Genomic DNA, 55,227 nt, shown 5'->3' with positions numbered 1-55,227 from the left:
ATATGCACGAGCTGCCAGTCGACCACCGTCGAATCGTCGCGCCGCACCCGGAAATGCGCCTTGACGCCCGTCAGCACCTGTTCGACCGCCACCTCGATGTCGTGGTCGCCATAGCGCGCCTGATAGTCGCCCATGTCGACGCCCTTCGGCTCCATGCTCGTCTCCGTGGTTTCGCTGATCGCGGGTAGCCGCACACGCGCGTCCAGCTGGTGTCGCGCTGGCCAATCACCTGCTCGCGACTCACCCGCGACGCGCCGCCTCGCTCTACACACCGGCCGTGCGGCCGGCCGCCGATCAGCGGATCAGTTGCAATCGCCGGAAAGATACTGCCGGCCGTTGCAGTTGATTTCGACCCCACCACTGCCCGCTTCGGCAACCAGGTCGCATGCCAGCAACTCCGCCGCAACGGACTGCGCGACTTCGGGCGCCGTCTGTCCGACGCCGACGTCGTTCAGACGCCGCAACGCTTCGACCGCTTCAGGACTCAAGGACTTCGACATGGCCGTCTCCGTCGGAATGCTCAATTCATCGTAGCAAGTTTCATCGGCGGATGCAGGTGTGCGCGCCTGACGAGCCGCTCCCCGGAGCGTCGAGCCTGGCAATTGGTGTCTGAAACCGGCGTGACCGTTAGGAGCACGCCTCAACGCGCCAGCAGCGGCCCCGGAACGCGGCCTGCTACTAGCTAATCGTGCACACAGCCGCGTGTCTGCAGACGGCACGCGACATCGAAGGAGAACGACATGAAGCGAGGCAATTGGGCCACGTTGACGGCCACCACCGCCGCGCTGGCGGCGCTCTTCGCGAGCGGCGCCAGCGCCGTCGCGCAGACGGCGCCCAGCGCGCCGCCGGACAGCCATGCGCCGATGGCCAAACCGCCCGAGGCGGCATCGGGCGCCGGCAGTTCGAGCAACCCGGACAACATGCCGATCAAGCGGCCGGCGAAGCCGACCAACGACCACATGTCGCACGAGCCGCCCGCCAGCGGCGCAAACGCGAAATAGCCGCTGCGCACGCCACTCGCATGGGCGGAGCGTCATCAAAGCCGCGCGATCGACACCTCGGTCGACTTCACGAGCGCGACCACCTCCGAGCCGACTTTCAGTTCGAGTTCGTCGACCGAGCGCGTCGTGATCACCGACGTGACGATGCCGAACGGCGTCTCTACGTCGACCTCGGACACCACCGAGCCGCGGATGATTTCCTTGACCTTGCCTTTGAACTGATTGCGCACGTTGATGGCGGAAATGCTCATTTCAGATAATTCCACAGAAGCAGTTGATAACGGAATCGGATCGATTTGCCAGGAAAACTCAGACGGCCCAGCGCACTTCGGTCGGCCGCGTGAGACGACCGGGTTCGGGCAAGCCATACGGGTCATAGGGCTGATACGCGCGATGCGCCAGCGTGTCGTCGTTCGGCGCGTTTCTCAGCACGCGCTGCAGCACGTGGTCTTCGAGTGCGGCGAAGCCCGCCGACGCCCGCGCGCGCGGACGTGCGAGCGCGACCGGCTGATCGAGCGCGATGCGGCCTTCCTCGATCAGCAGAATCCGGTCGCCGAGCGCGACGGCTTCGTGCACGTCGTGCGTGACGAGCAGCGCAGTGAAGCGATGCTCGCGCCACAGCCTTTCGATCAGCCTGTGCATTTCGATGCGCGTCAACGCATCGAGCGCGCCGAGCGGCTCGTCGAGCAGCAGCAATTGCGGACGATGCACGAGCGCCCGCGCGAGCGCGACGCGCTGCCGCTGACCGCCCGATAGTTGCGCGGGCCAGTCGTTCGCGCGTTCGAGCAGGCCGACTTCGGCGAGCACCGCGCGCGCATCGTCGCGCGCGCCGCGGCCGAGGCCGAGCATCACGTTTTGCAGCACGCTTTTCCACGGCAGCAGACGCGCATCCTGAAACATGATGCGGGTGTCGAGCGGACCGCCGTTCCCGGCGCGCTTTTCGAGCACACCCGAGCTGGCTTCTTCGAGACCCGCGACGAGCCGCAGCAAGGTCGACTTGCCGCAACCGCTGCGGCCGACGATCGCGACGAAGCTGCCCCGCTCGATCGACAGATCGAAGCCCGACAACACCTCGCGCTCGCCATAGCGCTTGCCGACGCCGCGCAATTGCACCGCGTAGTCGCTTGCGGGGCGCGCGTCGCTGCGGGCCAGAGCGGTGGCGGGTTGCAAGCTCGGTTGCGAGCCGCAATGCGCCACCGCCGCCCCGTCCCGCTCAACCTCCGCAGCCTCGTTCGCGTCGTGATCCGCGAGCCGCGGCTGCGCGAGTTCGGTCTCGAGATCGCTGCCCGCGACGCCGCCGAACGTCGTCGATAGCGTCGTTGCGCTCATGCTTTTGCTCCTCGCTGATAGGCCGGATGCCAGCGCAGCGACACGCGCTCGAGGCTCTTCGCGAGCATGTCCGCGAGTTTGCCGAGCGCCGCGTACAGCAGAATGCCGACCACCACCACATCGGTTTGCAGGAATTCGCGCGCGTTCATCGTCATGTAGCCGATGCCCGATTGCGCGGAAATGGTCTCGGCGACGATCAGCGTGACCCACATCAGACCGAACGCGAAACGCACGCCGACCAGAATCGACGGCAGCGCACCCGGCAGAATCACGTGGCGGTACAGCGCGAAACCTTTGACGCCATAGCTGCGCGCCATCTCGATCAGGTTCGCGTCGACCGAACGGATGCCGTGAAACGTGTTCACATAGACCGGGAAGAACACGCCGAGCGCGACGAGGAACACCTTCGCTTGTTCCTCGATGCCGAACCACAGGATCACGAGCGGAATCATCGCGAGCGCGGGAATGTTGCGGATCATCTGTACGGTCGAATCGAGCACGATTTCCGCGGGTTTGAAGAGACCCGTCGCCAGTCCGAGCACGAGACCGATGCCCCCGCCGATCGCGAAGCCCGACACCGCGCGCCAGGTGCTGACCTTCACGTCGGCCCACATTTCGCCGGACTGGATCAGCGACCATGCGGCCTTCACGACCGCGAGCGGCTCGGGCAGCACGCGCGTCGACAGCGCACCGCTGCGCGCGGCGATTTCCCACGCGAGCAGGATCGCGATCGGCGCGAGCCACGGCAGCAGGTGCGCGCCGAAACGGCGCAACGCGGCAGCGCGCGCCGTGGACGCGGGCTGCGGGGTTGCCGCCGTTCCCGCGCTCAAAGTGGTGTCACTCATGTTGGCTTTTCTCCTTGCCTGTCGATCGTCGTGCGCGTGTCGCGCAAGCCGCGCGACCCATGCTATGCGCGCGCTCAACTCGCGCTCGCCGCCTTCGGCAGATGGCTGGTGCCGACGATTTCGCCGAACGGCCCCGACAACGGCCCGTTGGCAACCTTGCTGAAGCGTTGCGGCAGCAGCGGAAACACGAGTTCGGCGAAGCGGTAGGATTCCTCGAGATGCGGATAGCCCGACAGGATGAACGTCTCGATGCCGAGCGCCGCGTACTCCTTCATACGCGCGGCCACCTGCTCCGGACTGCCGACCAGCGCGGTGCCCGCGCCGCCGCGCACGAGCCCCACGCCCGCCCACAGGTTCGGATAGATCTCGAGCTGCTCGCGCCCGCCGCGCTTGCCGCCGTGCAGCGCGGCCATACGGCGCTGCCCTTCCGAATCCATCTTCGCGAACGACGCCTGCGCACGCGCGACCGTGTCGTCGTCGAGCTTGCTGATCAGCTGGTCGGCCGCGGCCCACGCTTCCTCCTCGGTCTCGCGCACGATCACGTGCAGACGGATGCCGAAGCGAATCTGCCGGCCGCGCGCCGCGGCGCGTGCGCGAATGTCGGCGATCTTCTTCGCGACCGCTTCGGGCGGCTCGCCCCACGTCAGATAGGTGTCGATGTGCTCGGCCGCGATAGCGTGCGCGGCCGCCGACGAGCCGCCGAACCACAGCGGCGGATGCGGGTTTTGCACCGGCGGATATAGCGCCTTGCCGCCCTTCGACCGCAAATGCTTGCCGTCGAAATCGATCGCTTCGTTGCTGTGCGACGCGGCGAGCAGCTTGCGCCAGATATGCAGGAATTCGTCGGTGATTTCGTAGCGCGTGTCGTGATCGACGAACACGCCGTCGCCGGCCAGTTCGGCCGCGTCGCCGCCCGTCACCACGTTGATCAACAGACGCCCGTTCGACAGCCGGTCGAACGTCGCCGCCATACGCGCGGCGAGTCCCGGCGACGACAGCCCCGGGCGAATCGCGACGAGGAACTTCAGCCGCTGCGTCACGGGAATCAGGCTCGACGCGACGACCCAGGCGTCCTCGCACGAGCGGCCGGTCGGCAGCAGCACGCCCTCGTAGCCGAGCGTGTCGGCGGCGACGGCGATCTGCCGGAAGTAGTCGTAGTCGGCTGCGCGTGCGCCTTGGGACGTACCGAGATAGCGGCTGTCGCCGTGAGTCGGAATGAACCAGAACACATTCATGTTGTTACTCCTGCCTGTTCCTGACGTAATGAAAACGGTGAGCGCGAGCGCCGGCCGCGCGCATCGAGCCGGCAACCGGCAAGGCGCTGCGACGCGTTGAAGGATTGAGAAACGGACGATGGACTCAGGCCATCGGCAACTGCGTCAAATCGATGAAGGCTATGCGCCTGGCGGACGACACCGCGAACACGACCGCGCGCGGGCCCTGCGACAACGGAGATTCGGCGTGAGGCTCGACATTGCGACGGCTTTCCTCGACCAACGTGCGCGTGATGCGCTCGATTTATCGGATGACGGCGACACCCGAGCCGTCTGCATGAGGAAACAGTCTATGGAGCGGTCCGCGGCTTTTGAACGATTTTATTGAGCTTAGGATTTCCGCTTTCGTGATTAGCCCGGTGCTACCGCATAGGGTTGTTGCGCTTTATACACGCGGCCCCGGCCGCCCAACCCCGGTCGATATAATGGCGCTCGTTTCCAATCACCCGGTACAGGTCTTGCGATTCGCGTCGCCTGTACGTTGCCGGTGCAATGCATGCAAAAAATTATTCTGCCGTTCGTCGCCGGTTTTCTGGCTTCTTTGTTCTTTCGCGAATCGACGCTGGCGCTGATGCACGCTGCCGGCATGATCGACCCTAGCGGTTTTTCGACCGCGCCGTTTTTGCCGCTCGGCCTGCCTGAGTTCATCGCGAACGCAATCTGGAGCGCGTGCTGGGCCGTGCTGATGGCCTGGCTGCTGCGCGTCGCGCCGCATCGGCGCGCGCCGTGGGTACCCGCGTTCGTGTTCGGCGGCATCGTGCTGACGGCGGCGAGCGTGTTCGTCGTCGATCCGCTGCGCGGCATCTGGCCGAGCGGCAACATGCTGCCGCGCCTCGCGGTGGGCTTCACGGCGAACGCGATGTGGGGCTGGGGTGCGCTCGTGTTCATGCGCGCGTTCATGGCGAGCGAGGCAGAGGAATAAGCGCGGCGAACATGAATTCGCGCAACGCGTAGATTCGCGCGGGCGGGTTCGCGAGGCCGCGCGTTCAGCCGCGCAGAGCGCGCAGCGGGTGCTCGTTCGCCGGCCACGGGCTGTCGAACATCTGCTCCACATCGGCCCGGTTGACGTCCTCGATGCGCGCGAAACGCCAGCGCGGCGCGTTGTCCTTATCGATGATGCGTGCGCGAATGCCTTCCACCGTATCGCCGCGCAGAAAGCTCGAGCGCGTCAGATCGAGATCAGTGCGCAGCACGTCGGCCATCGACCCTTCCGCGCGCGTGACCACTTCGAGCGAGACCGCCATCGACAGCGGCGAGCGCTCGCGCAGCACCGCGATCGTCTGCTCGGCCCACTCCGCCGCGTCGCCACCGCGCTCGCGTTCCTGTTCGAGCGACTTGAGTATCCGCGCGACGTCGGGCAGCGCGAAATGCCGGTCGATCAACGTCCGCGCCTTCGCGAGCGCGCTCTCCTCGGGCCGCGGCGCGACCTGATACGCGAGCGTCTCGCGCTCGACGCACGCAACCACATCAGCACCGCGCTCGAACGGTTCGCGGCTCAACGTATCGACGAGCGCGGGCAACGCCGCGTCGTCGATGTAGGCATCGGCGAGGCCCGCGTACAGCGCGTCGGCCGCGCCGATCGTCTCGCCGGTCACCGCCAGATAGCGGCCGATCGCGCCGGGCGTGCGCGCGAGAAACCAGCTCGCGCCGACATCCGGAAAGAGGCCGATACGGGTTTCGGGCATCGCCATCTTCGTCGATTGCGTGACGACGCGCAGGCCGCCGGTGCGATGTGCGCCCTGCGAAATGCCCATGCCGCCGCCCATCACGATGCCGTTCATCAACGCGATATACGGCTTCGGATACACGAAGATCGCGTGATTGAGCCGGTATTCCTCGCTGAAGAACGTATCGCGCGTCTCCCGGTCGCCGGTTTGCGCCGCTTCGTACATGAAGCGGATGTCGCCGCCCGCGCAGAACGCGCGCTCGTGCCGGCTGCGCACGACGACGGCCAGCACCTCGGGGTCTTCGCGCCACTGGTCGAGCGCCGCGTGGATCGCGCGGATCATGCCGGTCGACAGCGCGTTCAGCGCTTTCGGCCGCTCCAGTTCGATGAGACCGATGCGGTTGGCTACGTGGGTCGCGATTTCGTCGCTAGTGGCGGGCGAGGCGGACGTGGACATGGAGAACTGGGCGCGGCGGCGCGGCATGAGGTGGAACTGAACGTTATCACGGGCCTGCCGCTTTGCGTTTGGTGGGGAGCTCGGGGGCCGGGTGCGTGGAGCCGGCCGACTTGGCGTGGCGCCGCGCGACGGTTTTCTTGCCGCGGACTGCGGCGCTGTTCGATGCGCCCGCCGCCACGGCCTGCGGCACACCGAGCCATGCGTCCAGCGTCACGCCGACGAGCGTCTCGAGCGGCGCGCTCGGAAACACCGGGCACGTGAGATTCAGCGCGACGATGCCATGCAGACTCGCCCACAACGCCTCGGCCCAGATGGCCGGCTCCATCGATGCGACCGACGCCGACAGACGCCCCGCTGCTCGCAACTCGTCGAGCGCGTCGATCATGATGTGCAGCGCGGCCTCGTCGGGATCGTCGTCGGGGTCGTCGTCGGCCACGCCGCCGGCGGCGTTGCCCAGCGAGGCGGTCGAACCACCGGTCCCGGCGTTCGCGCTTGTGTCGCCCGTGTTGCCGTCGTGTTTGCCAGTGCCAACCCCGCCCCTGAGCGCCGCGCCGGTATAGCTCGGGTCCTCCATGAAAATCAGCCGGTACGTTTCAGGATGCTCGACGCCAAACGCGACGTACGCGCGCCCGAGCGCCTTCAGCCGTTCGGCGGGATCCGCGATCTGCACGAGTGGCACGAAGGTCGCGAGCAACCGCGCGTAGCCTTCGGCGCACAAGGCCCGCGCGATGTCGTCGCGACTCGCGAAATGCAGATACAAGGTGGCGGGCGAATATTCGATCGCGTCAGCGATCTTGCGCATCGACAGCGCGGCAAAGCCCTCGCCCACGACGATGCGCCGCGCGGCATCGAGGATGCGTTCGCGCAGTGCCTGCTTCTGGCGGTTTTTTCGTTCGGCGATTCCCATGACTCGCAATTTTCAGATTGACAAACTGAAAAGTCAATTTAAACTGAACATCGTTTACTGAACAATGTTCAGTAAATTTTCGTCTGTCAAATTCGAGCAGCCACGAGCGCGCGACGATGTCGTGCCGCCATCTGAGGGGTCGTCATGCAAGCCACGGGAAAGGTCGGTTTATTCGGTGCAGCGGGCGCTGCGGGTCAAAGCATCGCGACGGCGCTTGGCGCGGCGGGCCGCGATTACCGGGTGGTCGGCCGCTCGCGCGAGGTATTGCAACGGACTTTCGGTGACGACCCGCACGCGGAGATCGCCACCTGGAACCCCGACGACCCCGCCTCGATCCGCGCCGCGGCCGCCGGTCTTCAGACCGTGATCTACCTCGTCGGCGTGCCCTACGACCAGTTCGCGCAGCACCCGCCGTTGATGGAGAAAACGCTGGCTGGCGTGACGGCCGCCGGTGTCGAGCGCTTCATTCTGATCGGCACCGTGTATCCGTATGGCCGCGCGCGCGGCAACCCGGTCCGAGAAGATCATCCGCGCGAGCCGCACACGTTCAAGGGCCGCATGCGGCTTGAACAGGAAAAGCTCGTGCTGGCTGCGCATGGCCGGAAAGGTCTCGAAACGCTGGTATTGCGACTGCCCGATTTCTACGGACCGGGGGTCGAGCGCAGCCTGTTGCACGGTGTCTTCGTTGGCGCCGCTACCGGCAAGCGCGCGCAGGTGCTCGGTCCCGTCGACGTACCGCACGAATTCATCTATCTGCCGGATGTCGGTCCCGTGGTCGAACGACTCACGCGCACGCCCGAAGCCTACGGCCGCTGGTGGCATCTCGCGGGCACCGGCACGATCACGCAGCGCGAGGTGGCTCGCGAGGCCTACGCGCTCGCGGGCTCCGGGCCGAAGCTGATGGTGGCCGGCAAGGGCATGCTGCGCGTGCTCGGGCTATTCAATCCGCTGATGCGCGAGTTGGTCGAGATGAACTATCTGATGACCGAGCCGGTCGTGCTCGATGATTCGGCGCTCGCGACGTTGATCGGGCCGCTCAGGAAGACGTCGTATCAGGAAGGGATCAGGCGGTGCTTCGAAGCGGCGCGTGAGGTAGTGCCGGCACGCGACATGAATTAGCGGCAAGGCGTTGGCGATGCGTAGGTGAAGTGAAAACCGCCGAGAGGGACCTGCACCCGGCCTCTGGCGCCGACGGTCCGTAGGCAGGTCCGCCTAGCCTGCCATCTGCCCCGGCGGAAAGTGGCCACTCTTGAGCAGCACGGGTGTGCCGTTACTGATCTGCAGATGCTCACGCGCAACGGCCTCGATGCGCGGCCGGCCCGCATCGAACGCGCGCAGCCAGCCGTCGAGGTCCTCGCTGTAAGCGCCGAAATGATCCTCGAGCGCTTCCACCGAGATCGCGCACGGCACCGGCTCACCGTCCACCAACGCAGAAAACACGACGGTCAGGTTGGAGTCGCGGTAAGCAGGCGCATCTTCGGGAAAACGGATTTTCATGGTCGCCTCGTCAGAAGTTGGCCGCGGGAACGTAGCTTGCGCGGAAGGCCCTGCGCGCCGCCGATCCTCGCAAGTCCCGCTATGGTACTCGCGCCGCCGGATCACGGTCCAGCGCGCGCGGGGGCCTGATTCAGGGCATCGCGTGCTGCCTTGGCGAGCCCATCGGCGGGCCCTTTGCACGGAAATCGCCGACGCGCTCACGGCCCATCCAGCAACCGGTCGACATACTCGCGGGCCGCCCGTTCGACGAACGCGAGCGCCTCTTCTTCACTGTCGAAGCGTTGCCGGTCGCCGAGCTCGAGCAGCGTTTCCATGCGGTGCGGATCGTCCGGGCCGAGCTCGGCGAGGCTGACTGTGCCGACGTAAGTACCGTCCGCTTTGGTGTGCGCGTCGCCCGACGGGCCCGACGTGCTGCCCCCTGGCACGAGGCGCGCGGCGGCGCTGATGTAATAGCCGCGATAAGGGCCACTGACCCGTTCAGCCATCTTCGTCCTCCTGTTGCGGTTGCAGAGCTGGCGCCAGTCGCAACGGCGCCGCCCTGATGCTTCAGCATGCGGCGCGCCGCTGCACGGGGTGTGTGCGGGCGGCCCGTCCCATAACGATAAGGCGCGTTGCAGCGCGATAAGTTCTGCTCGCGAGACGCGCCCCCCGCGCCGCGCCAAAAGAGCCGGCGCCAAAGAGCCGCGCCGCACTTCAGCCGCGCGCGCTGGTCGAACGGTCCATACCGGCATGCTCCATGCTGTCGCACGGTACCTGTTACGACGCCATTTCGAGGCCAGCGAGCGCAATATGGGAAAATATTTTCTGCAGGATCATGAACTGCCCGAGCCGGATGCGGCGAACCGCTGGTTCGAGTACGCCGAAAGTCACGGCATCGACATCCCGAAAGCGATCGGCATCTGGGAAGACGCAGCCACTGAAGAAGGCGCGGAAGCCCGGCGGCTCCTCAACGCGGCGGGCATCACCGTCGAAACGACCTGAGCCGTGGCGCGCGCCCTCGCGCTCCACAGCGGCCGACCCCACCCGGCAGACCCCCTCTATCTGATTGAAAGGACACAACACGATGCAATTCACGACGCAACCGCGACGCGCCGGCCGATTCCACCGCCTCCGATCCAGCGCCGCGCTTGCCCTCGTGCGTCGCGCGTCGCTGTCGGCCGCCTTGCCCGCCGCGCTGCTGCTCGCCGCGGGACTGGGCGGCTGCGCGTCGTCGAACACGACCACGCTGATCAATCTGCCGAACGGCCAGACCGGCTTCGCGGTCAACTGCAGCGGCGCCGACGCCGGTTCGAGTTGGGCCTCGTGCTACGTGCAAGCGGGTAAGGCCTGCGGCGCGACCGGCTACGACATCGTGTCGAAGGATAACGACGAAGGCGGAACCGCCGGCGGCAGCGTCACGAACGTGGCGTCGGCGAACGTGAAGGGCCGCTCGATGATCGTGCGCTGCAAGTAAGTCGATTTACGTGCCTGGCGGCAATCGCGGCGGCTGGCGCGGGCGCTCAATGCGCCTGCATCTTCGAGAAGAGATTCAACACCGCGACGCCAGCGACGATCAATCCCAGCCCGATGATCGCCGGCACGTCGGGTACCTGCCGGTACAGCACTAGCGCGACCAGCGTGATCAGCACGATGCCCGCGCCGGACCAGATCGCGTAGACGATGCCGACTGGAATGCTTCGGAGCGTCAACGACAGGCAATAGAACGCGATGCCGTAGCCGAGCACGACGACCATCGACGGCAGCAGCCGTGAAAAGCCGTCCGAGGCCCGCATCGCGGAAGTCGCGATCACTTCGGCGACGATCGCGATCGCGAGCAGCGCATACGGGGGTACGCGCATCGCGTCAGTTTTTCGCGAGCGCGAGCTTGCCGTAGTCGTGACCGAGATGCGCGCACAGCGCTTCGACCACGAGTTCATGATCGGCGCGCTGCGGCAGACCGGACACCGTGATCGAACCGATCACGCCCGCCCCTTCCACCACCAGCGGAAACGCGCCGCCGTGCGATGCGTACTCGGTGGCCGGCAGTCCGTGCTTGTCGGCGAGCGTCGCGCCCGCAAGCTGCATTTTCAGACCGATCGCGTACGAGCTACGGCGAAATTGCGCGACGGTGTTGCCCTTGCGGCGCGCCCAGTCGACGTTGTCGGGCGTCGCGCCGTCGAGCAGGCAGAAGAACAGCGGCTGGCCGAACGTGCGCAGGTCGATCGCAGCGGCAATGCCGCGCGCTTTCGCGACTTCGTGCAGATACGCACCGACTTGCCACGCGCGGTCGGCATCGAAGCGGGGAAACACGAGGGTCTTTTCCTGAATGGCGATGACCTGCAGGTCGTGAGCGATATCCATGGGGTTCAGAACGGGTCGGAGCATCAGAGTCAAAGGGGCCGCGGTCGTGAAGATCCGGCGAGCCGCGTGGAGAATCTGAATTCTAGCGCAGCGTCCGCGCACGGATTTCCAGAGCCTTTCCGATAGGCGACGTCGCGCGGGCAGAGCGAAGCGCAATGAAGCCAATTCTTACATGGCTATTGCGCTGGCCGTCTGGCTGGTCTATAATCTTTTCTTCGACGGACGCGGGGTGGAGCAGTCTGGCAGCTCGTCGGGCTCATAACCCGAAGGTCGTAGGTTCAAATCCTACCCCCGCAACCAACCGAAATCATTGAAGGGTTACAACGCATTGGCGTGTAACCCTTTTTTGTTTTTGTGGCCTTGCTCTGGCGATCCCCTTGACCGCCCCACCCTCAGGCGAAAAAAATGCGCGTCAACTGAATGACGCGCCAAGCTACGAGGCAATGTACAAGAGAGAAAAGATGACCACGGTGGACGCGGTGGCCTCCATCGCAACCATCAGGACCGATGCTATCAGCGCATCCAAAAATCGACTGTCAATCAATGTCAGACGCGACGGCGCTCGCCGCCTTGGACGTCGTCTCGCGCAGCCCCTGTCGGCGCCTCAGTAATCCCCCGCCCCGGTGATAAACTCCTATCACCCTTTCTCGTCCCCTTTCCAATGAAATTCTGTTCTGTCTGCGGCCACGGCGTCAGTCTGAGCATTCCGCCGGGCGACAATCGCGAGCGCTTCGTATGCGGCAGTTGCGGCACCGTGCATTATCAGAATCCGCGTAACGTGGTCGGCACCGTTCCCGTGTGGGACGACAAGGTGCTGCTGTGCCGTCGCGCGATCGAGCCGCGCTACGGTTACTGGACACTGCCCGCCGGCTTCATGGAAATGGGAGAAACGACGGCCGAAGCCGCCTCGCGCGAAACGCTCGAGGAAGCCGGCGCCCGCGTCGAGGTGCAGAACCTGTTTTCGCTGCTGAATGTGCCGCACGTGCATCAGGTGCATCTGTTCTACATGGCGCGGCTGCTCGATGTCGACGTCGTCGCCGGCGAGGAAAGCCTCGAAGTGAAGCTGTTCGAGGAGCACGAGATTCCGTGGGACGAGATCGCGTTTCCGACCGTCGGCCAGACGCTGCGCTTTTTTTTCGCCGACCGCGCGGCCGGCAGTTTCGGCCTGCATACCGGCGACATCTTCCGCTCCCTGCGCGAAGGCTGAGCGGCGCGCATGGTTCCCTGGCTCGGAGCTGACGACCCGTTTCCGCCCGTCGAGCGCGCGCTCGGCGCCGCGAGCGGCGCGCCCGGTCTGCTGGCGGCAAGCGGCGATCTGCTGCCGTCGCGCCTCATCGACGCGTATCGGCGCGGCATCTTCCCGTGGTATTCGGACGGCCAGCCGGTGTTGTGGTGGAGCCCCGATCCGCGCATGATCCTGCGCCCCGCCGAGTTCAAGGTGTCGCCATCGCTGCGCAAGACGCTCAAGCGCGTGTTGCGCGACGGCGCGTGGGAAATCCGCGTCGATCACGATTTCGCCGCCGTGATGCGCGCCTGCGCGCAGGCGCCGCGCCACGGTCAGCGCGGCACGTGGATCACCGCCGACGTCGTCGAAGCCTATTCGTCGCTGCACCGCCTGGGCGACGCGCACAGCATCGAAACCTGGCTCGAGGGCAAGCGTGTAGCGGGATTGTACGGCGTGTCGCTCGGGCGGATGTTCTTCGGCGAATCGATGTACACCGACGTCACCGACGGCTCGAAAATGGCGCTGGCCGCGCTGGTCGGCCACTTGCGACGTCACGAAATAGAAATGATAGACTGCCAGCAGAACACGTCGCATCTGGCGTCGCTCGGCGGCCGCGAGATAGCGCGCAAGGCGTTTGTCGCGCATGTTCGCGCGTCTGTCGGCGCGCCGGCCATCCCGTGGCGCTTCGACAAGACCGCCCTGCTCGACATCCTCGCGCGGGCGGCGTAGGAAAAATCAGGCCGAATCCGGTCCGCCGCCCATCGAATCGCGGCATCAACCGCCGGGCGTGCCGGGTTTGCATTACCAGAGACGCTTCGAGAGCTGCCAACGTGACTCATCCCAACGAGCTGCCTCTTTCTCCGCTTTCCGCGCTGCAATTTTATGCAACGGCGCCCTATCCCTGCAGTTACCTCGACGGCCGCATCGCGCGCTCGCAGGTCGCCACACCCAGTCACCTGATCAATTCGGACGTCTACACCGACCTCGTCAAGGCGGGCTTCCGGCGCTCGGGCGTGTTCACGTATCGGCCGTATTGCGACGGCTGCCGCGCGTGCGTGCCGGTGCGCGTGCCGGTCGAGCGTTTTCAGCCGAACCGCACGCAGCGGCGTGTATGGAGAAAGCACGGCGACCTGATTGCGACCGTCGCGCCGCTGCACTACGACGAGGAGCATTACGCGCTGTATATGCGCTACCAGTCGGCGCGCCACGCGGGCGGCGGCATGGATCGCGACAGCCGCGACCAGTACGAGCAGTTCCTGCTGCAAAGCCGGATCAACTCGCGGCTCGTCGAGTTTCGTGAGCCAGCGCCGCTGCAGCCCGATGGGCTACCTGACGCGCGGGGCGCGCTGCGCATGATCAGCATGATCGATATCCTCGGCGACGGGTTGTCGTCGGTGTACACGTTCTTCGAGCCGAGCCTGCCGCACGCGAGCTTCGGCACCTACAACATCTTCTGGCAGATCGAGCAGGCGCGCAGCCTGAACCTGCCGTACGTGTATCTCGGCTACTGGATTCGCGAAAGCCCGAAAATGGCGTACAAGGCGAATTTCCGGCCGCTCGAAGGCTTGATCGACGGCGCGTGGCGCGTGCTCGATCCGGCCAGCATCGACCTGCCGCCGGTCGATTTCGCGATGCATGGACGACGCGGGCCGCTCAGGCCGTAGTCGAGGCGCCGTCCGTCGAGTCGTTGCCGGGTCCTGCTCGTCGCCGGCAACGCCCCACCAGTCTCATCAAAGCCCAAAGCCGGTAAAATGGCGGGTTCCCATTTTCCGGCCGTCCGGCTTCATCCCGTGCTCAGCTCCCTTTATCCGCTCGTTCGCGCCCAACTCTTTCGCATGGACGCGGAAGACGCTCACCATCTGACTTTGCGCATGCTCGGCGCCGCCGGTCGCACCGGCCTCGCCGGCGCGCTCGCGGCGCGCGTGCCGGATTCGCCGCGCACCCTGATGGGCCTGACGTTCCGAAACCCGGTCGGACTCGCGGCGGGCCTCGACAAAGACGGCGCGTGCATCGACGGTCTGGCGGCGCTCGGCTTCGGCTTCATCGAAGTGGGCACCGTGACGCCGCGCGCGCAGCCGGGCAATCCGCGCCCGCGCATGTTCCGGCTGCCGCAGGCGAACGCGGTGATCAACCGGATGGGCTTCAACAACGCTGGCGTCGACCAGTTCGTGAAGAACGTCCAGGCCGCGCGCTATCGCGGCATCCTCGGTCTTAACATCGGCAAGAACGCCGACACGCCGATCGAGCGCGCCGCTGAAGACTATCTGTACTGCCTCGAGCGCGTGTACCCGTTCGCGAGCTACGTGACGGTCAACATCTCGTCGCCGAATACGAAGAACCTGCGCCAGCTGCAGGGCGCCGACGAACTCGACGCGCTGCTCGCCGCGCTGAAGGACAAGCAGCAAAGACTCGCCGACATGCACGGCAAGCTCGTGCCGCTCGCACTGAAGATCGCGCCCGACCTCGACGACGAGCAGGTCAAGTCGATCGCCGACACCTTGCTGCGCCACCAATTCGAAGGCGTCATCGCGACCAACACTACGCTGTCGCGCACCGCCGTCGCGGGCATGCAGCATGCTGACGAAGCCGGCGGCCTGTCGGGCAAGCCGGTGTTCGACGCGTCGAACGAGGTGATCCGCAAGCTGCGCGCCGAAGTCGGCGAGGCGGTGCCGATCATCGGCGTCGGCGGCATTTTCTCGGGCGACGATGCGCGCGCGAAGCTCGCGGCCGGCGCGTCGCTGGTGCAGCTTTATACTGGTTTCATCTACCGCGGTCCGGCGCTCGTCGCCGAATGCGCGCAGGCGTTGCGCTAGGCATCCGCGCCGCCGCATATAGACATAAACAAACGGTATTTAGGTTGCGATAGGCTCGTTTGCTATGCTCTCGACCGTCAAAACATCAGATGTACAAGGAACACGATGAAATTCGGCCTGCTGAAGAAGCTCCTCGCCACCGCGCTGATCGGCGCGTCGCTGAGCGCCGTTACCGCGCACGCGGAAGACCTGCTCGACCAGGTCAAGCAGCGCGGCACGCTGCGTATCGGTCTCGAAGGCACCTTCCCGCCGTTCAACTCGAAAGCGCCGTCGGGCGAGCTGGTCGGCTATGACGTCGACATCGCCAAGGCGGTCGCGGCCAGGCTCGGCGTGAAGCCCGAGTTCGTCACGACCGAGTGGAGCGGCATCATCGCCGGTCTGCAGGCGGGCAAGTTCGATGTGATCGTCAACCAGGTCGGCATCACCGACGCGCGCAAGCAGACGCTCGACTTCTCGCCGGCGTACACGTACTCGGCGGCGCAACTGATCCAGCGCAAGAACGACACGCGCCAGTTCACCTCACTCGAAGACCTGAAGGGCAAGAAGCTCGGCGTCGGTCTCGGCACGAACTACATGGACATGGCGAAGGCAGTGCCGGGCATCGACGTGAAGACCTACCCGGGCGCACCCGAATACCTGCGTGATCTGGCCGCCGGCCGGCTCGACGCGGCGTTGAACGACCGTCTGATGCTCGCGTACCTGCTGAAGAACTCGAACCTCCCGCTGCGCACCGGCGCGAACGTCGGCCCGGGCAACCCGTCGGGCATTCCGTTCAGAAAGGGCAACCCGAAGTTCGCGCAGGCGATCGACGACGCAATGACCCAGCTCGAAGCGGACGGCACCTTCACGAAGATCTCGGACAAGTGGTTCGGCATCGACGTCAGCAAGCCGATCAAGTAACACGCGTGGAGTCGAACGAAGGGCGGCATCGATCACGATGCCGCCCTTCGCGCTTTTGCGGCCCACGCGAGCTGCGGGAGCCGAGCCGCGCGTCGCGTATACCCCAAGCCGCATCGCGCGACCCGCGCCTGAAGGCGCGCCAAAGTTTATGATGTGCGCTTTGTGCGTCAATAAGAACAATGCCCATGTCCATCACATCCCTGCTGCTCCAATCGCTGCCGGTGCTCGCACAAGGCGCGCTGCTGACGATCAAGTTCGCGATCCTGTCGATGATCTTCGGCCTGATCGGCGGCGCCATGCTCGCGCTGATGGGCATCAGCCACAGCCGTCCGCTGAACTGGATCGCGCGCGTCTATGTGAGCGTGATGCGCGGCACGCCGCTGCTCGTGCAGATCTTCGTGATTTATTACGGTCTGCCGAGCTTCGGCATTTCGCTCGATCCGACGCCGGCCGGCGTGATCGCGCTGTCGGCGAACGTCGCCGCGTATCTGTCCGAGAGCATGCGCGGCGCGATTCTGGGCATCCACCAGGGCCAGTGGCTCGCCTCGTACAGCCTCGGGCTGTCGCGGCGTCAGACGCTGCGCTACGTGATCGCGCCGCAGGCGCTGCGCATCGCGGTGCCGAGTCTGTCAAACAGCCTGATCAGCCTGATCAAGGACACCTCGCTCGTGTCCGTCATCACGGTGACCGAGTTGCTGCGCAGCGCGCAGGAAATCATCGCGTCGACCTACCAGCCGCTGCCGCTTTATCTTGCGGCCGCGGCCGTGTACTGGGTGCTGTGTCAGGTGCTCGAGTGGGCGCAGCGCTGGTACGAGCGGCGGCTGTCGCTGCCGACGCGGCACTGAGCGCCGCCCGCTCCTTTTCGTTGCCCCCAGCGGCTCATTCCCCAGCGAACTTGAGCCCCAACGCCGCGCGCGCCGCGTCGGCCATCGCGATCATCTGTCGCGACGTGTCGTGCGGCATCAGCGGACTCTCCAGCACACCCGCGCGGATCAGCTCGCAAAAGTGCGCGGTCTCGTAGTTCAAGCCGCCGCCTTCGAACGGTTCGTCGAGTTCGACGACGCGGCCATCCGCGTAACGGATCGTCGCGCGCGACGGGTTCCACCACGGCTCGTGCAGCGTCACGTGACCGCCTTGGGCCATCAGCAGCGCATCGCCCTTGCCATGCAGATCGAGCCCGCAGAATAGCTGCGCGATACCACCGCGCTCGTGCTGGCTGTTCAGACTCGCGAACGTATCGACGCCGGTCGCGCCAAGCCGGCCGAAGGTCTGCACGTCGCGTGGCGCGCCGAGCCAGTCGACCGCGAGAAACATCTCGTAGATGCCGATATCGAGCAGCGCGCCGCCCGCATGCTCGAACGACAGCGACGGATGATCGGCCGGCACGCCCGGCACCGAGCAGCCCGCGCGCACGAGCCCGACCTCGCCGATCGGCTCGGCCGCGAGGTGCTCGCGCAACCTTCTGTAGAGCGGATAGAACGGCGGCTTCATCGCTTCCATGAAGAGCCGTTGCGAAGCGCGCGCGGTGTCGAGCACGCGCTCGAGCTGCGGACGATTGATACACGCGGGTTTCTCGCACAGCACGTGCAGCCCCGCTTGCAACGCGGCGATCGCATAGTCGGCGTGACTGTCCTGCAGCGTCGCGATATAGAGCGCGTCGATGCCGCTCGCGAGCAGAGTGTCGAAACTGTCGCAGACGGCGCCGCCGAATTCATCGGCGAACGCCTGGGCCGGTTCCACGCGACGCGACCACAGCGCCGCGAGCCGCGTCCGAGGCACGAACGCGAGTCCTTGCGCGAAGCGGCGCGCAATCCGGCCGGTGCCGACGATCCCCCAGCGGATCTCGCGCGATGAAGTGGTGTCCTGCGCTGCCCGATCGGTCGGTTGGGTGCTGGCTGCGTGCGGTGCCGCTGTCGTATCTGTCATCGTGTGTGCAAAGGTCCATGCGGTTCGGAACAGCCGCTATTGTCACCGATGCCGCTTGCGAACGCGGCGAACCCGGCCAATCGAACCATGCGGCATCACTGCCGCGCACCGACCTTCGACACCCCACCCCGCCGCTCCCGCGGCCGGACGTTCACAGATACGCTCAGCCCGCGCTCGCAATCACGCTCAAACCCGCGCCGGCGGCTCCGAGGAAAACCGCCCGCCGGCCTCCTCGGCCGCGTAATCGATCATCGCGAGCGCAGCGATCTCGGCCTCCTTCGGATCGCGCCGCTCGATCGCTTCGATGACGCGCTGATGCGATGCGATCGCACTCTCCCACAGCCCTTCCCGGTCGTGCACGATCGGATTGAGGGTCGACAGCGCGCCGCGAATGATCGCCGCCATCTGCTTGAAGAACTGGTTGCCGCTCGCGATCACGATGCGCGTATGGAACAGCTCGTCGGCTTCCTGATAGCCGGCCTCGCCCGGACGGATCATGCGAAACCCCTCGAACGCCTCGCGAATCGCCGCGATGTCCGCGGCACTGCCGCGCGCGGCCGCCTGCGCCGCCGCGCGCGGTTCGATCAGCATGCGAAACTCGATCACGTCACGCAGAAACATCGGATCGGGCTTTGCGCGGAAACGCCAATTGACGACGTCCTCGTCGATCATGCGCCAGTCGCTCATCGGCCGGATGCGCGTGCCGATCTTCGGCCGCACGTCGAGCATGTCGCGCGCGAGCAGCATCGATAGCGCCTCGCGCATCACGGTGCGGCTCACATCGAATTCCTTCGACAACACATCCTGCGGCGGCAGAATCGCGCCGTATTTTTCCTCGACGATGCCGCTGACGAGCCCGTCCATGACTTTGCTCACCAACGAGCGATCTTTGTTTGCGTGTTCCATGACATATCCCCGAAGCGGTGTTGACCCCGCGTGGCCTGTTGATTGAAGGGCCCGTACGTATCTGTTATGCCAATAGAATCGTTTTCCGATACGTTGCTAGCTTCGAAACGGATGCGCCAGCTGGGACACTTCCTGACAGGGTTATCCCTCTGAAGATTTGTTTCGTTCGTGTAACGCCATCTGTTTCGTCAGGCACAAAGCTCGCTCGTCAAGCGTGCCTGCGTTGTGGGGATTGATTTGTGCGCATTCGCACGTTGGCGTGATGAAATTGTCTGATTTGCGCGGACGTGGTCGGACGCCTGCGTGTTCCGGCGAACAAAGGTGTCGTGCGAAGCGCAAGCGGCGCAGGTGGGTCCGCGGCGTGCGGACGCCGAACAGCTCGGTGTCCATCAGCCGTGCAAGCGCACGATGTCGTCTTCGCCGGGATCGCCGTCCGAATGCACCTCGATGATTTCCAGCGGCGGCTTGCCAGCATTTTCGAGCCGATGCCTGACGCCCAGCGGAATCAACGTCGACTGATTCTCCGACAGCAGGAAGCGCTCGTCGCCGTCCTTGCTCGACGCGTCCCATACCGAGTCCCAGGCGCCGAGGTCCGACCAGCCCACGTCGAGCGGCACCGTCACGCCGACGAGACGCGCGTCGCTGCCCATGCGCTCCATCACCGCATAGTCGACTGAGTCGGACGGACACGCGGCGAACGCGTCGCGCGCGAGATGCAGCGCGCCGGCATCGTCGATGCTCGCGCCTGCGAATGCGTCCTTGCAGGCCGCCGCGATCAGCGGACGGCACAGGCCGATCGCGTCGAGCCACACCGACGCGCGCACCACGAACATGCCGCTGTTCCACCAGTACTCGCCCGACGCGAAGTAGCGCTCGGCCAGCTCGGCATCGGGCTTCTCGACGAAGCGCTCGATCGTCCGCGCGCCCCGGTTTCCCAAGGCCGCGGCGGTGCGGATATAGCTGTAGCCGGTCGCCGCGCGCTGCGGCGGCACGCCGAGCGTGACGATCGCATCCCGCGAAGCATGCGCGAGCGCTTCGTCGAGCGCCGCGCCGAACGCCGCTTGATCGGCGATCGGATGATCGGCGGGCAGCGCGACCAGGATCGGATCGTCGCCGGCCGCGGCCGACGCGCGCGCGGCGAGCGCCGCGACGGTCAGCGCCGGAGCGGTGTTGCGCGCCATCGGTTCGAGCAGTATGCGCACCGGTTTGCGGTACTGCTCGACGCGCTCGAGCGTCGGCAGCCGCAGTTCCTCGCAGCAGACCACCAGCGGCGCGGCGGGCGGCGTGGTGCGGGCCGCGTCGGGCGCGGCCGGGACGAACGCGTCGTCGAGCCGGCGCAGCGTCGCTTCGAGCAGCGACTGGTCGCCCATCAGCCCGATCCGCTGCTTCGGATTGCGTTCGCGCGACAGCGGCCACAGCCTCGCACCGGAGCCGCTCGCGAGAATCACCGGTTGCACGGTCAGTTCGCGCAGCGCGGCGGCGGTCCCACCCTGCGGCGCGGGCGGATTACCTGGTTCTACCATTCGATTCATTTGCGATCCTGTCGAATCCAGATCCTGTTCACGGGCCGGCATGACGCCAGCAAGTGCCTCGTGGTCGCACGCGCGTTCAGTCGTATGCGCGCGACACACACTGCGGCCTGGGCGGCCCTGTCTGTCCGCGTGCTCCCTATGCTTCTCCGAACGGACGCAACGCCCCCGCGGCGCGATGTTCATCGTGCCTGTGCAGCTCGCCGTCGAGCGCCGCGCTGTCGGGCTGACGCAGCTTCGCGAAGCCGCCGCGATAGACGTTCTCGACGTACGACATGATGTTTTCCTGCGCCACCGACGACAGGATCGCGTGATCGGTGTGCTTGCAGAAGGCCACGTGAATGCGCGTGAAGCGCGCGAGCCGCGCGCCGCGCACGCCGAAGTAGCGCTCGAGCTCCTCGACGCCTTCGTCCAGCACACCGAACACCAGGTGCGTGTCGACGCCCCGTGCTTCGAGGTTCGCGAACAGATGCCGCTCGTCACGCGCGCCGAATTCGAGGCCACACAGTTGCTCGATCCGGTCGGCCAGCGTTTCGCCGGTCCGCGCGAGCTGGCGTACCACCAGCTCGCGCACGAGGCCCCAGCCGCCCGTCTCGCCCTTGAGCACGCGCAGCCATTTGCCCGGCTGCTTCATCGAGCGCATGTAGTTGCGCGTCGAGCCGAACGCGGACACCGGGATCATCGGCTTGCCGTGTTCGTCGCAGACGTTATGCCATCTGAACTTCTGCACGTTGACGATCACCGCGCCCACCACCGCCGCTTCGCGCGTCGCCGCATGCAGGCCGGTGTAGGCGCCCGAGCAGATGCCGAGCAGCAGCGCGCCCGCATGACCGCGCGCGGCAAGCCAGCGCGCCGCGTACGCGGCGTCGCCGGCACTCGACTGAGAGTACAGCGCGTCGAGGCTCAACGTGTCGCACGACGGCATGCTGTCGCCGACACCACGGACGTCGATGCGCAGCGACGCGATCCCCTGGCGTGCGAGACGCCGCGCGAAATGTACGCCGAAACGCCCATTGCCGATCCGCGACACCGCGCCGGTATTGAGCAGCAGCACCGCCGGGGCGCGCGCCGCCGCGGCGCCGTCGGGCCGGCAGTAGATGCCGAACACCTTGCCCTCGTTCAGCCACACCGGCGTCTCGTGCAGCCTCGGCGCGACATAGTGGCCGCCCGCCGGCTCTTCGCCTCGCTCGGGCACGCGCGCCACCGTTTGGGCCGTTTGGGCCGTTTGCGCGTTCCCCGCCAGCAGCCAGTTCTCGATGGTCTCGAACGCGGCGTGCGGTATTTCGCTTTCGAGCGGTTCCATCATGAAGCGGCTGTATTCGTCGAACGGGTGCCGCTCGAGCTCGACACCATGTTCGCTGTAATGCGCGGCGAGCGCACCGGCGCGCGCCGGGTTCAGTGAATCGAGCAGCAGCACGCGCGCGGCCGGCCGGCTCGTCTCGCGATACAGATCCGCCACGAGCAGGCTTTGCAGCGTGTCGCGATACATGCGAAAGCCATACGCTTCGACGAACTCGTCGGTATCGGGCTCGACCACGCAATCCATCGCGGCCGGATCGTTCAACCACTGCCGGTAATGCGCGCGCAATTCGCGCTGGTAAGTCTTGCCCGACAGCACCGGCGACATCAGCACGAGACCGTGCACATCCCCAAGTTCCTGCGCGGCAAGCGCGGCCAGCATGCCGCCGAGACGCAGACCGCACACGCTGACACGCTCGACGCCGGTCGCCTCGCGCAGTTGCGCGACCGCCTGCTTGACGCTGTCGATCCATGCGCGCCACAGGCCGGCGTCGGTCGGGTCGCCGGCTGAATCGCCGGTCGCCGGGTAGTCGAAGCGCAGCACCGGCATGCCGCGCGCGGCGAGGCGCTCGGCGAGCCGGCGCATGCCGCGATACGTGCACAGCGTGTCGTAGCCAAACGGGGAACACATCACAACGCCATCCGGGCCGTTGGCTGGATGCAACCAGCCGAATTTGCCGTCGAAGACGATGGGTCTCACGGTCCGCTCCTTACTCTTCCTTTTCAAATGATTACAACAAAGGTGCTCTCGCGCATATGTGCGTCGCTCCACATTAGTTTGGGTTCCGAATCGCGCTGCGCTGGCGTGTGTCGATGAGCGTGCTGTGCAGTGCAGCATGCCCCGCACGTGGACCGACGCGCGGCGGATCGCGTCGGTCATGCGCTATGGTCGATGCCCGCGACTGCGTGCAGCGTGCCGCGAGCATTACGTGATGGAGACGGCGCGGGCGCGCTTAGGAATGCTCCGCAATGCGGTGCGCGCGGCCGGCTCGTGGCCAACCACCGCGCTACCCTATGACCTTTGCCATTTAACCCCCTCCCGATCGCGGCTATCTGTACGGCCACCCACACAGTCACGCGGCGCCCGGGGGCAAGATGCAAGACCTGCGAAAAGTTGATGCCGCCGCGTGTTTCCGCGCGGCCCTTCTCACCGGCCCGGCAATGGAACATGGAACGAAGCATCGTCAGGAACATCTTCATCAACTTTGCCGGCGCCGTCGCGCCGACCTTCGTTTCCCTCGTGACCGTGCCCACCTACATTCATCTGCTGGGCGCCGAGCGTTACGGGGTGATCAATCTGGTGTGGGCGCTGATCGGCTACTTCAGCGTCCTCGACCTGGGCACCAGTCTGGCGACCGAAAACCAGATCGCCAAAGCTCGCGCGGCCAGCGACGATTCGATCGAACCGATCTTCTGGAGTGCGTGGTTCATGAATCTCGGTACCGGCATCATCGGCGGCGCGCTGATTTATGCCGGAGCCATCGTCTACATCACCTACGGCGTGAAAATCGAGCCGACGTTCCAGCATGAAGTGATGGCGAGCCTGCCGTGGATCGCGCTCGCTGTGCCGATCGCGAACGTGACCTGGGTGTTCGCGGGCGCGATTACCGGCGTCGAGTCCTTCACGAGCTACAACATCAACCAGACGCTCGGCACCGCGCTGTTCCAGTTGCTGCCGATCGCGGCGGTCCTCTGCTTTTCGCCGTCACTCGCGATCGCGATTCCAGCCGCCGTGATCGCGCGTTTCGTCGGCGGCCTGATGCTGGGCGTGGCCGCCATTCGCGCGCTCGGCATTCGCCGTATCCGGATGCCGCAATGGCGCTTGATGATCGGGCTGTTCCGCAACGGCCGCTGGCTGCTGATGTTTTCCGGCGCCAACATGATCGCGTCGACGCTCGACCGCGTGTTCATCGGCGGACTGCTCGGCGCGCGCTTCGTCACTTACTACGCGACGCCGCAAAACCTGATCAATCGATTGAACCTGCTGCCGCTCGCGATGGTGCGCACCCTGTTTCCGCGACTGTCGGCGGCGTCGCGCGAGGATGCGGATGCGCTCGCGCACAACGCGCTCGCGTTTCTCAATGGAGCATTTACGCCATGCGTGATCATGGCGCTGTTCGCCCTGAAGCCGTTTTTGCTGCTGTGGCTCGGACCGCAGCTCGCCGCCGCGGCGCCGGTCGCGAGCGTGCTGATTCTCGGCGTGTGGCTGAGCGGCCAGTCGAGCATCCTCGGCAGCCTGTTGCAGGCGCAGACCCATCCCGTGGCAGTGGCGAGCATCAGCTGGCTTCAGTTGCCGTTCTTTACCGGCGCGTTATGGTGCGGCATCCACTGGTTCGGCATCATGGGCGCGGCGGTCGTCGTCGTGCTGAAGGTGCTGCTCGATTACTCGGTGTTGCTCGCGTTCTCACGGCTGCATGCATGGACGATCGTGCGCAACATGCTCGCGCATCTCGCGTTTCTGCTCGTCGCGCTCGCGCTCGCGGATTCGATCAGTGCGTTGCTGTTGGCGATCGTCGTCGCGCTCGCGTTGAGCGCGGCGAACTTCGGCATGTCGCTGCGCGGGTCGAGCGAGTTGCGCGACGCGCTTTACAGGCTCTGGCTGCGTTGCGCGCCGTCGTCCGGACGGGCACAAGGCTGAGTCCCGGCGCGCGCAATCAATGGCGCCGGTCCACCGCTTGTTCACGGTCGGTGGACCTGAATGCCAAGGCTGAAAACACGTACCCAGCCGACGCGGCATCACAACAGTTCGAACGTATTGACGAACGATGCGCCGTCGCGCTCGCGGCGCCTCAGACCGAAGCGCGCCTGAGCACCGCGCACCTGACGCGTGAGACCGATGAACGGCATACCGTGTTCGAGGTACGGTCCCTCCGTCTTGCGAAAGCCGAACTGCTCGTAGAACCCGCGCAAGCCAAGCGGTGCGCTCACGCGCGTGGCGCGGCCCGGCCAGCGTTGGGCGACCGCTTCGAGCACACGCTCGATCAGCATCTCGGCGGTGCCGTCGCCGCGCCGCAGCGGACTCGTCAGCACCTTGTCGATCGTCACTTCCGGATCTTCGGAATCGCCGGGCTGCACCCGCGCATAGGCGAGCACCGGCATCGGCCGCGCCATGTCTTCGACCGCGAACACATGCAAGGCCTGCTCGTCGCGACCGTCCGCGTCGAGGCATACATGCGACTGCTCGACGACGAATACCGCACTGCGCGCACGCAGCACGACATACAACTCACGTGCAGATAGCTGATCGAACTCCAGCGTTTTCCAGTTCATCACGCCCCCGGCTGTCAAAATTTTCGGCGGGTCCGGCGATGCCTGCCGTGCGCGACGGCGGGCCGATCCATGACGGTCCCTCATCATCGACTACACGGTAACGTGCGCGAAAGATGTGCTTCCGTGCGCCATCGCACTGACGCTCGGGGTTGACGAATCTTAAATACGAGCCAACGAATCGCAGTCTTGCCACGTGCGCCCGGTAGCGCGGATGGCATCACGCAGGCCCGCCTGCAACACCGCACTGCACCATCGCGAACGCACGCCGCGGTCTTCGCACCGCACGAACCTGCACACGAAAATCAGGTGCCGACGTCATTCGACCTCGGCACCGATCGGCAGACCTTTGACCATAAGGGGAGCACTGCATGAAAACTGCATTGAGACGCATCCTTTCTGAATCCGCACGCCTGGATGTCCCGGTGGAAAGCCTCGCCGACGACGCCGACCTCTATGCTGCCGGACTCTCATCGCTCGCGACCGTGCATCTGATGCTTGCCATGGAAGACGAATTCAACGTCGAAATTCCTGACCGTATGCTGACGCGCCGCCTGTTCTCGAGCATCGACTCGATGGCCGCCGCGATGACGGAGTTGCAACAGGCCAAGGCGGCGGCATGAGTGCGCCGCTGCTGGGTCAGGCCGCCGCAGCGGCCTGCGGGGCGGCCTCGAACTCGACTACCGACGCCCGGACCGGCGCTGGCCAGGGCGCTGCCATCGGGGCGCTGAGCGCGCTCGATACCGGTCCCGAATGGCGTGCTGCAGCGCATCGTTGCGCGGCGATCGCCTCGCAGTACGCGGACGCCGTGGACCGCGAGGCGCGCTTTCCGGTCGAGGCGTTCGACGCGCTCAAGGCCGAGCGTTTGCTGTCGGCGATGGTGCCGACCGCTTTCGGCGGCGCGGGCCTGTCGCTTGCCGATATCGGTGCGATCTGCGAAACGCTCGCGCAGGGCTGCGCATCGACCGCGATGATCTATGCGATGCATCAGATCCAGGTCGCGTGCATCGACTCTCATCGCGGCGCCTCCGCCTGGCAAGCGAGCCTGCTTGCACAACTGGCCGAGCAGCAATGGCTGCTCGCGTCGGCGACGTCGGAAGAGACGATCGGCGGCAACATGCGCACGAGCGCGTGCTCGGTGGAGCTCGATGGCGCGCGTTTTCGGATCGAAAAGCTCGCCCCGACGATCTCGTACGGCGCGCACGCCGACGGCATCCTCGTGACCGCGCGGCGCACCGCCGACGCGGCCGCGTCCGACCAGGTGCTGATCGTCGCGCTGCGCGCCGATACGCAGCTCGAGCGGCGTGGCGGCTGGGACGCGATGGGCATGCGCGGCACCTGCAGCGAGGGCTTCCGGCTCGTCGCGACGGGACTGGCCGAACAGATCCTCGCGACGCCGTTCGCCGACATCGCCGATCAGACCATGCTGCCCGTGTCGCACACGCTGTGGGCGTCGGTATGGACCGGCATCGCCGTCGACGCGGTCAATCGCGCGAAAGCGTTCTTCCGCGCGCAGGCGCGCGCGAAGCCCGGCACGATGCCGCCGGCGGGCCTGCGGCTCGCCGAAGCGGTCGGGCTGCTGCAGATGATGCAGGCGCGTCTATCGGTCGCGCTGGAGGCCGCGCGCGCCGCGCATCAGGCACGCGAGGGCGCGACCCAGGCGGACGCCCCGCTCGCGGCGATGCTCGGTTTCGCGTCGGACATGAACACGCTGAAGACCAGCATTTCGACCACCGCGCTGCAGGTGGTACAGGAAGTGCTGATGATCTGCGGCATGGCGGGCTACAAGAACGGCACGCCCTATAGCGTCGGCCGCCATCTGCGCGACCTGCACTCGGCGCCCTTGATGATCAATAACGACCGTATCGCGCAGAACACCGCGAGTCTGCTGCTCGCGCAACGTCCTGCCGCGCCGGGGAGACCCTGAATGAAGCTGATGACCGATACCGCCGCTATCGCCGCGGCCGCCGCCGCCGCGGACGTGGGGCCTTCGCTTACGCTGCGCGACGAGATGCTGGCCGCCGGCCTGCTGATCGATACCGGTGAAAACGGACTGTATGGCCGCAGCCAGGTTTTCGAGGACGTGATCGACCGGCTGAACCTCGCGATTACGCAGCTGGGTAAAGATCAGCAAGCCGAAGTATTGCGCTTTCCGCCCGCGATGCGCCGCACCGACTTCGAGGATAGCGAATACCTGAAAAGCTTTCCGAATCTCGCGGGCACCATCCATTCGTTTCGCGGCGACGACATGGGCCACCACCGTCTGCTGCGCGCGCTCGACGATGCGATGGCCGACAGCGACGACGACCGTGGCGACGCGTGGCTCGCGCAACAGAAACCGACGCGCGTCGTGCTGACGCCGGCCGCCTGCTATCCGATCTATCCGGTGATGGCGCGGCGCGGCGCACTGCCCGCCGACGGCCGCACCGTCGACGTGCTGTCGTACTGCTTCCGTCATGAGCCGTCGCTCGATCCGGGCCGCATGCAGATGTTCCGTCAACGGGAATACGTGCGTCTCGGCAGCCCCGAGCAGGTGATGGCGTTCCGGCAGATGTGGATCGAGCGCGGCTCGCTGCTTGTGAAGCTGCTAGGCTTGCCGGTCGAAGTCGATCTCGCGAACGATCCGTTCTTCGGCCGCGGCGGCAAGATCGTCGCCGATAGTCAGCGCGCGCAGGCGCTCAAGTTCGAGTTGCTGATCGCGGTCGCCGATCCGCGCGGCAAGACGGCCTGCCTGTCGTTCAACTATCACATGGACCACTTCGGCGCGATCTGGAAGATCGCCTGCGAAGACGGCGCGACCGCGCATACGGGCTGTGTCGGCTTCGGCATGGAACGCATCACGCTCGCGCTATTCCGTCATCATGGGCTCGACGTCGACGCGTGGCCCGACGACGTGCGCGCGCTGCTGTGGGGCGATACCGAGACCCGCGTCGCGGATGCGCTGCAGGCAACGCGGGCGACGCCAACGGCGACCGTCGCCGAGGAGCGCGCATGAATCCATCGCCGACTTCGGCGCTTGCCGCCGCGCTCGCCAACTCGTCGCTGCCGCGACGCGCAGGCGATCTGCCAACGCATCAGCAGACCCACGCGTTGCCCGGTGCCGGCACGCAGTTGCGCGAGCACGTAGCGCACGCGCTGCATCAGGGCGAACGCGTGTGGCAGGAGACCAACTGCTATGTCGATCTGTGGATCGAGCTGCTGCACGGCTTCGGGCTCGATCCGCGCGCGGCGCTCGCGTTCACGGTCACGCAGGATTTCGAAGGCGATCAGTTCACGTTCTTCAAGTTTCCGCTCGACGATCTCGAACGTCTGTATGGCACCCAGGTGCAGGAGCTCGCGATCTACGACTCGCTCGAAGAACGCGTGCTCGCGCAGACGCTGCGCGGCCACACCGTGCTCGTCGAGGTCGACGGCTACTACCTCCCCGATACGCGCGCGACCTCGTATCGCCGCGAGCATCCGAAGACCACGATCGGCATCGACTTCGTCGATACCGCCGCGCGCCGCCTCGGCTATTTCCACAACACCGGCTACCACCGGCTCGAGGGCGACGACTACGACGGCGTGTTTCGCAAGCTGCCGCATTTCACCGCGCAGCCCGATCTGCTGTTTCCCTACGTCGAGTTCGCCAAGCAGGCGCGGCCCGCGCTCGAAGGCACCGCGCTCGCGGAGGCGTCGGCGGAACTGCTGTGCGCGCATCTGGAACGGCGTCCGTTGACCAATCCGATTTCGCAATGGCGTGCCGCGTTTCCCGCGCATCTCGATACGCTGTTCGAGCGCGACGAGGCGTACTTCCATCTGTACTCGTTCAATCTGATGCGGCAGCTCGGCGCGAACTTCGAGTTCCTGTCGAAGTATCTGCAGTGGCTGTTCGCGCAAGGCTTCGAGATCCCGCCGACGATACCGGCCGCCGCGCAACGTATCGCGTCGGAGTCGATGGTGATGCAGTTCCGGCTCATTCGCGCGATCGCGCGGGGCCGTCGCGATACCTGCGAAGACTGCTTCGACGTGCTTGAAAGCGCTTATGAAAAAACGCTGCCACCGCTGGCCGCTCTGGTGCGCTAATACGGTGATGCGTTGTTGCGCGCACTTCGTGCCGCGCGGTTTTTCCGGGAATTGACCGTGGATGTGTCGACACTCGATCCGCCCGCTGACGAGGGCGATGCTGGCCGTGCGCGCGCGACCGGCGCGATCGCGCAAGCGCATGATGCAGGCACTGCCCGCGCCGCGCCCTCGCTATGGCCGCAACGGCTCGACACCGGCTGGGCCTGTCTGAGCACCCCGCCGCACGCCTATGCGTCGCCGGCCGATCTGCCCGCGCAAGGCTGGCTCGCCGCGCAGGTGCCCGGCACCGTCGCGAGCGCGCGGCTCGCCGCCGGTCTGCTCGATGTCGATCACCCGCCACCGCTCGCATTTGACGATCACTGGTATCGCGTCACGCTGATCGGTACGGGGCGGCGCCGCTTGCGTTTTCATGGACTCGCGACGCTCGCGCAAGTGTGGCTCGACGATGTGAAGCGGCTCGAGTCCGCATCGATGTTCATCGCCCATGATCTGGATATCGACCTGGACGGCCGCGCGACGCTCGTGCTGTGCTTTCGCTCACTGACGCCAGCGTTGGCGGCCAAACGCTCGCGTGCCCGCTGGCGGCCGCGGCTCGTGTCGCCGCCGACGCTTCGCAGCGTGCGCACCACGCTGCTCGGCCATATGCCCGGCTGGTGTCCGTCGATTCAGACGGTCGGCCCGTGGCGTCCGATCGAAATGCTCGGCGACGCGCCGCACGCATTCGACACGATTGATCTGACCAGCCGGCTCGAGCAAGAGGATGGGGTTGTTTCGTTGACTTTACGTTTCGTACGCCCCCACGACGTCGCGGCCTGCCGCGCGACACTTTCTTGCGGAGACCATGTTTCGTCTTTGCAATGGCACGATGCATATACACTCACCGGCGACGTGCGCGTGCCCCACGCGAAACGCTGGTGGCCGCATACGCATGGAGAGCCCACTTTATATCCTCTGACGTTGCAGCTCGTCGACGGCAACGTGGTCTCTCAGTCTCTGGGCTCGATCGGCTTTCGTCGTATCGAAGTGGACCGCGGCGCCGATGCTGCGGGTTTCGCCTTGCGCGTGAACGAAGTGCCCGTATTCTGTCGCGGCGCGTGCTGGACCAGCGCCGATCTCGTCACGCTAGCAGGCACCGAAACGCAATTGCGCCATACGTTCGAGCTCGCGCGCGCCGCCGGCATGAACATGCTGCGCGTCGGCGGCACGATGCTCTATGAGTCCGATCTGTTTTATGCGCTCGCCGACGAGTACGGCCTGTTGATCTGGCAGGACTTCGCGCTGGCGAATTTCGACTACCCGAACGATGCCGCGTTCAGCGCATTGATCGAGCGCGAAGCGAGCCAGTTCCTGAGCCGTACGCGTCGCTTTGCCTCGCTCGCGGTGCTGTGCGGCGGCAGTGAGGTCGACCAGCAGGCCGCGATGTTCGGACTGCCCGCGGCGCAGCGAGCGCAAGCGTTGTTTACCGAGCTGCTGCCCGCGCTCGTCGCGCGCGATCGCGAGGACGTGCCCTATGTCAGCAATTCGCCATCGGGCGGCGCGTGGCCGTTTTCGACTAACGAGGGCGTCACGCATTACTACGGCGTCGGCGCGTATCAGCGCCCGCTTGCCGACGTGCGCCGCGCGCAGGTGCGCTTCGCGGCCGAATGCCTGGCATTCGCCAACGTCCCCGACGAGGCGACGCTGCACGACGCGCTCGGCACGATCCACACGCACGATCCGCGCTGGAAAGCCACCGTGCCGCGCGATCCTGGCGCAGGCTGGGATTTCGACGACGTGCGCGATCATTATTTGCAGGCGCTTTACGGCGTCGAGCCGGCGCGCTTGCGCTATGAAGATGCGGTGCGTTATCTGGATCTGTCGCGCGCGGTGGTTGCCGAGCTGATCGGCGACGTGTTCGCCGAGTGGCGGCGCGCGGGCTCGTCGTGCGGCGGCGGCCTCGTGTGGCAGTTGCAGGATCTGCGCGCGGGCGCGGGCTGGGGCGTGATCGACGCGACGGGACGGCCGAAAAGCGCGCTGCACGGCTTCGCGCAGACACTGCAGCCGTTGCAGATCACGCTCACCGACGAAGGCCTGAACGGCCTCGATATTCATCTGATCAACGAGCGCGCGCAAACGTTTTGCGGCGAACTCGAGCTGGTCTGTTTGCGCGACGGCAGCGTGAAGGTCACATCCGCGCGACGCGCGCTGACGCTTGCCCCGCGCAGCCTGCAACGCATCAGTGCGGCCGCGCATCTGGGCCAGTTCTTCGATTTCACGCATGCGTACCGCTTCGGCCCACGCGCGCACGATGTCACGATTGCAACGCTCTACGATGCCGCGAGTGGCGAGATCGTGTCCGAAGCGTTTCATCTGCCCGAGCGTAGCGTGCACGCGCGTGATGACCTCGGTATGACCGTCGAGGTCGAACGTCGTGGCGAGCGCAGCGGCTGGCAGCTTGCGATCGAAACGAAGCGCTTTGCGCGCTTCGTTCATATCGTTGACCCCCGTTATCGCGCGGCGCGCGACTGGTTCCATCTCGCGCCGAACCGGCGCTGTATCGTGCCGCTGCATGCGCTCGAACCGCTGCCGAGCGCCTTCGCGGCGTCGCCGCAAGAACTCGTTGCTCCCGCATCAAACGCGGCCTTTAAAGTGGATGAAACATGCGGGGCACCCCAGGGGGAAGTCCGCGCGATCAATGCGCTATCCGCCATCTTCTACGGCTAGTGGTCATTCCGAACTAGTCGCACGGACGCGAAGCGCCCCAAAGCTCGTTTCGCAGGTCTCGAACTGTCTGCCCGGCTCGCTCACTGTTGGCTCGAACGCAACTGTTGCCTGCTTTGAAAGGCCTTACGTGCGACAGCGCACGCACTCCATTTAACACTTCTGAATCATTTCCGGCACTTCACGAGGAGCGCTTCAAAACGTGCATGCGGCGCCAGGTTCAAATCTGAGACAACTTCGACAGCACCCCCGTTTTTGGTTGTGAAGCCTTTGATATCAAGGGATTCGCCCAAACCCAAAGCTTTCATACGATGCATTCCCCGTCCGGCGGGGGTGTGCAGAACTGAAACAAAAAGCCGCTTTTACTCTCCCGACGCGCTCCGGGTTTCTTCGCTGCGCCGCATCAGCAGGCGTTTTCCCTAACGTTGGCACGGTCCTCGCTACTACCTCTACGCAACAGAGTGCCACCGCACACGAGCGCAACAACAGAGGCGGTGGCAGACAGGCCTAAAACGGGGCCGATGCTGTTCATCCAAGCTGCTCGCCGGGCAGCCCACTCCCGGGGATGCGGGCATCGGATCAAATAAACGGAGAGAGTCGCGCGAGGCGCGACTTTCATGCGAGGACCGATCATGTTGACACTTCAATCCGATTTGCACGGTAACCATCTGCTGGGCGCAATGCCGTCGCACGAATGGCAGGCACTAGCTCCCCACCTCGAACTGGTTCATCTGCGCACCGAGCAACTGCTATGCGACTCGGGTCAACGGATCCATCATGTGTACTTCCCCACCACCGCGATCATCTCGATGCTCTCGACGATGGAAGACGGCAGCTCCGTCGAGATCGCCGCGGTCGGCCGCGAAGGCATGACCGGCGTGCCGGTCCTCACGGGCGGCGAAACCATGCCCAACCGCGTACAGGTGCAATGCGCGGGTTTCGCCTACCGGATGAGCGCACAGGCGCTCAAGCAGCAGTTCGCGCGGTCCGACTTTCTGCGCCGCCTGATGCTGCTGTATATGCACGCTCTTCTGACCCAGGTCGCGCAGACCGCCGCGTGCAATCGCCATCACGCGCTCAACAAGCAACTGTGCCGCTGGCTGCTGATCGAGGTGGACCGCGTGGCGTCGAACGATCTGAACGTCACGCAGCAGCTGATTGCCGACATGCTCGGCGTGCGCCGCGAAGGCATCACCGAAGCGGCCGGCAAGCTGCACGACGAAGGCCTGATTCATCATAGCCGCGGTCATATCAAGGTGCTCGACCGCAAGGGCCTCGAAGCCCGCGCGTGCGAATGCTACGGCCTCGTGAAACGCGAATTCGATCGTCTGCTGCCGCGACTGCGCCAGGCCGAGACCGTCGAATAAGCGGCACGCGGCTCGATGACCGGGGTCGATTTTCCTATGTTCAGGATTACTGCTCGATGTCTCGACGCACTGTTCGTGATTGCAGGCGGTCTGCTCGCCCACTGGATGCGCTTTTCCGCGCCGATCGCGTTGGCCGATACCGAGCGTCTTCTGATCGCGTTCAAGTGTGTGCTGGTTCTGTTGCTGTTTCCGGGCTTCGGGGTCTATGAGACGTGGCGCGGCAAGGCGCTCGCGCCGGTGCTCGCGCGAATCGCCGCCGCGTGGCTCATGGTGGTCGCGACCGCGCTCCTGCTCGCGTTCACGCTGCATCGGACGGATGCGGTGTCGCGCCTGTGGCTCGGCTACTCGACGCTGATCTCCGGCGCGTTGATCATCGCGACACGCTGCATCATGCACATGGTGCTGCGCTTCGTACGTCGCCGCGGCATGAACGCGCGCACCGTCGCGCTCGTCGGCGCACCGGGGTTTGCGCGCACGCTGCTCGCGCATCTCGAGCATGCGCCGCAAGCGGGCTTCAAACCGGTGTGCGTGTTCGACACCAGCGTGCAAGGCCACGACGCGTATGGCGCGCGTCTGACCCGCCTACCCGTGCTGACGGATCTGGAAGCGTTCGCGACGAAGGTACGCAATGACCGCGTGAACGAAGTGTGGCTCGCGTTGCCGCTTTCCGAGGAACACACGATCTACCGCTTCACGCGCACCTTCAGACACGACTTCGTCAATCTGCGCTTCATTCCCGACGTGCGCAGTCTGTCGCTGTTCGATCATGCGATCGTCGATGTCGTCGGTTTGCCGACGCTGAATCTGAGCGCGACGCCATTCTCGTCGCCGCAGATGTGGCCCAAGCTGATGTTCGACCGCCTGTTCGCCGTGCTCGCGCTCATCGTGCTCGCACCGGTGTTCGCCGTGCTCGCGATCGGCATCAAGCTCACGTCGCCGGGACCGGTGTTTTTCCGGCAGATCCGCAAGGGCGTCGACGGCCAGCCGTTCGGCATCTACAAGTTCCGCTCGATGACCGTGCACGAGGAAGAGCGCGGCCAGATCACGCAGGCGACCCGCAACGACTTGCGCGTGACGAAGCTCGGCAGCTTCATGCGCCGCACGAGTCTCGACGAGCTGCCGCAGTTTCTGAACGTGCTGCTCGGTCAGATGTCGGTGGTGGGTCCGCGTCCGCATGCGGTCGAACACGATGATCTGTACAAGGACCAGGTATACGGCTACATGCACCGTTACCGCATCAAGCCCGGCATCACCGGCTGGGCCCAGGTCAACGGCTATCGCGGCGCGACCACCAAGGTCGAGAAGATGGAAGCGCGCGTGAAGTTCGATCTCTTCTATATCCAGAACTGGTCGTTCTGGTTCGACATGAAGATCGTCTTCATCACGATTTTCAAGGGCTTTGTCGGCCGCAACGCGTTCTGACCATGCCATCGAGGGAATCGCATCCGGGAGTGTCGGTCATCGTGCCGGCACTGCGGCGCATGCGAAGTGCGGGTACTGAAGGCGGTGCGCTGAAGGATCGCCGGAATGCGCCTGCGTTCCATTCGAGAAAAACACCCAATCGGGCAACAACGCGTACACGCCGCTGCGAATAGAAGCGCCAACGCCGGCGGCCCGATCGACAGCCGCCGTGGTTGACGCAAGATGAGCCGCCGCGACGGAGCACGTCATGGACGGGTCCGCCGCGCGACACCGCCTCTACAGGAACGCGCTGACATCGGTCTGAAACCGTACCGCGAGCGCCTTGGCGACTTTCTTGCTGATCGCGCGGCGCCCCGCGAGAATATCGCTGACCACGGTCGGCGACGCGATGCCGGCCAGATCCTTCTGCTTGAGACCATGCGTGATCAGCAGATGGCGCAGGACCTCGCGCGGCTCCGCTTTTGGCATCGTCAGGTTGCGCGCTTGCCAATGACCGACCAGTTCCGTCACGATCGCGTGCAGATCGGCGAGCGGATCGTTGTCGTTGCCGCTGAGATGATCGGACAGCGAATTGGCGACTCGCACCATCTGGTGATAATCCTCTTCGGTGCGAATCGGCGTGATCGGCAACTGGCTCTTCAGCGCAGCCCACGTTGCGGAGATGTCGGGAAAGGGTCCCGGAAGGCGATCGGCATTCATGAGTTTAAATTCGTCCTCGTCCAAAAGCCGTCGGCGCGTTAATCGGTGACGCGCGAATGACGACTGCCTGTTGTAGTGAATCGCCGTGACACGCCGAATTGCCGGCACGGCGAACTTCGCAGTGAGGAAATTCAGCGATCACGATAGCGAACGTCTGCTTCAGGTCGTTATGGCCACGCGAGGCATGCCGCGCCGGCGAATATCTCGCCCACAGCGCGTGGCGCGCACCCCGATGTCGTTTTTTGAAGTCCAATACTGCTTGCTTGACGACGGCCCGCCGCGGCTGGCCTTGCACGCGCGGCGCCTATCGCGCGATACGCGATACGCGCTGCCGACACAAAGCGCGAAGCGGACGCGCCCACACCAAGAGCCGCCCGGACGCGTTGGTCAGAACGGCTCGTTACTGCCCGTTGCGAAATCACTGCATGACGACGAAAACCTCTTTCTCTCCTATCGAAAACTCCACGAGGCGAGAACAGCGAAAGACCCTTACCTCATTGCCTCCACCTGCTTTTCGGCGCCGTGTCGCTGGCGATGCCGAGTTCCCGGGTCGCGAGATCGGGCTGCGCCCACCTCACCTGCTCCCCCAGCTCCATCGCCGGCAGACCCTGAGCGACCGCCGCAATCGTGCGCGTGACCTCGGCCATGAACGCCCGCCGGAACACCTGAGCCGAAAACCGCTCGGCATTCGCGCGACAGGCCGCCGGCGTGATGTACGCGCTCAACCGCTCGAAGCGGTCGATCGCGTCGAGCATTGACACCGCCGTCTGACGCGCGAAGAAAACGCCGGTCGGGTGCGGGTCGCCGACCGGCACTACCGTTTCGAGCGCCCCGCCCCCGGCGAACGCAATGACCGGCGTGCCGCAGGCCTGCGCTTCGAGCGGCACGATGCCGAAATCTTCCTCGGCGGCGCACACGAAGGCTCGCGCGCGCGCCAGATACTCCTTCAGTACGCCGAATGGCTGATAGCCGAGGACCGTCACGTTCGGTCCTGCCTTCGCGCGGATCGACGCCATCTGCGGCCCGTCGCCGATCGCGATCAGCTTGCGCTGCGGCGTGGCGTTGAACGTCTCGACGATCAGATCGATGCGTTGGTGCGGTACCATCCGCGACACGGTCAGATAGAAATCGTCTTTTTCGGTGCGCAGTTCGAATTCGTTCACGTCGACGGGCGGCGGAATCACCGCGGCATCGCGCCGATAGGTTTTCATCATGCGCCGCGCGACCGATTGCGAATTCGCGATCAGACGATCGACACCATTCGTCGACTGCGCGTCCCAGCCGCGCAGATAATGCAGCAATACCCGCGCAGCCCACGACTTCGGCCCGCGCAGCAGATTCGCTTCGCGCAGATACTGATGCTGCAGATCCCACGCATATCGCATCAGCGAGTGCACGTAACTGATGTGCGTCTGATGAGGGCCGACCAATACGCCCTTCGCGACTGCGCAAGAACTGGTGATGATCAGGTCATAGCTCGACAGATCGAACCGTTCGACGGCGAACGGCATCAAGGGCAAATAGGCGCGATAACGGCTGCGCGCAAACGGCAGGCCTTGAATGAACGACGTGGTGACCGGCTTACCGGCAAGCGGCGTGCGATCTTCGAGGAAATCGACGACGCTGAAAACGTCGGCGTCGGGAAAGCACTCGATGATCTGCCCGAGCACTTTCTCGGCGCCGCCGGGAGCGACCAGCCAATCGTGCACGATCGCCACTTTCATATCCCGTCCTGTCTGTCACGAATCGCCACCTGGCCTCAGAGAAGAGTGTATGTGCCACGTTCCTGACCGTGCGTGCGCGTGCCCACATTCGACGTGCGACAGTAAGCGAGTAATTCGCAGAGTCCGTTCGCGTCTGCAAAAACACGGCTTCGTTCCGGCGCTTTCGTATGTGCACTACGCCTGACATATCGCCCCACGCCTGCTCGCCAGTCCAGCCCACACCTTTACGATCGGAGCGCTGCGCGAGCGACGGGCGAGCGACGTCGACGGCCGCCGTGCCTCGCGTGCCTCGCGTGCCGTTTGGCGATCGGAGCAGTCAGTTGGGAGGGCCGGGTTCGCCTGGGGGAATTTCGCCGTGCGCTGCACGGCGCGCGACGCAGTGGTGCTGCTCTCGGACGGTCCGTTGCGCGTGCGCTTCGAAGCGCTTGGCGCGCGGATGATCGGCGACGCGCGCGGGTCGGGCATCGCGCGGCGGGCATCGGCGGCTAATTGTCTGCGCACGGTGCCAGGCATTTTCCGCCAGGTGCGCGCGTTGCCGCCGCGGCGGGCGGTATAAGCGGGATCGTGCGGCACGACCGCAACAAAAAACGCGTGTGAACCGTTGGAGCGGCTCACACGCGTCAGAGCGAACAGAAACGCAATTCGCTCAATTCTGGCCGTACGTGATCGTTTGCACGCCGGCGTCCGTGCCGAGCAGGCACAGGTTCGCGCCGCGGCCCGCGAACAGGCCGGCCGTGACGACGCCGGGCCATGCGTTGATATGCGCCTCGAGCGTGCGCGGGTCGCTGATGCTCAAGCCCTTCACGTCGATGATCTCGTTGCCGTTGTCGGTGATGAACGGCACACCCTCTTTCGTCACACGCACGACGGGCACGCCGCCGAGCGCCGTCACGCGCCGGCCGATCGCGGTGCGCGCCATCGGCACGACTTCGATCGGCAGCGGGAAATGGCCCAGCGTCTCGACGACCTTGCTCGCATCCGCGATGCAGACGAATACTTCCGACACCGACGCGACGATCTTCTCGCGCGTGAGCGCGCCGCCGCCGCCCTTGATCATCGCGCCGCTGTGATCGATTTCGTCGGCGCCGTCGACGTACACCGGCAGCGAGTCGATCTGATTCAGGTCGAGCACCTTGAAGCCGTGCGATTGCAGACGCGCGGTGGTGGCGAGCGAACTCGACACCGCGCCGCGATAGCGGGATTTGGTGGCGGCCAGCGCGTCGATGAAGCAGTTCGCGGTGGAGCCCGTGCCGACGCCGATCACCGAGCCTTGCGGCACGTTGGCATTCACGTAGTCGGCGGCGGCCTGGCCGACCAGTTGCTTGAGTTCGTCTTGAGTCATGGGAGAGGCGGGAAAAGCGTGAAAAACCCGTAGTTTACCGGAGTGGCGCGGAGAAGGCGCTCAAAGCAAAACGCCCGGAACCACCACCGCGTTCCGGGCGCCCACGATCGGCCAACAACAAGAACGACGACAGAAAACTACTTCTTCACCGCCCGCTGCCGCACAGCCTCGAACAGACACACTCCGCTAGCCACGGATACATTCAGACTCTCCACCGTCCCCGCCATCGGAATGTTCATGACGACATCGCAGGTTTCACGCGTCAGACGTCGCATGCCCTCGCCTTCGGCCCCCATCACGAGCGCCACCGGCCCGTCGAGTTCCGTTTCGTAGACACTCTTCTGCGCGTCGTCGGCCGTGCCGACCACCCAGACACCCGCGTCCTTCAGTTCGCGCAGCGCGCGCGCCAGATTCGTGACCGTGATGTACGGGACCGTGTCGGCCGCGCCGCTCGCCACTTTCGCGGCGGTCGCGTTCAGTCCCACCGCGCGATCGCGCGGCGCGATCACCGCGTGGGCGCCGGCCGCGTCGGCGACGCGCAGGCAGGCGCCGAGATTGTGCGGATCGGTCACGCCGTCGAGCACGAGGATCAGCGGCGAGCCGCTGATGCCGTCGAGCAGTTCGGCGAGATTCTGCGCAAGCGGCAGATCGCCCGCGCGCGCGACCACGCCCTGGTGACGTTCCGTGCGCGCGAGGCCCCACAGACGCGTTTCGTCGGCGGCGATCAGACGCACGCCCGCGTCCTTCGCCGCATGCAGGAATTCGGTCATACGACGGTCCTTGCGCGTCGCGTCGTAATAGACATCCTCGACCGTCGACGCATCGTGCCGGATACGCGCGGTCACTGCGTGGAAACCGTATAAGACCTTATGACGTGCCATGACTGAACAACCTTTGATGGGGCGCGCATTCAAGGCGCGCCACTGTGATGAATATGAAACCAAAAGGCAGACCGCGCGCAACCGGCACGTGCTCACGTGCCCGCTGCGCGCGGTCCCGGCGCTGTGAAAGCCTCAGCGCTTCTTGCGTGCCTGCTTCGACGCCGCCTTGGTCGCGACACCGTGCTTCCTCGCCACGCGCGCTTCCTTGAGCGCCGCGCTCTGCGCGGGCGCGGCCTTCTTGCGCCGCGGACCCGACACCGACGCGCCACTTTCCACCGGCGGCATCACGCGCACGCGCGGGCCAGCGCCTTCTCCCTTGTCCGCCGCGATGCCACGTGCCGCAGGCGGCTTGATCGGCGTATCGCGGACAAGGCGGAAGTCGATCTTGCGCGCGTCGAGATCGACGCGGCTCACCTGCACGCGCACGCGATCCGACAGCCGGTAGCGAATGCCGGTGCGCTCGCCGCGCAGCTCGTTTTTGATCTCGTCGTACTGGAAGTAGTCGGAGCCGAGTTCGGTCACATGCACGAGGCCTTCGATGAACAGCGAATCGAGCTGCACGAAAATACCAAACGACGTGACGCCGTTGACCATGCCGCCATACTCTTCGCCGAGCTTGTCGCGCATGAAATAGCACTTGAGCCACGCTTCGACATCGCGCGATGCTTCGTCCGCGCGGCGCTCGTTCGCCGAGCAGTGCAGCCCAAGTTCTTCCCAGATCGCCACGTTGTTCGCGCGCCCGCGGGCGCCCCGCTTTTCCTCGTCGGCCTGTTGCATCGCGCGGGCGCGCGGCGACAGTGCGGTATTGAGCTCGACGCCGTGCGGCGGCTGCGGCTGATACTTACGGCCCTGCAGGATCGCGTAGATCGCGCGATGCGTGAGCAGGTCGGGGTAACGGCGGATCGGGCTCGTGAAGTGCGCGTAGGCCTCGTAGGCGAGGCCAAAGTGGCCGATGTTGTCGGGGCTGTAGACCGCCTGCTGCATCGAGCGCAGTAGCATCGTCTGCAGCATCGAGGCGTCGGGCCGGTCGCGGATCTGCGCCATCAGTGCGGCGTAGTCGCTCGCGTGCGGCGTGTCGCCGCCGCCGAGCGTCAGGCCCATGCCGCGCAGGAAGGTACGCAGGTTCTCGAGCTTTTCCGCGCTCGGGCCCGCATGCACGCGGAACAGGCCCGGATGCTTGTTGCGCTTGAGGAAGTCCGCCGCGCACACGTTCGCGGCCAGCATGCATTCCTCGATCAGCTTGTGCGCATCGTTGCGCGTGCGCGGCACGATCTGCTCGATCTTGCCCTGCGCGTTGCAGACGATGTACGTCTCCGTCGTATCGAAGTCGATCGCGCCGCGCTTCTGACGCGCCGCGAACAGCGCCTTGTAGACGCCATACAGATTCTGCAGTTGCGGCAGCAACGCGGCGCGGCGGGTCGCTTCCGGGCCTTTGGTGTTTTTCAGCACCGCGGCGACTTCGGTGTAGGTGAGCCGCGCGGCCGAATGCATGACGCCCGGATAGAACTGATAGGCCTTCACGTCGCCACGCGCGGTGACGATCATGTCGCACACGAGCACACAGCGGTCGACTTGCGGATTCAGCGAGCACAGTCCGTTCGACAGCTTCTCCGGCAGCATCGGGATCACGCGGCGCGGGAAATACACCGACGTGCTGCGCTCGATCGCGTCGGTATCGAGCCCGCTTTGCGGAAGCACGTAATGCGACACGTCTGCGATCGCGACGATCAGGCGGAAGCCGTCGCCGCGGCCCACCTGCACCGGCTCGCAATAGACGGCGTCGTCGAAGTCGCGCGCGTCCTCGCCGTCGATCGTGACGAGCGGCACGTCGCGCAGATCGACGCGATGGCGAATGTCGGCCGGGCGCACTTCGTCGGGCAGCTTCGCCGCTTCGGCCAGCGCGGCCTCGCCGAACTCGTGCGGCACGCCGTATTTGCGCACCGCGATTTCGATTTCCATGCCGGGGTCGTCGATATCGCCCAGCACTTCGACCACGCGGCCGAGCGGCTGCGAATGACGGCTCGGAAAATCGGTCAGCTCGACCACCACGACCTGGCCAACCTTCGCCTTGCGGGTGTTCTGCGTGATCAGGATGTCGTGGCCGATGCGCTTGTCTTCGGGCGCGACGATCAGCGCGCCGTTCTCGTTGAGCAGACGGCCGATCACGCGTTTGTTCGCGCGGTCGGTGACCTCGACGATGTGCCCTTCGGGCCGCCCACGCCGGTCATAGCCGACGATGCGCGCGAGCACGCGGTCGTTGTGCATGACCTTCTGCATCTCGCCGTTGGGCAGGAACAGGTCGTCCTGGCCGTCGTCGCGAATCAGGAAACCGTAGCCGTCGCGATGGCCCTGGACGCGGCCCGCGACGAAGTTCGACGGATGGGTCAGTTGATAGAGATTGCGCTGATCGAGCCGGATCTGGCCGTCGCGCTCCATTGCGCCGAGACGCTTGAAAAATCCTTCGCGCTCCTGGCGCTTGATCGACAGGGCTTCGGCGATGTCGTTCGCGGCAAGCGGCATTTCACTCGTGCGCAGCACGCCGAGGATTTCTTCGCGGCTTGGAATCGGATACGGAAATTTGCTCAAGGGCTTGTCGATGATTTTTTCTCGTTGCATGGACGTCGGTCGGCGATGTGATCCGGCCTGGAAGGCGTTTGCGTAATACGCGCAGTCGCGCTCGGCTGCATCTGCACGGCGGCTGCGCTGGCTCGGTCATTGCACCTGCTGCTTTCTGCTCTTCTGCTCCACTGCGATTTGCACCGGAAACTGCCTGGGTCCGGCTCGTTCGACGCCAGCCGACGCGCGTCTGCCTGATCGCATGTCGACACTCGCGTCGGGACGCCGGATGTGCATCGAGCCAACGAACTACTGCGAGGCATTCTAACACCCGTGTCGGGCGCCACGCGGGCCTGCGGCGGTGGTTGGGACGCATAGTGCGCCGGGCTCGCCGCGAGGTTGAATCGCGTTCGGCAAATCGCTTGACAGGTCGGAATCTGTCGCTATAATTGCGGTCTTTGCTGTTCATCACCTGCCCAGGTGGCGAAATTGGTAGACGCACTAGGTTCAGGTCCTAGCGGTGGCAACACTGTGGAGGTTCGAGTCCTCTCTTGGGCACCAGATTCAAAAGTAGAGCCGCCTTTTGGCGGCTCTCTTTTTTTATAAGGCCTGGTAGTCGAAATCGTTGTTCGTGTTTCGATTGCCGGATCAGCAGGACGGTGGTTCAGTAGCGATTGCATTACTTCGCTGCGCGTTCAACCGAGCGGATGAGAAAAGCAAGTTTGTTTGAAGCGGGAATTGACAAACTTAATCATCTTGCTAAAATAGCGGTCTAGCTTGAAGACGTGCCCAGGTGGCGGAATTGGTAGACGCACTAGGTTCAGGTCCTAGCGGTGGCAACACCGTGGAGGTTCGAGTCCTCTCCTGGGCACCAACAGTTGTTCCGGCGTAAGCCGAAGTAGTCCGAGAAACCCCGTAAGATCAATGACTTACGGGGTTTTTTGTTCTCTACAGATCTCTTGCGTTCCACTGACATCGACGATTTTTGCGTATACTGTTGCGTATACCAGATTCGGGGGGCAAACCCATGCCCAGACGCGTCGAACCGAAGTCCGAGTTGGTGTTCCGTGCCGCCAAAGCGCGCGCCCGTTCCTACCTTCTCGCAGATGGAAATGGGCTCGCCCTGAGGGTCCAGCCGAACGGCACCAAGACCTGGCTATTCCGCTACCGACGACCAAGCACGGGCAGGGAGAACTTCCTAAGCCTCGGCCCCTACCCCGATATCACGCTCGTTGATGCACGACGATCGGCCGCTACCGCACGCAATCTTGTACGCGAAGGTGCCGACCCGGTCGAACATCGCCGGGCGGAGTCCACGGCCCGCAAACGCGCAGCCGAGGGCGCCTTCCATCTCGTCGCTCAACGCTGGCTCGACTTCAAACGCAAAGAATGGGCAGATGAAACTTACCGGAAGGCAGAGTTTGTTGTCCGCGAATATCTAAATCCCGCGCTCCGCAACAAGCCCATCTCGACGCTTGCGACGCCAGAGGTCAAGCAGGTACTCGAAGCGATCGCCTCTCACGCGCCCAACCTCGCGACCAAAGCACGGCAGTATGTCGGCGGCATCGTGACGTACGCCGTCCAGAACGGACTGCGCGAAGATGGCGCCGCCTTGACACTCCGAGGTGTTGTGCCACGCCACAAGAAAGGCCACATACCAGCGATTACCAAGCCTGCGGATATAGCCCCGCTCGCCCTGGCTATCGATGCCTACAAGTCGCCCATTACCCGCGCCGCCCTCAAGCTCACCATGTTGACTGGCCTTCGCCCCGGCGTAGTTGCCGCAGTGCCGTGGGACGAGGTGAACCTCAAAACAGCTGAGTGGCATGTTGCAGCCGAGCGGATGAAAATGCGGCACGATCACATCGTGCCATTGCCAAAGCAGGCGATCGCCGTCCTGAATGAGTTGCAGTCACTTACCGGCAAGGGGCACTTCGTCTTTCCGTCCCCTGCTCGCCAAAAGACGCCTCATTTACATCGAGATGCATTGAGCAAAGCACTGCGGGAGATGGGCTTTCAGGGAAAACACGCGACGCACGGTTTCCGGGGCATGCTTCGTACGGTCGGACGAGAACGACTCGGTATGGATATCGACGTACTCGAAGCGCAACTGGCACACGCTAAACGTGGCGATGTGCAAAAGGCATACGACAGAACAACGTTTGATGATGATCGTCGCAGGGTCATGCAGGAGTGGGCCGACTATATCGATCGGCTAAGCATGCAAACGACAGAAGCTGAATCAAGCAAGCGGACCTAAGCGGCATATCCACTCGAATAGCAACCGCCTGCCGCCAACCCAACGCTGGGCGTCGCTCCGGTTCCATCGCGCCTGCCGATACCGTCAGCGATACCGGCATTCCCTCCCGGCACTAGCGGCTTGAGGTGGGCCGCATTGGAAAATCACCGCTGCTCGCCTAAAGAATTTCGCTTAAACCACGCATCTGAAGATGACTTGGGAGGTTGGTACCGTCAGCGATACCATCGGGTCACGGCCTTTTCAACGCGATCAACGCCGAGCCATCGTTCGAGCTTCTCTGATCAACGACGACTTGCAAGGTACTACCGCCACTTGCCTAACTGAGTCGGCCGGCGGGTGATCGGCCAATGCCGACGTTGGAGAGGACGGGGTTCTACGTCGGCAGTGCGACGATTGCCGACGGTGCCGGCATCGAGCAGCCGTGCGGCAGCTTCCTGTAGCAGCGAACTCACACTCACGACCCATTTCCGACGGTCGGGTGGTCGCGGTTCCAACGGCAGGTATCAGCGTGGAACTGCCATACCGCGGGACGAGCAGGATCTTTTCTGCCGCAATAATGGCAGATCAATGTATGTCACAGAGATCTGCATCCAAATCCCGCTCATCTTCAGGTACCGTCCGGCTAGGGGATCTGAGAAAGATTTCGCTTCGCCTCCAGTAGTTGAATCAGCAATTGATCGCGCTGGCGAAGCATCTCAGGAAAGTCGTACGACTGCAGTTCCGTATTGACGCCGCTTGCAATCGACTCGATGTAGTCGTCTGTCTCGGGATACTTGCCCAGGTCTCTGGCCCACTCGCGCTGGGCCGCACCCAGGTGCTGGAGGACATGGGTGATGCCACCGGATCCCCCGGAAGCGTGAAGGTTGAGAAACGGACCGAGCAGTGCCCAGCGCAGGCCTGGGCCGTAGGAGATCGCCGCGTCGACGTCCTCCACAGAGACGACCCCGCGCTGTACCAGGCTGATGGCCTCCTGCCATATCGCCACCTGCAGACGGTTGGCGATATGACCTTTGACTTCTTTGCTGATCCTGATGACCTTCTTGCCCGTTGAGGAATAGAACGCCATGGCCTTCGCGATGTTCTCGGGCGAGGTAAGCCGGCCGCCACCGACCTCGACCAACGGCATGATGTGGACCGGGTTGAATGGATGCCCCAGGACGATTCGTTCCGGGTGCTTCGCGCCCGTCTGAATCTCGCTGATTGCCAGCCCCGACGAAGACGACGCAATGATCGCATCCGACCTTGCCGCCGATTCGATACTCGCGATCAACGCGTGCTTGACATCCAGCCGCTCCGGGCCGCTTTCCTGAATGAAATCGGCATTGCGCACAGCCGCGCCCATGTCAGTCGTGAACGTCAGCTTGTCCCGCGAGACGCCGTTTGCCAGTCCGAGCCTCTCGACCACAGGCCAACTATCGTCGATCCAGTCGCGCAGGCGCGACTCGGCTCCTTGACCGGGATCCGTCGCCGTGACGGTGAAACCATGAGCCAGGAAGTGGGTCGCCCAAGCTGCGCCGATAACACCGGTGCCGACTATGGCGACGTTGACGTCTCGCGTTGCCATTGCCTAACCCTCCAGGCAGGCAGCGCTGAGCGTTTCGCGCAACGGCCGCAGTCCAATGATCTCGCGTGCCTCAGCCGGCGTGGCAGGCTCGTAACCCATCTCGCGCACCAGGCGAACGAGCCGTTCGACCAGTTGCACATTGGTGGCCAACTCACCGTGCCTGTAGTACAGGTTGTCTTCGAGCCCGACGCGCACGTGCCCGCCCAGCAATAGCGAGTTCATCGCGGCGGGCAACTGCGCCGCGCCGATGGCGCTGACGTTGAAGACGGTGTTACGGGGCAGGTGGTCGACCATCGTTTGCAACAGCCGGGGCGTGTACGGCAACGCGCCCTGGAACGCATTGGCGCCGATCACGATATTGATGAAGTGCGGTGCGTCGTCGAGTCCCTCGTTGATGGCGCGCTGAACATCCTGGACGATGTCGGCAAGGCCGAACACCTCCCATTCGGGCTTGATGCCTCGTTCTTTCATCATCGCGGCAATCTGCCGGATTCGCGAGGGCGGCGTCGCCACCAGGATCTCCTTGCCGCTGAAGCTTGCGATCACGGTCTGCGCATCGAGCGTGCACATCTCGACGCCGTCACCCTGCATACCCTTCAGGCGTTCTTCCCACTGGATCTCCCACAGGCCGTTGTCGAGTTCGCGAACCATGTCGCCGTTGATGCCGCCGCCGGTGGAGTTGTTCAGGATGATGTCGCATTTGTCGCGAATCAGCCGGTTGATGTGGCTATAGATTGCCGGATCGCAGGTGGCCTCGTCATCGGGACGTCGCGCATGGACTGCGACGACACTGGCGCCCGCGTTGTAGCAGCGGTAGGTGTCCTCAGCGATCTCGCGCGGCTGGGTCGGCAGGTTCGGGTTCATTTGCTTGTTGGCCATGCCGCCGGTCGGGGCAACGGTCACGATGACTTTGGGCTTGCTCATGGTGGTCTACTCCAGAGTTGAAATTGATCTAAAGAACGGGATTGGCTGGGACGAGTCGATCAGTGCACGTTCGCGCCATCGCCGGGGCCCACGCGGACTGCGCGCTTTGGCAGCCCCAGCAGGATCGTCAGACCGCCGCCGATGACAACCGCGGTCAAGGCCAGCAGACCCATCTGGATGCTGCCGGTCGCGCCCTTTATCCAACCGATCAGCGTCGGGCTGACGAAGCCGCCGAGGATGCCCAGTGAGCTGATTACGGCGATGCCGGCTGCGGCCGCATCGCGGCCAAGGTAGGTCGGGGGAATCGACCAGAACAGCGAGCCGCCACCAAAGATGAAGAACGAGGCCACGCACAGCAGGACCATCACCGGTACGACGGCGGTGCCGAGGAAGGAGGTGCAGGCCAGGACCACCGCGCCGAAGACCAGGGTTCCCCCGACGTGCCAGCGACGCTCCTTAAAACGATCCGAGCTGCGGCTGATGACGAGAACACCCAGCGCGCCGAAGATGTAGGGCACTGCCGTGTACCAGCCGATCGTGGCGATCGGGGCGATGCCGAGCCCTTTGATCATGGTCGGCAACCAGAACGTAAGCGTGTAGACGGCGCAAGCGCAGCAGAAGTAGACGAATGCGAGCACGTAGGTCTTCGGGTCAGCCAGCGCCGCCGCGAGCCGGCCATGATGCGCAGCCCTGGTCTCGCCGCCGTGGTCGGCATCGAGGACCGACCGTACCAGCACCTTCTCCGCGTCGTTCAGCCACGGGGCGCGGCCTGGCCGGTCCGGCAGCATGCAATACAGCAGAATCCCCAGCAGGACCGTCGGCAGGCCTTCGACGAGGAACAGCCATTGCCAGCCATGCATGCCGCCAAGGCCCTCCATGCGGCTCATGATCGTTCCCGACAGCGGGCCGCCCAGGACGCCCGTGATCGGCATGCCGAACAGGAACAGACCCGTCACGCGGCCGCGGCGCTGGCTCGGATACCAGTAGGTCAGATACAGAATGATTCCGGGGAAGAAGCCCGCTTCGAACAAGCCGAGCAGCAGCCTGATTCCATAGAACTCCCACGGCTCGGTGACGAACGCGGTCGCCGCGGACGTGAGGCCCCACAGCACCATGATCCTCAGGAAGGTGAGACGCGCCCCGATCTTCTCGAGCAGCAGATTGCTGGGCACCTCGAACAGCAGATAGGTCACGAAGAAAATGCCCGCGCCGAGTCCATATACCGCGTCGGAGAACGCGAGGTCCTGCTTCATCTGCAACTGCGCGTAGCCAATGTTGATGCGGTCGAGGAACGCGCAGACGTAGGCGATCAGAATGAGAGGCATCACGCGCCAACTGATCTTTCGAAAGACGGCGTCTTCCGCTATCTGATCCGACGGACTCTCGACGAGCGCGATTGCGGTGGGCAGGGAATGGGCGCGATTCATTGCGTGTCTCCGGGTCTTGTATGACACGCATTATTTCGGGCGACCCTTCCCGCGACTGTCGATGGCGCGACAGTTGGGGTCAGCGTAAACACCTGGCCATCCGGGGATGCGGATGCCGCAACGACGAAGAAAGGCAGACGCCGCTATCTGGCCAACGCGTGGAGCCGGGGCAAATCCAGCACGACGATGCCGCCGTACTCGGTGCGCACGAGCCCCGCGTTCTTGAAGCGAGTCATTGCCTTGTTGCACGTCTGACGCGATACAGCGGCGAGGTTGGCGAGCTCTTCCTGGGACAGCGGCAGATGTCCCGCGCCGCTCGGATTGGACAGCGGTAGCACCATACCCACCAGCGCTCTGGCGACGAGATTGTCGGTGTCGAGCAGTCCGTGCGCGGCGACGGCGCCCATGAACCAGTGCAGACGCTCGTTGACCTGGAGCAGCAAAAATTCGTTGAACGAGGGTTGGTGCTCGCGAAGCCAATTGAAGGTTGCGCGCGGAATCTGCGCGACTCGGCTGTCGCGCAACGCGATCAGATCCGATTCGCGCGGCGCGTTGCGAATCAGCGTGCCTTCGCCGAACCAACTGCCGACCGACTGTCCGCCCAAGGTCACCGTTTGGCCGTCGCGCGCAGTGATCGACCACTTGATGAGGCCTTCGAGCATGCCGAACCAGGCGTGTTGTCGTTCGCCGTGATGCCCTAGCGCCTGACCGGTTGCGACGGCGCGCTCCGACGCATCGGCGCGCACGCGGGACTTCGTGGGTTCGTCGAGCATCGCGAACCACGGCGATTGGGCGAGCAGTTCGTCGAGCGTCAGCGACACCGTGGCGATCCGCTTTTGCCTCGTCATTGCCGTCCCTCCGGGCGGCGCGCACGGCAGCCGATGCGAAATGTCGCCGCGCTGACAGTGTCGCGCGGGCAATGCACGCACAATGGTTGAACTGAAAGCAGGAGCATATACCCGTGAGTAAAGAAACTGTCTATCGTATCGACGTGCAATTCGGCGATTGCGACCCGGCCGGAATCGTTTTTTTTCCGAACTTTTCGCGCTGGATGGACGCCGCATCGCACGATTATTTTATACAGTGCGGCCTGCCGCCGTGGCGGGAAATGCAAGCGCTGCCCAACTGCATCGGCGCGCCGCTGTTAGAGATCCACACTCGTTTTCACACCTCGGCGACTTACGGTGAAAGTCTCGAGTTGCATACCCGCACTGAGGAATGGCGAGGCAAAGTGTTTATCCAAAGCCATCGCATCATGCGCGACGATACCCTGATCTGTGAGGGTAACGCGACGCGTGCTTTGTGTGTCAAGCAGGACGACGGACGTCTGAAGGCCGTCGGTGTCCCTGAATTCATACGTGCCGCGTGCGCCTGAGCGGCGAGCATGATCAAGTCAGAAAGGAGGGTTGCATGACCACATCGAAAGGCCTGCGCGTGCTGGTGACCGCTGGCGCCGGGGGTATCGGGCGCGCGATCACGGAAGCCTTCGTAGCGGCAGGCGCTACCGTTCACGTCTGCGACATCGACGAAGCCGCGCTTGAACAGATCCAGGCGCAATTGCCGCGCGTGACGGCTTCGGTGTGCGACATCGCAGATCGCGCGGCGGCTTCGCGCATGGTCGCGGAGGCCGCGTCCGCCTTGGGCGGTTTGGATGTCCTGATCAACAACGCAGGCATTGCGGGACCGACAGCGAGTGTTGCGGACTTGGATCCGGATGCCTGGGAAGCAGTACTGCGTTTGAATCTCACCGGTACGTTCACGGTCACGCAACAAGCCATCGCTCACTTGAAGCAATCGCGCGCGGGCGTCATTCTGATCATGTCGTCGCTGGCTGGCCGCTTCGGCTACCCAAACCGCAGCCCCTACGCAACGACCAAGTGGGGCCTCATTGGATTCACCAAGACCTTGTCGCGTGAGTTGGGAGAGTTTGGCATACGCGTCAACGCGATCTTGCCAGGCGCCGTGGAAGGGCCACGTATTCAGCAAGTGCTGGCAGGCCGAGCATCAGCCAGCGGCCGCTCCGTCGCGCAGGAAGAGGCGGCCGCCCTCGCCAATCAGTCCGTCAAACATTTCGTGGATCCGGCGGAGATCGGGGCGCTCGCTGTCTTCCTGGCATCCGATGCCGGACGTTCCATTTCCGGCCAAATGATCCCAATTGATGGAGATTCGCAAAGCGCATCTTGAGGTCAAGTAAACGTCCGTGAATACCTGATAGTCACCAGGCCAGTCACGCCCGACGCGTCCGCTTGTGGTTTAGCTGCTCTCGTTGGCGTTCTGCTCGGGTGACGCTAGCTCATGGACTTCAACTTCAGCATCATGATCCCGTTGAAAATGAGAACCCTCAGACGGCCGCTTATTGTCTGATGATGCCAGTTAGCAAACATCGACACAGCAATCAATAGCAGCCTCACACCTTCCGATCGGCGACTTGGCATTGGCCGATGAAGCAACGTTCGATGTCGCGAATTGAACGGCCGTTTCCTGGATAGAACCGACGCCTGAACGTCCGAGCGACGGCGCACGCGAATGTCGGCTCCTGGCCGGGTCCTGCCCGATGCGGTCGGCGGGAGTCGACCGGATATAGCCTTTCAACATTCACGTTAGCGGCCTGTCATGACCGAATGGTGCTGGGAAGCCTCAATACGAGATTTCGAAATGTGATTTCCGCTGAACCATATGTGCGAGTTCGAAGGTCGAGTCGTTCAGACGATTTTCGTGAAACCGTCGGCGCTCCAGCGTTCGCTCCCTACGCCGTGATGAACGAAGAACAAACCATCGGGATCATACTGATCCTTAATGGCGAGCAGCCTGCTGTAATTTGAGCCCCAGAAGGACCGCTGCCAGTCCGCGTCGAAAAAATTGCTTTCCGCCACGTAGGAACCGGCGTCTGGAACCAGCTTGCGCACCTCGGCCATTGCACGTCCGATGGCCTGCCGGTCCCGGCGCGCCAGCGCGGTGTCGGGCTCGTGGCCCTGAATGCCCGGATACGCGGGCGGCCCCTCCGCCCCGGCGATAAGCAACGCGAAGGCGTCCAGCGCGGCCGGGTTCGTGGCGGTGTTTCTCGCGGCAGCGACAGCCTCCGCCGGTGCACCCGCCAAGCCCTTGTTGACGTGCAGCGACACGCTCCATTGACGGGTCGCCGCAAACAGCGTGTCGGCCAGGGTTTGACGCCGGTCATCTTGCAGCAAGGCCGCGGGGAGCCACGCGGACTCGTAGCCGTGTAGCACTTGTCCCGCCTCTCCGCGATTACCCGACCAAAAGATATTGTCGTCGGGTGCGCCCGGCCGGTCGTCGGTGCTGATGAAGCCGAGGAGCTTCTTGAACAGGGTTGGAACCCAGAAACTGCGGGCCGAGATGGCGACAATCTTCAGTGGCGAGAACTCGACCTTGAAATCGTCCGGGGACGCGGCAAGCGTATCCATGAACGGCTGCCAGATCGCTTGCGCTTCACTGCGACTGAGCCCCTGGAACACCATCGAGATAGTGAGGACGTTGTCGCGGCGAAATCTGATCTGTTCGCCCCAGTGCGGGTTCATCAGGTTCTGATTATAGAAGTCGATGATCACGCCAATCAGCCGGCGAAACGCAGACGTCGATGTCGCCTTGATCGTCATGTTCACCGCGCCGAAAGTCTCGGGCAATTCGTGAACCCGCAGCGTCAGCCGGGTGACCACGCCCAGGCTCCCGCCGCCGCCTTTCAGCGCCCAGAATAGATCGGGATTCGTGCAGGCATTGGCGATCCGGACCGCGCCATCTGCCGTCACAACTTCCGCTTCGAGCAGGCTTCCCGCGGCCAGTCCGTAGGCCTTGGAAAAGCTGCCGAACCCGCCGCTTTGGATCAGGCCAGCCACGCCGACCGTCATGCAGCCGCCACCTTGCACGTAACCGCCCGCCTTGGTAGTGACCGCATCGTAGACGTGCGCCCAGAGCGCGCCAGCACCGGCCGTGACCGCCCTCACCGGTGCCGCATGTCCCTCGCATCCTGTGCCGACAAACGCGTCCTGCACGGTGATGTCGTTCATTTTTCGCGTCCAGACCAGCAGAGAGTCCGGCGCATTCGATGTGCCTTGATAGCTGTGGCCGCCGCCCTTCACCACGAGGCGGAGATTGTTCCGACGTGCGAAGTTAACGGCGACGACGACGTCATCCGTGTTGCGGGCAGCCACCGCGTAGACGCTGGGTGTCGATGTCCACGCGTCAACCCAGCCGAGGGTTTGCGTTAGACCCACCTCGTCGCCGAGAAAATAGGGGTTCTTGAGCTCCCTGAATAGTTGCCTGCAGTCGTCACTATCGGGCGCGTTCAGGCAAGCCACCAGGGGCGATTGCACTTTCACCAGTGCATTGCCGACCTGCTGGCTGAGTTCGTTCCAATGCGCCTCGGACGGCCAGCCTGGATCGCCCGGACGCACGCGAGTGAACGCTCCGGATACCGCCGCTTGCGCCGAAGCGAGCATCTGTTTCCGGGCACCATGCAAAAATGTGATTCCGACCGCAGATTGCAAAATACGTCGTCTTTTCGAGGACGTGGTTTTGTTTGAAGGTTTCATCGGCATGCGTGAAATCTCAATATGGTTGCAACCCGGATGACTGAGAAACCGGCAGAACTCTTCGAATAATGGGGTGACCGGAAGACGTGCATCAAGCGTTCGAAGTCCGCCAACCGTGCACCGCAAATCGTTAGCCCCCAGCCCACCGCCGGACAGATTTTCAACGACTTAGCCTTCGGGGTCGATTGGCCGAAACCTGTCCCACGACGACGCGCTGAGCTCGACCCGCAAGAGGTTAAGGCAACTTGGAAAAAGGCAACGACGTGCGCGGCGAGGCGACGTATGTCATCGCTGGCTCGTGTGTTGGGGGGTGTGCGCGTAATCAATGGTACGTCGTCGTAGACGACTGCAGCTTCGTCAGCACGCCGCGTTTGAACTGGAACCAGCCTTGCGAGCTTTGCATCACGACTTCATCGCCTTGCCAGAACACGCGCTTGACCGTCATGCGCTTACCCGAGCGTTGCACAAGCGGCGGATGGTGGCGAAAGTCATACAGCACCGGGCCGGAATCAGTCTGCACGAGCGTGCGCGTGACGCTGTCATTTGCATTGCCTACGTCGTCGAAATGCGTGAGCATGCTCGCGCTAAAGCGATCGAAAATTTCCTTGTCGAGCATCCCCACGAAATCGCCGTCGACGCGCACGAATTGCAAGTTACCCGAGGGCGTGACGAGCGGGCCGGACGCGTTGCTTTGCGCATGAACGCAAGTCACGAAAGAGGTGACTGCGAGCCCAGCGAGGAACAGTCGTCTCATGTTTTCCTTTTAGATTCAGCGGCGTCTCCGACGACGGAGCACGACCCGCAATCTTTCCTTGGGAACATTGTCGTCAATTTTGGCCGAGACGTCGAAGGCCTTTAACTGGCCGACCTCTGCCAGATGACGCCACGGGCCTGAATTCGCGAGCTGCGTCTCGCGCGGAAGGCCGAGGCCGACCGCTTGAGACACTCGTGACTGACAGCAATAGGGAATCGAAAATGGTGCAATGAGGTTGTTCCGGCAAATTCATCTTCCGTAGAAACGCCTTGTAGCGCAGATGGATTTCAGATTTTTACCAGCGGATGTTATTCATCGACTAACTCGCTTGGAGTCCGTGATCCAGCGTCTCGCGGTAGGCAATTCAGCAAGCGAGAACAAGCGGACATCGCCATGAAAAAAGGGTTTTAGCATACCAACCATAACCCGTAGCCATGCGAGATCCGTAACCACTGCGATGTGGCTGAAATCGTGCCAGTGCCTCAGCCCGAACGCGCCGTCATCCCAAAGCGCTCCAACCTCAAATCCCGTGAACTCTTTCCCGACGACATAGAGCATCTTGATCGGCCCCTTGCCCATCATCGCCTCAGCCTTGGGTATGAGTGTACTTTTGTAGTCGTCGTGCGTAACCTTGCCCGTGGCTTCGATCGCGAGCACATCTTGCGGTAACCCATCGATGAATTTGAACATCGCCGTCCCCCATTGGTTCTCCGCAGTGCAATTCGGTGCCTGCGGCCGCGATGATGCGTTCCTATTGTAGGCTCATGAGCGACCGCTTCGGGTAACAGTTCTCGCAGGGTCAGTGACCGCTCATGGCCGGCCGACAAGAGGCGGACACGAATGCGCAGCCGGCAACCTGCGTCCACCGCTTAGCGTGCTTTATTGTCGGAATTATGAAGCCGCCCCTTCATGCGCGGCCGGGGTGCCGGAGCCGGTTCGGCATCAGCCGACTGTTCCAGCAGGCTCGCGATGTCGTGATCGATGGCCGAAAGGATGCGTTGCTTGGGGTGCCCGTCGAGATTCGGTTTTTTTCGCCCCGACGGCATGCCGTGTCCCGCCCCACCCGGGCAGGGACGCACGAGTCCCGATTGGATTGAAGGTTAGAATCCCGCGCGTGTGCGCCGCGCGCTCGAATAATTACCTGTGGGCACACACCGGAATGAGCGCATGGCAATCGTCAAGGGCACGCCCGGGTTCGCCGAGCGCCGGGTCGCGGACTTCGACTACAGCATGTTCAGGAAGGCGACATAACCGCCGTGCCGTTTCGGACTAGAATCCTCTAAGGAGGAGTCAGTGATGTCAGCTATCAAGCGCATCGATCCGGGCCATTCCGCCTATCAGGCCGCGCTGAACAGGACGACCCGCTACCCTGCGGAGCACGTCACATTGACGGCTAGCTCAAGGAAGAGGCTGCGCCCCTGTGTGCCGCATCGAAAGGTCGGGCGCGGCAAGGTCGGCATCGGCGGCAAGTAGGCATCCGCAACCCTTGTATGGCGTCGGGCTTTAGAAGGTGGCTTGACGTGAATTGGCTGTCCGGCGCGAGCACGGATGAGACGTGGTTCGTGACCGACAATCTTGCGATATAGGTAGCCTGCCCCGCATTCGGTGATACTGGTCACAGCTGGGCAGGTACCTGCCAGCGGAGGCGGGACAGGTCGTCCAGAAGCGGTGTTTCGAATGTCGCTGATCGTTAAGGGTTATTCGACGTCTGCCCTCATTCACATGGCTGTGAGTGTGCCGCGGCGCGTGTGGGCAGGCGTCGGATAAGCCTCGAGGGAGGAAACCGCGGGATGGTCCGAGACGCTCGGAATTTC

The 55,227-nt window shown here is 64.3% G+C and carries 53 protein-coding genes and 3 tRNA genes (1 of these 56 only partly in view); 27 read left to right on the top strand and 29 right to left on the bottom strand.

Annotation, left to right across the window (positions count from 1 at the left end):
- On the bottom strand, positions 1 to 155 hold the 5' portion of the coding sequence (locus tag F6X40_RS28245) for a DUF6566 family protein (protein WP_187630077.1). It extends 88 nt beyond the left edge of the window; 155 of the gene's 243 nt are visible here — the first part of the coding sequence; it begins with the start codon at positions 153 to 155; its stop codon lies beyond the left edge, outside the window.
- A 147-nt stretch (positions 156 to 302) separates the two neighbouring features.
- Complete coding sequence (locus F6X40_RS28240) at positions 303 to 500, bottom strand: hypothetical protein (protein WP_013089281.1); 198 nt, start codon at positions 498 to 500, stop codon at positions 303 to 305.
- 240 nt (positions 501 to 740) lie between these two features.
- Between F6X40_RS28240 and F6X40_RS42660 the strand changes: the two genes are divergently transcribed.
- Positions 741 to 1,001, top strand: a complete 261-nt coding sequence (locus tag F6X40_RS42660; RefSeq protein WP_262421569.1) for a hypothetical protein — start codon at positions 741 to 743, stop codon at positions 999 to 1,001.
- Between the two features lie 35 nt (positions 1,002 to 1,036).
- Here F6X40_RS42660 and F6X40_RS28230 read toward each other — a convergent pair whose 3' ends face one another.
- The 4 genes from F6X40_RS28230 to ssuD form a co-directional block, all read right to left on the bottom strand.
- Positions 1,037 to 1,252 (bottom strand): molybdopterin-binding protein, encoded by a 216-nt coding sequence (locus F6X40_RS28230; RefSeq protein ID WP_008922916.1) that lies wholly within the window; start codon positions 1,250 to 1,252, stop codon positions 1,037 to 1,039.
- Positions 1,253 to 1,310: 58 nt separating this feature from the next.
- Positions 1,311 to 2,330 carry an ATP-binding cassette domain-containing protein gene (locus tag F6X40_RS28225; RefSeq protein ID WP_187630075.1) on the bottom strand — a complete coding sequence of 340 codons (1,020 nt, stop codon included), beginning with the start codon at positions 2,328 to 2,330 and terminating at the stop codon, positions 1,311 to 1,313.
- Positions 2,327 to 3,175 carry an aliphatic sulfonate ABC transporter permease SsuC gene (ssuC, locus tag F6X40_RS28220; RefSeq protein ID WP_187630074.1) on the bottom strand — a complete coding sequence of 283 codons (849 nt, stop codon included), beginning with the start codon at positions 3,173 to 3,175 and terminating at the stop codon, positions 2,327 to 2,329. The genes F6X40_RS28225 and ssuC overlap by 4 nt, the downstream gene beginning before the upstream one ends.
- Positions 3,176 to 3,249: 74 nt before the next feature.
- On the bottom strand, positions 3,250 to 4,410 hold the full coding sequence (gene ssuD, locus F6X40_RS28215; RefSeq protein ID WP_187630073.1) for an FMNH2-dependent alkanesulfonate monooxygenase: 1,161 nt from the start codon (positions 4,408 to 4,410) through the stop codon (positions 3,250 to 3,252).
- A gap of 535 nt (positions 4,411 to 4,945) precedes the next feature.
- Here ssuD and F6X40_RS28210 point away from each other — a divergent pair.
- The gene (locus F6X40_RS28210; RefSeq protein ID WP_090805723.1) at positions 4,946 to 5,371 is read left to right on the top strand and encodes a hypothetical protein; all 426 of its coding nucleotides are present in this window, start codon (positions 4,946 to 4,948) and stop codon (positions 5,369 to 5,371) included.
- 64 nt (positions 5,372 to 5,435) lie between these two features.
- On the opposite strand, the gene F6X40_RS28205 is transcribed toward F6X40_RS28210, so the two are convergent.
- Positions 5,436 to 6,572 carry an enoyl-CoA hydratase/isomerase family protein gene (locus F6X40_RS28205; RefSeq protein ID WP_187630072.1) on the bottom strand — a complete coding sequence of 379 codons (1,137 nt, stop codon included), beginning with the start codon at positions 6,570 to 6,572 and terminating at the stop codon, positions 5,436 to 5,438.
- Positions 6,573 to 6,618: 46 nt separating this feature from the next.
- The gene (locus F6X40_RS28200) at positions 6,619 to 7,479 is read right to left on the bottom strand and encodes a TetR/AcrR family transcriptional regulator (protein ID WP_187630071.1); all 861 of its coding nucleotides are present in this window, start codon (positions 7,477 to 7,479) and stop codon (positions 6,619 to 6,621) included.
- A 144-nt stretch (positions 7,480 to 7,623) separates the two neighbouring features.
- On the opposite strand from F6X40_RS28200, the gene F6X40_RS28195 reads away from it, so the two are divergent.
- A complete protein-coding gene (locus tag F6X40_RS28195; RefSeq protein ID WP_187630070.1) occupies positions 7,624 to 8,598 on the top strand; it encodes an NAD-dependent epimerase/dehydratase family protein in 975 nt (324 codons plus the stop codon).
- 93 nt (positions 8,599 to 8,691) lie between these two features.
- Here the strand turns inward: F6X40_RS28195 and F6X40_RS28190 are convergent, their stop codons facing one another.
- Complete coding sequence (locus F6X40_RS28190; protein WP_184029285.1) at positions 8,692 to 8,976, bottom strand: DUF1488 domain-containing protein; 285 nt, start codon at positions 8,974 to 8,976, stop codon at positions 8,692 to 8,694.
- A gap of 197 nt (positions 8,977 to 9,173) precedes the next feature.
- Complete coding sequence (locus F6X40_RS28185) at positions 9,174 to 9,461, bottom strand: hypothetical protein (protein ID WP_090804360.1); 288 nt, start codon at positions 9,459 to 9,461, stop codon at positions 9,174 to 9,176.
- 304 nt (positions 9,462 to 9,765) lie between these two features.
- Between F6X40_RS28185 and F6X40_RS28180 the strand changes: the two genes are divergently transcribed.
- Entirely contained in the window at positions 9,766 to 9,957 is a 192-nt protein-coding gene (locus F6X40_RS28180; protein ID WP_187630069.1) for a hypothetical protein, read from the top strand.
- 82 nt (positions 9,958 to 10,039) lie between these two features.
- The gene (locus F6X40_RS28175) at positions 10,040 to 10,429 is read left to right on the top strand and encodes a hypothetical protein (protein ID WP_090805720.1); all 390 of its coding nucleotides are present in this window, start codon (positions 10,040 to 10,042) and stop codon (positions 10,427 to 10,429) included.
- Between the two features lie 46 nt (positions 10,430 to 10,475).
- On the opposite strand, the gene F6X40_RS28170 is transcribed toward F6X40_RS28175, so the two are convergent.
- Both F6X40_RS28170 and F6X40_RS28165 read right to left on the bottom strand, forming a co-directional pair.
- Positions 10,476 to 10,814 (bottom strand): DMT family transporter, encoded by a 339-nt coding sequence (locus F6X40_RS28170; RefSeq protein WP_184068636.1) that lies wholly within the window; start codon positions 10,812 to 10,814, stop codon positions 10,476 to 10,478.
- A gap of 4 nt (positions 10,815 to 10,818) precedes the next feature.
- Entirely contained in the window at positions 10,819 to 11,316 is a 498-nt protein-coding gene (locus F6X40_RS28165) for a heme-degrading domain-containing protein (protein WP_187630068.1), read from the bottom strand.
- Between the two features lie 223 nt (positions 11,317 to 11,539).
- Here F6X40_RS28165 and F6X40_RS28160 point away from each other — a divergent pair.
- The 7 genes from F6X40_RS28160 to F6X40_RS28130 all read left to right on the top strand — a co-directional run bounded on the left by F6X40_RS28160 (position 11,540) and on the right by F6X40_RS28130 (position 17,099).
- Positions 11,540 to 11,616, top strand: a tRNA-Met gene (locus tag F6X40_RS28160).
- A 361-nt stretch (positions 11,617 to 11,977) separates the two neighbouring features.
- The gene (locus tag F6X40_RS28155) at positions 11,978 to 12,523 is read left to right on the top strand and encodes an NUDIX hydrolase (protein ID WP_187630067.1); all 546 of its coding nucleotides are present in this window, start codon (positions 11,978 to 11,980) and stop codon (positions 12,521 to 12,523) included.
- Between the two features lie 9 nt (positions 12,524 to 12,532).
- Positions 12,533 to 13,270 carry a leucyl/phenylalanyl-tRNA--protein transferase gene (gene aat, locus F6X40_RS28150; RefSeq protein ID WP_184063888.1) on the top strand — a complete coding sequence of 246 codons (738 nt, stop codon included), beginning with the start codon at positions 12,533 to 12,535 and terminating at the stop codon, positions 13,268 to 13,270.
- A gap of 101 nt (positions 13,271 to 13,371) precedes the next feature.
- The gene (locus F6X40_RS28145) at positions 13,372 to 14,205 is read left to right on the top strand and encodes an arginyltransferase (protein WP_187630066.1); all 834 of its coding nucleotides are present in this window, start codon (positions 13,372 to 13,374) and stop codon (positions 14,203 to 14,205) included.
- A gap of 87 nt (positions 14,206 to 14,292) precedes the next feature.
- Positions 14,293 to 15,354: a quinone-dependent dihydroorotate dehydrogenase gene (locus F6X40_RS28140; RefSeq protein WP_187630065.1), complete on the top strand. Its 1,062-nt coding sequence runs from the start codon at positions 14,293 to 14,295 to the stop codon at positions 15,352 to 15,354.
- Between the two features lie 105 nt (positions 15,355 to 15,459).
- Complete coding sequence (locus tag F6X40_RS28135) at positions 15,460 to 16,254, top strand: cystine ABC transporter substrate-binding protein (RefSeq protein WP_090805719.1); 795 nt, start codon at positions 15,460 to 15,462, stop codon at positions 16,252 to 16,254.
- Between the two features lie 185 nt (positions 16,255 to 16,439).
- A complete protein-coding gene (locus F6X40_RS28130; protein WP_184029308.1) occupies positions 16,440 to 17,099 on the top strand; it encodes an amino acid ABC transporter permease in 660 nt (219 codons plus the stop codon).
- 34 nt (positions 17,100 to 17,133) lie between these two features.
- On the opposite strand, the gene F6X40_RS28125 is transcribed toward F6X40_RS28130, so the two are convergent.
- The 4 genes from F6X40_RS28125 to F6X40_RS28110 form a co-directional block, all read right to left on the bottom strand.
- Positions 17,134 to 18,180 (bottom strand): Gfo/Idh/MocA family protein, encoded by a 1,047-nt coding sequence (locus F6X40_RS28125; protein ID WP_222946187.1) that lies wholly within the window; start codon positions 18,178 to 18,180, stop codon positions 17,134 to 17,136.
- Positions 18,181 to 18,366: 186 nt separating this feature from the next.
- Positions 18,367 to 19,086, bottom strand: a complete 720-nt coding sequence (locus F6X40_RS28120) for a FadR/GntR family transcriptional regulator (RefSeq protein ID WP_187630064.1) — start codon at positions 19,084 to 19,086, stop codon at positions 18,367 to 18,369.
- 389 nt (positions 19,087 to 19,475) lie between these two features.
- A complete protein-coding gene (locus F6X40_RS28115) occupies positions 19,476 to 20,618 on the bottom strand; it encodes a mannose-1-phosphate guanylyltransferase (RefSeq protein WP_187630063.1) in 1,143 nt (380 codons plus the stop codon).
- A gap of 136 nt (positions 20,619 to 20,754) precedes the next feature.
- On the bottom strand, positions 20,755 to 22,614 hold the full coding sequence (locus tag F6X40_RS28110) for an alpha/beta hydrolase (RefSeq protein WP_187630062.1): 1,860 nt from the start codon (positions 22,612 to 22,614) through the stop codon (positions 20,755 to 20,757).
- Positions 22,615 to 23,082: 468 nt separating this feature from the next.
- Here F6X40_RS28110 and F6X40_RS28105 point away from each other — a divergent pair, with 468 nt between their 5' ends.
- Positions 23,083 to 24,552 carry an oligosaccharide flippase family protein gene (locus F6X40_RS28105; protein ID WP_187630061.1) on the top strand — a complete coding sequence of 490 codons (1,470 nt, stop codon included), beginning with the start codon at positions 23,083 to 23,085 and terminating at the stop codon, positions 24,550 to 24,552.
- A gap of 98 nt (positions 24,553 to 24,650) precedes the next feature.
- Here F6X40_RS28105 and F6X40_RS28100 read toward each other — a convergent pair whose 3' ends face one another.
- Positions 24,651 to 25,184 carry a GNAT family N-acetyltransferase gene (locus tag F6X40_RS28100; protein WP_184029325.1) on the bottom strand — a complete coding sequence of 178 codons (534 nt, stop codon included), beginning with the start codon at positions 25,182 to 25,184 and terminating at the stop codon, positions 24,651 to 24,653.
- Between the two features lie 368 nt (positions 25,185 to 25,552).
- Here F6X40_RS28100 and F6X40_RS28095 point away from each other — a divergent pair, with 368 nt between their 5' ends.
- From F6X40_RS28095 to F6X40_RS28065, 7 genes are all read left to right on the top strand, one after another.
- Positions 25,553 to 25,804: an acyl carrier protein gene (locus F6X40_RS28095; RefSeq protein ID WP_013089253.1), complete on the top strand. Its 252-nt coding sequence runs from the start codon at positions 25,553 to 25,555 to the stop codon at positions 25,802 to 25,804.
- Positions 25,801 to 27,108: an acyl-CoA dehydrogenase family protein gene (locus F6X40_RS28090; protein WP_187630060.1), complete on the top strand. Its 1,308-nt coding sequence runs from the start codon at positions 25,801 to 25,803 to the stop codon at positions 27,106 to 27,108. The genes F6X40_RS28095 and F6X40_RS28090 overlap by 4 nt, the downstream gene beginning before the upstream one ends.
- Positions 27,109 to 28,176 (top strand): amino acid--[acyl-carrier-protein] ligase, encoded by a 1,068-nt coding sequence (locus F6X40_RS28085; protein WP_187630059.1) that lies wholly within the window; start codon positions 27,109 to 27,111, stop codon positions 28,174 to 28,176. It begins immediately after the preceding gene.
- Positions 28,173 to 29,246, top strand: a complete 1,074-nt coding sequence (locus F6X40_RS28080) for a DUF1839 family protein (protein WP_184063907.1) — start codon at positions 28,173 to 28,175, stop codon at positions 29,244 to 29,246. Before F6X40_RS28085 ends, F6X40_RS28080 begins: the two co-directional genes overlap by 4 nt.
- A gap of 15 nt (positions 29,247 to 29,261) precedes the next feature.
- On the top strand, positions 29,262 to 31,949 hold the full coding sequence (locus F6X40_RS28075) for a glycoside hydrolase family 2 protein (RefSeq protein WP_187630058.1): 2,688 nt from the start codon (positions 29,262 to 29,264) through the stop codon (positions 31,947 to 31,949).
- 629 nt (positions 31,950 to 32,578) lie between these two features.
- Complete coding sequence (locus F6X40_RS28070) at positions 32,579 to 33,313, top strand: Crp/Fnr family transcriptional regulator (protein WP_090804319.1); 735 nt, start codon at positions 32,579 to 32,581, stop codon at positions 33,311 to 33,313.
- A 36-nt stretch (positions 33,314 to 33,349) separates the two neighbouring features.
- The gene (locus F6X40_RS28065) at positions 33,350 to 34,735 is read left to right on the top strand and encodes an undecaprenyl-phosphate glucose phosphotransferase (protein WP_187630057.1); all 1,386 of its coding nucleotides are present in this window, start codon (positions 33,350 to 33,352) and stop codon (positions 34,733 to 34,735) included.
- 276 nt (positions 34,736 to 35,011) lie between these two features.
- Here F6X40_RS28065 and F6X40_RS28060 read toward each other — a convergent pair whose 3' ends face one another.
- Positions 35,012 to 35,434 (bottom strand): type II toxin-antitoxin system HigA family antitoxin, encoded by a 423-nt coding sequence (locus tag F6X40_RS28060; RefSeq protein WP_184063912.1) that lies wholly within the window; start codon positions 35,432 to 35,434, stop codon positions 35,012 to 35,014.
- Between the two features lie 494 nt (positions 35,435 to 35,928).
- Complete coding sequence (locus tag F6X40_RS28055; protein WP_187630056.1) at positions 35,929 to 37,158, bottom strand: glycosyltransferase family 4 protein; 1,230 nt, start codon at positions 37,156 to 37,158, stop codon at positions 35,929 to 35,931.
- 355 nt (positions 37,159 to 37,513) lie between these two features.
- Here F6X40_RS28055 and F6X40_RS28050 point away from each other — a divergent pair, with 355 nt between their 5' ends.
- On the top strand, positions 37,514 to 37,714 hold the full coding sequence (locus F6X40_RS28050) for a hypothetical protein (RefSeq protein WP_187630055.1): 201 nt from the start codon (positions 37,514 to 37,516) through the stop codon (positions 37,712 to 37,714).
- A 90-nt stretch (positions 37,715 to 37,804) separates the two neighbouring features.
- Here F6X40_RS28050 and rpiA read toward each other — a convergent pair whose 3' ends face one another.
- The 3 genes from rpiA to rnr all read right to left on the bottom strand — a co-directional run bounded on the left by rpiA (position 37,805) and on the right by rnr (position 41,997).
- Complete coding sequence (gene rpiA / locus F6X40_RS28045; protein WP_187630054.1) at positions 37,805 to 38,500, bottom strand: ribose-5-phosphate isomerase RpiA; 696 nt, start codon at positions 38,498 to 38,500, stop codon at positions 37,805 to 37,807.
- A gap of 137 nt (positions 38,501 to 38,637) precedes the next feature.
- Positions 38,638 to 39,381, bottom strand: coding sequence for a 23S rRNA (guanosine(2251)-2'-O)-methyltransferase RlmB (rlmB, locus tag F6X40_RS28040; protein ID WP_184029367.1), 744 nt, complete (start codon positions 39,379 to 39,381; stop codon positions 38,638 to 38,640).
- Positions 39,382 to 39,513: 132 nt separating this feature from the next.
- Positions 39,514 to 41,997: a ribonuclease R gene (gene rnr / locus F6X40_RS28035; RefSeq protein WP_187630053.1), complete on the bottom strand. Its 2,484-nt coding sequence runs from the start codon at positions 41,995 to 41,997 to the stop codon at positions 39,514 to 39,516.
- A 414-nt stretch (positions 41,998 to 42,411) separates the two neighbouring features.
- Here rnr and F6X40_RS28030 point away from each other — a divergent pair.
- The 3 genes from F6X40_RS28030 to F6X40_RS28020 all read left to right on the top strand — a co-directional run bounded on the left by F6X40_RS28030 (position 42,412) and on the right by F6X40_RS28020 (position 44,197).
- Positions 42,412 to 42,498: transfer RNA gene (locus tag F6X40_RS28030), tRNA-Leu, on the top strand.
- Positions 42,499 to 42,724: 226 nt separating this feature from the next.
- Positions 42,725 to 42,811 (top strand) — tRNA-Leu (locus F6X40_RS28025).
- Between the two features lie 153 nt (positions 42,812 to 42,964).
- Positions 42,965 to 44,197, top strand: a complete 1,233-nt coding sequence (locus F6X40_RS28020; protein ID WP_187630052.1) for a tyrosine-type recombinase/integrase — start codon at positions 42,965 to 42,967, stop codon at positions 44,195 to 44,197.
- 622 nt (positions 44,198 to 44,819) lie between these two features.
- Here F6X40_RS28020 and F6X40_RS28015 read toward each other — a convergent pair.
- The 4 genes from F6X40_RS28015 to F6X40_RS28000 form a co-directional block, all read right to left on the bottom strand.
- Complete coding sequence (locus tag F6X40_RS28015) at positions 44,820 to 45,761, bottom strand: 3-hydroxyacyl-CoA dehydrogenase NAD-binding domain-containing protein (RefSeq protein WP_187630051.1); 942 nt, start codon at positions 45,759 to 45,761, stop codon at positions 44,820 to 44,822.
- 3 nt (positions 45,762 to 45,764) lie between these two features.
- The gene (locus tag F6X40_RS28010) at positions 45,765 to 46,685 is read right to left on the bottom strand and encodes a 3-keto-5-aminohexanoate cleavage protein (RefSeq protein WP_187630050.1); all 921 of its coding nucleotides are present in this window, start codon (positions 46,683 to 46,685) and stop codon (positions 45,765 to 45,767) included.
- Between the two features lie 59 nt (positions 46,686 to 46,744).
- A complete protein-coding gene (locus tag F6X40_RS28005) occupies positions 46,745 to 48,112 on the bottom strand; it encodes an MFS transporter (RefSeq protein ID WP_187630049.1) in 1,368 nt (455 codons plus the stop codon).
- A gap of 143 nt (positions 48,113 to 48,255) precedes the next feature.
- Positions 48,256 to 48,960, bottom strand: a complete 705-nt coding sequence (locus F6X40_RS28000) for a Crp/Fnr family transcriptional regulator (RefSeq protein WP_187630048.1) — start codon at positions 48,958 to 48,960, stop codon at positions 48,256 to 48,258.
- Between the two features lie 113 nt (positions 48,961 to 49,073).
- Here F6X40_RS28000 and F6X40_RS27995 point away from each other — a divergent pair, with 113 nt between their 5' ends.
- Both F6X40_RS27995 and F6X40_RS27990 read left to right on the top strand, forming a co-directional pair.
- Entirely contained in the window at positions 49,074 to 49,487 is a 414-nt protein-coding gene (locus tag F6X40_RS27995; protein ID WP_187630047.1) for an acyl-CoA thioesterase, read from the top strand.
- 35 nt (positions 49,488 to 49,522) lie between these two features.
- Positions 49,523 to 50,296 (top strand): SDR family oxidoreductase, encoded by a 774-nt coding sequence (locus F6X40_RS27990; protein WP_187630046.1) that lies wholly within the window; start codon positions 49,523 to 49,525, stop codon positions 50,294 to 50,296.
- 518 nt (positions 50,297 to 50,814) lie between these two features.
- Here the strand turns inward: F6X40_RS27990 and F6X40_RS27985 are convergent.
- The 3 genes from F6X40_RS27985 to F6X40_RS27975 form a co-directional block, all read right to left on the bottom strand.
- Positions 50,815 to 52,665: an FAD-dependent oxidoreductase gene (locus F6X40_RS27985; RefSeq protein WP_262421568.1), complete on the bottom strand. Its 1,851-nt coding sequence runs from the start codon at positions 52,663 to 52,665 to the stop codon at positions 50,815 to 50,817.
- 316 nt (positions 52,666 to 52,981) lie between these two features.
- Positions 52,982 to 53,413 (bottom strand): hypothetical protein, encoded by a 432-nt coding sequence (locus F6X40_RS27980; RefSeq protein ID WP_187630045.1) that lies wholly within the window; start codon positions 53,411 to 53,413, stop codon positions 52,982 to 52,984.
- A 312-nt stretch (positions 53,414 to 53,725) separates the two neighbouring features.
- Positions 53,726 to 54,103 carry an STAS/SEC14 domain-containing protein gene (locus F6X40_RS27975; RefSeq protein WP_090807178.1) on the bottom strand — a complete coding sequence of 126 codons (378 nt, stop codon included), beginning with the start codon at positions 54,101 to 54,103 and terminating at the stop codon, positions 53,726 to 53,728.
- A 606-nt stretch (positions 54,104 to 54,709) separates the two neighbouring features.
- On the opposite strand from F6X40_RS27975, the gene F6X40_RS27970 reads away from it, so the two are divergent.
- On the top strand, positions 54,710 to 54,886 hold the full coding sequence (locus tag F6X40_RS27970; protein ID WP_187630044.1) for a hypothetical protein: 177 nt from the start codon (positions 54,710 to 54,712) through the stop codon (positions 54,884 to 54,886).
- Positions 54,887 to 55,227 lie beyond the last annotated feature (341 nt).

The sequence above is a fragment of the Paraburkholderia sp. UCT31 genome, from assembly GCF_014397655.1.
GTDB classification, from domain to species: Bacteria; Pseudomonadota; Gammaproteobacteria; order Burkholderiales; family Burkholderiaceae; genus Paraburkholderia; species Paraburkholderia tuberum.
The sequence above is the reverse complement of the archived record's forward strand: the minus strand, read 5'-3'. Positions and strand labels throughout refer to the sequence as shown.

Bases quoted from the DNA above. Each gene is read 5' to 3' on its own strand.
- F6X40_RS28195 (WP_187630070.1), top strand. From the start codon at position 7,624: ATGCAAGCCACGGGAAAGGTCGGTTTATTCGGTGCAGCGGGCGCTGCG.
- F6X40_RS28095 (WP_013089253.1), top strand. From the start codon at position 25,553: ATGAAAACTGCATTGAGACGCATCCTTTCTGAATCCGCACGCCTGGAT.
- F6X40_RS28140 (WP_187630065.1), top strand. From the start codon at position 14,293: ATGGCGGGTTCCCATTTTCCGGCCGTCCGGCTTCATCCCGTGCTCAGC.
- F6X40_RS42660 (WP_262421569.1), top strand. From the start codon at position 741: ATGAAGCGAGGCAATTGGGCCACGTTGACGGCCACCACCGCCGCGCTG.
- F6X40_RS28055 (WP_187630056.1), bottom strand. From the start codon at position 37,158: ATGAAAGTGGCGATCGTGCACGATTGGCTGGTCGCTCCCGGCGGCGCC.
- F6X40_RS28005 (WP_187630049.1), bottom strand. From the start codon at position 48,112: ATGAATCGCGCCCATTCCCTGCCCACCGCAATCGCGCTCGTCGAGAGT.
- F6X40_RS27970 (WP_187630044.1), top strand. From the start codon at position 54,710: ATGTCAGCTATCAAGCGCATCGATCCGGGCCATTCCGCCTATCAGGCC.
- F6X40_RS27985 (WP_262421568.1), bottom strand. From the start codon at position 52,665: ATGCCGATGAAACCTTCAAACAAAACCACGTCCTCGAAAAGACGACGT.
- F6X40_RS28180 (WP_187630069.1), top strand. From the start codon at position 9,766: ATGGGAAAATATTTTCTGCAGGATCATGAACTGCCCGAGCCGGATGCG.
- F6X40_RS28085 (WP_187630059.1), top strand. From the start codon at position 27,109: ATGAAGCTGATGACCGATACCGCCGCTATCGCCGCGGCCGCCGCCGCC.
- F6X40_RS28115 (WP_187630063.1), bottom strand. From the start codon at position 20,618: ATGAATCGAATGGTAGAACCAGGTAATCCGCCCGCGCCGCAGGGTGGG.
- F6X40_RS28225 (WP_187630075.1), bottom strand. From the start codon at position 2,330: ATGAGCGCAACGACGCTATCGACGACGTTCGGCGGCGTCGCGGGCAGC.
- F6X40_RS27975 (WP_090807178.1), bottom strand. From the start codon at position 54,103: ATGTTCAAATTCATCGATGGGTTACCGCAAGATGTGCTCGCGATCGAA.
- F6X40_RS28020 (WP_187630052.1), top strand. From the start codon at position 42,965: ATGCCCAGACGCGTCGAACCGAAGTCCGAGTTGGTGTTCCGTGCCGCC.
- rnr (WP_187630053.1), bottom strand. From the start codon at position 41,997: ATGCAACGAGAAAAAATCATCGACAAGCCCTTGAGCAAATTTCCGTAT.
- F6X40_RS28205 (WP_187630072.1), bottom strand. From the start codon at position 6,572: ATGTCCACGTCCGCCTCGCCCGCCACTAGCGACGAAATCGCGACCCAC.
- F6X40_RS28230 (WP_008922916.1), bottom strand. From the start codon at position 1,252: ATGAGCATTTCCGCCATCAACGTGCGCAATCAGTTCAAAGGCAAGGTC.
- F6X40_RS28065 (WP_187630057.1), top strand. From the start codon at position 33,350: ATGTTCAGGATTACTGCTCGATGTCTCGACGCACTGTTCGTGATTGCA.
- rlmB (WP_184029367.1), bottom strand. From the start codon at position 39,381: ATGGCACGTCATAAGGTCTTATACGGTTTCCACGCAGTGACCGCGCGT.
- F6X40_RS28120 (WP_187630064.1), bottom strand. From the start codon at position 19,086: ATGGAACACGCAAACAAAGATCGCTCGTTGGTGAGCAAAGTCATGGAC.
- F6X40_RS28135 (WP_090805719.1), top strand. From the start codon at position 15,460: ATGAAATTCGGCCTGCTGAAGAAGCTCCTCGCCACCGCGCTGATCGGC.
- F6X40_RS28165 (WP_187630068.1), bottom strand. From the start codon at position 11,316: ATGGATATCGCTCACGACCTGCAGGTCATCGCCATTCAGGAAAAGACC.
- F6X40_RS27990 (WP_187630046.1), top strand. From the start codon at position 49,523: ATGACCACATCGAAAGGCCTGCGCGTGCTGGTGACCGCTGGCGCCGGG.
- F6X40_RS28015 (WP_187630051.1), bottom strand. From the start codon at position 45,761: ATGGCAACGCGAGACGTCAACGTCGCCATAGTCGGCACCGGTGTTATC.
- F6X40_RS28070 (WP_090804319.1), top strand. From the start codon at position 32,579: ATGTTGACACTTCAATCCGATTTGCACGGTAACCATCTGCTGGGCGCA.
- F6X40_RS28100 (WP_184029325.1), bottom strand. From the start codon at position 25,184: ATGAACTGGAAAACGCTGGAGTTCGATCAGCTATCTGCACGTGAGTTG.
- F6X40_RS28190 (WP_184029285.1), bottom strand. From the start codon at position 8,976: ATGAAAATCCGTTTTCCCGAAGATGCGCCTGCTTACCGCGACTCCAAC.
- F6X40_RS28090 (WP_187630060.1), top strand. From the start codon at position 25,801: ATGAGTGCGCCGCTGCTGGGTCAGGCCGCCGCAGCGGCCTGCGGGGCG.
- ssuC (WP_187630074.1), bottom strand. From the start codon at position 3,175: ATGAGTGACACCACTTTGAGCGCGGGAACGGCGGCAACCCCGCAGCCC.
- F6X40_RS28105 (WP_187630061.1), top strand. From the start codon at position 23,083: ATGGAACGAAGCATCGTCAGGAACATCTTCATCAACTTTGCCGGCGCC.
- F6X40_RS28155 (WP_187630067.1), top strand. From the start codon at position 11,978: ATGAAATTCTGTTCTGTCTGCGGCCACGGCGTCAGTCTGAGCATTCCG.
- F6X40_RS28080 (WP_184063907.1), top strand. From the start codon at position 28,173: ATGAATCCATCGCCGACTTCGGCGCTTGCCGCCGCGCTCGCCAACTCG.
- F6X40_RS28240 (WP_013089281.1), bottom strand. From the start codon at position 500: ATGTCGAAGTCCTTGAGTCCTGAAGCGGTCGAAGCGTTGCGGCGTCTG.
- ssuD (WP_187630073.1), bottom strand. From the start codon at position 4,410: ATGAATGTGTTCTGGTTCATTCCGACTCACGGCGACAGCCGCTATCTC.
- F6X40_RS28200 (WP_187630071.1), bottom strand. From the start codon at position 7,479: ATGGGAATCGCCGAACGAAAAAACCGCCAGAAGCAGGCACTGCGCGAA.
- F6X40_RS28210 (WP_090805723.1), top strand. From the start codon at position 4,946: ATGCAAAAAATTATTCTGCCGTTCGTCGCCGGTTTTCTGGCTTCTTTG.
- F6X40_RS27980 (WP_187630045.1), bottom strand. From the start codon at position 53,413: ATGAGACGACTGTTCCTCGCTGGGCTCGCAGTCACCTCTTTCGTGACT.
- F6X40_RS28185 (WP_090804360.1), bottom strand. From the start codon at position 9,461: ATGGCTGAACGGGTCAGTGGCCCTTATCGCGGCTATTACATCAGCGCC.
- F6X40_RS28060 (WP_184063912.1), bottom strand. From the start codon at position 35,434: ATGAATGCCGATCGCCTTCCGGGACCCTTTCCCGACATCTCCGCAACG.
- F6X40_RS28000 (WP_187630048.1), bottom strand. From the start codon at position 48,960: ATGACGAGGCAAAAGCGGATCGCCACGGTGTCGCTGACGCTCGACGAA.
- F6X40_RS28130 (WP_184029308.1), top strand. From the start codon at position 16,440: ATGTCCATCACATCCCTGCTGCTCCAATCGCTGCCGGTGCTCGCACAA.
- F6X40_RS28175 (WP_090805720.1), top strand. From the start codon at position 10,040: ATGCAATTCACGACGCAACCGCGACGCGCCGGCCGATTCCACCGCCTC.
- F6X40_RS28125 (WP_222946187.1), bottom strand. From the start codon at position 18,180: ATGACAGATACGACAGCGGCACCGCACGCAGCCAGCACCCAACCGACC.
- aat (WP_184063888.1), top strand. From the start codon at position 12,533: ATGGTTCCCTGGCTCGGAGCTGACGACCCGTTTCCGCCCGTCGAGCGC.
- F6X40_RS28170 (WP_184068636.1), bottom strand. From the start codon at position 10,814: ATGCGCGTACCCCCGTATGCGCTGCTCGCGATCGCGATCGTCGCCGAA.
- rpiA (WP_187630054.1), bottom strand. From the start codon at position 38,500: ATGACTCAAGACGAACTCAAGCAACTGGTCGGCCAGGCCGCCGCCGAC.
- F6X40_RS28010 (WP_187630050.1), bottom strand. From the start codon at position 46,685: ATGAGCAAGCCCAAAGTCATCGTGACCGTTGCCCCGACCGGCGGCATG.